General features: G+C 67.2%; 61 protein-coding genes, 1 tRNA gene, 2 pseudogenes and 1 riboswitch (2 of these 65 running past the window's edge). Of the genes and pseudogenes, 35 read left to right on the forward strand and 29 right to left on the reverse strand.

Annotated features, from left to right (window positions below; genetic code table 11):
* Positions 1–187 carry the end of an MFS transporter gene (locus QZM15_RS07225; RefSeq protein WP_302106114.1) on the forward strand. 983 nt of this gene lie to the left of the window's left edge, so 187 of the gene's 1,170 nt are visible here — the last part of the coding sequence; its start codon lies off the left edge, out of view; the stop codon is at positions 185–187.
* 93 nt (positions 188–280) lie between these two features.
* Positions 281–1,441, forward strand: coding sequence for an MFS transporter (locus QZM15_RS07230; RefSeq protein ID WP_059574242.1), 1,161 nt, complete (start codon positions 281–283; stop codon positions 1,439–1,441).
* Positions 1,442–1,643: 202 nt separating this feature from the next.
* Here QZM15_RS07230 and fahA read toward each other — a convergent pair whose 3' ends face one another.
* From fahA to QZM15_RS07255, 5 genes are read right to left on the reverse strand one after another with little or no spacing between them, the layout of a single operon-like run.
* The gene (gene fahA / locus QZM15_RS07235) at positions 1,644–2,975 is read right to left on the reverse strand and encodes a fumarylacetoacetase (RefSeq protein ID WP_302106115.1); all 1,332 of its coding nucleotides are present in this window, start codon (positions 2,973–2,975) and stop codon (positions 1,644–1,646) included.
* The gene (gene hmgA, locus QZM15_RS07240) at positions 2,972–4,306 is read right to left on the reverse strand and encodes a homogentisate 1,2-dioxygenase (protein ID WP_302106116.1); all 1,335 of its coding nucleotides are present in this window, start codon (positions 4,304–4,306) and stop codon (positions 2,972–2,974) included. Before hmgA ends, fahA begins: the two co-directional genes overlap by 4 nt.
* Positions 4,307–4,321: 15 nt before the next feature.
* Entirely contained in the window at positions 4,322–5,683 is a 1,362-nt protein-coding gene (locus tag QZM15_RS07245; protein WP_302106117.1) for an MFS transporter, read from the reverse strand.
* Positions 5,680–5,910, reverse strand: coding sequence for a DUF2783 domain-containing protein (locus QZM15_RS07250; protein WP_059642074.1), 231 nt, complete (start codon positions 5,908–5,910; stop codon positions 5,680–5,682). The genes QZM15_RS07245 and QZM15_RS07250 overlap by 4 nt, the downstream gene beginning before the upstream one ends.
* 28 nt (positions 5,911–5,938) lie before the next feature.
* A complete protein-coding gene (locus tag QZM15_RS07255; protein WP_302106118.1) occupies positions 5,939–7,600 on the reverse strand; it encodes an FAD-dependent oxidoreductase in 1,662 nt (553 codons plus the stop codon).
* A 356-nt stretch (positions 7,601–7,956) separates the two neighbouring features.
* Between QZM15_RS07255 and QZM15_RS07260 the strand changes: the two genes are divergently transcribed.
* Positions 7,957–8,760 (forward strand): EAL domain-containing protein, encoded by an 804-nt coding sequence (locus QZM15_RS07260; RefSeq protein WP_059574247.1) that lies wholly within the window; start codon positions 7,957–7,959, stop codon positions 8,758–8,760.
* Positions 8,761–8,979: 219 nt separating this feature from the next.
* Here the strand turns inward: QZM15_RS07260 and QZM15_RS07265 are convergent, their stop codons facing one another.
* Positions 8,980–9,390 (reverse strand): GFA family protein, encoded by a 411-nt coding sequence (locus tag QZM15_RS07265; RefSeq protein ID WP_302106119.1) that lies wholly within the window; start codon positions 9,388–9,390, stop codon positions 8,980–8,982.
* Positions 9,391–9,542: 152 nt separating this feature from the next.
* Positions 9,543–10,334, reverse strand: coding sequence for an IclR family transcriptional regulator (locus tag QZM15_RS07270; RefSeq protein ID WP_099316095.1), 792 nt, complete (start codon positions 10,332–10,334; stop codon positions 9,543–9,545).
* Positions 10,335–10,447: 113 nt separating this feature from the next.
* Here QZM15_RS07270 and QZM15_RS07275 point away from each other — a divergent pair, with 113 nt between their 5' ends.
* Complete coding sequence (locus tag QZM15_RS07275) at positions 10,448–11,635, forward strand: acyl-CoA dehydrogenase (protein WP_060011435.1); 1,188 nt, start codon at positions 10,448–10,450, stop codon at positions 11,633–11,635.
* A gap of 130 nt (positions 11,636–11,765) precedes the next feature.
* Here the strand turns inward: QZM15_RS07275 and QZM15_RS07280 are convergent, their stop codons facing one another.
* The gene (locus QZM15_RS07280; RefSeq protein WP_006476788.1) at positions 11,766–12,404 is read right to left on the reverse strand and encodes a peroxiredoxin; all 639 of its coding nucleotides are present in this window, start codon (positions 12,402–12,404) and stop codon (positions 11,766–11,768) included.
* A 317-nt stretch (positions 12,405–12,721) separates the two neighbouring features.
* Here QZM15_RS07280 and QZM15_RS07285 point away from each other — a divergent pair, with 317 nt between their 5' ends.
* The 3 genes from QZM15_RS07285 to QZM15_RS07295 all read left to right on the forward strand — a co-directional run bounded on the left by QZM15_RS07285 (position 12,722) and on the right by QZM15_RS07295 (position 14,023).
* Complete coding sequence (locus tag QZM15_RS07285) at positions 12,722–13,024, forward strand: YqjD family protein (protein ID WP_006494044.1); 303 nt, start codon at positions 12,722–12,724, stop codon at positions 13,022–13,024.
* Positions 13,025–13,146: 122 nt separating this feature from the next.
* Entirely contained in the window at positions 13,147–13,536 is a 390-nt protein-coding gene (locus QZM15_RS07290) for a phage holin family protein (protein WP_059574251.1), read from the forward strand.
* A 43-nt stretch (positions 13,537–13,579) separates the two neighbouring features.
* The gene (locus QZM15_RS07295; RefSeq protein ID WP_059574252.1) at positions 13,580–14,023 is read left to right on the forward strand and encodes a DUF3318 domain-containing protein; all 444 of its coding nucleotides are present in this window, start codon (positions 13,580–13,582) and stop codon (positions 14,021–14,023) included.
* Between the two features lie 67 nt (positions 14,024–14,090).
* Here QZM15_RS07295 and QZM15_RS07300 read toward each other — a convergent pair whose 3' ends face one another.
* From QZM15_RS07300 to glyA, 7 genes are all read right to left on the reverse strand, one after another.
* Complete coding sequence (locus QZM15_RS07300) at positions 14,091–14,537, reverse strand: type IV pilin protein (protein ID WP_181035419.1); 447 nt, start codon at positions 14,535–14,537, stop codon at positions 14,091–14,093.
* Positions 14,534–15,061: a hypothetical protein gene (locus tag QZM15_RS07305; protein WP_181035421.1), complete on the reverse strand. Its 528-nt coding sequence runs from the start codon at positions 15,059–15,061 to the stop codon at positions 14,534–14,536. The genes QZM15_RS07300 and QZM15_RS07305 overlap by 4 nt, the downstream gene beginning before the upstream one ends.
* Positions 15,062–15,204: 143 nt before the next feature.
* A complete protein-coding gene (locus QZM15_RS07310; RefSeq protein WP_302106120.1) occupies positions 15,205–16,038 on the reverse strand; it encodes a PilW family protein in 834 nt (277 codons plus the stop codon).
* On the reverse strand, positions 16,028–16,441 hold the full coding sequence (locus tag QZM15_RS07315) for a hypothetical protein (protein WP_124859726.1): 414 nt from the start codon (positions 16,439–16,441) through the stop codon (positions 16,028–16,030). The genes QZM15_RS07310 and QZM15_RS07315 overlap by 11 nt, the downstream gene beginning before the upstream one ends.
* The gene (locus tag QZM15_RS07320) at positions 16,438–17,001 is read right to left on the reverse strand and encodes a GspH/FimT family pseudopilin (protein WP_302106121.1); all 564 of its coding nucleotides are present in this window, start codon (positions 16,999–17,001) and stop codon (positions 16,438–16,440) included. The genes QZM15_RS07315 and QZM15_RS07320 overlap by 4 nt, the downstream gene beginning before the upstream one ends.
* A 153-nt stretch (positions 17,002–17,154) precedes the next feature.
* Positions 17,155–17,634 (reverse strand): transcriptional regulator NrdR, encoded by a 480-nt coding sequence (gene nrdR, locus QZM15_RS07325; RefSeq protein WP_050011738.1) that lies wholly within the window; start codon positions 17,632–17,634, stop codon positions 17,155–17,157.
* A gap of 6 nt (positions 17,635–17,640) precedes the next feature.
* Complete coding sequence (gene glyA, locus QZM15_RS07330; RefSeq protein ID WP_059574256.1) at positions 17,641–18,888, reverse strand: serine hydroxymethyltransferase; 1,248 nt, start codon at positions 18,886–18,888, stop codon at positions 17,641–17,643.
* 137 nt (positions 18,889–19,025) lie between these two features.
* Positions 19,026–19,126: riboswitch (ZMP/ZTP riboswitch) on the reverse strand.
* Between the two features lie 180 nt (positions 19,127–19,306).
* On the opposite strand from glyA, the gene QZM15_RS07335 reads away from it, so the two are divergent.
* From QZM15_RS07335 to QZM15_RS07375, 9 genes are all read left to right on the forward strand, one after another.
* Entirely contained in the window at positions 19,307–20,053 is a 747-nt protein-coding gene (locus QZM15_RS07335) for an SDR family NAD(P)-dependent oxidoreductase (protein WP_059574257.1), read from the forward strand.
* A gap of 121 nt (positions 20,054–20,174) precedes the next feature.
* Positions 20,175–20,660 carry a tol-pal system-associated acyl-CoA thioesterase gene (gene ybgC / locus QZM15_RS07340; protein WP_059574258.1) on the forward strand — a complete coding sequence of 162 codons (486 nt, stop codon included), beginning with the start codon at positions 20,175–20,177 and terminating at the stop codon, positions 20,658–20,660.
* 144 nt (positions 20,661–20,804) lie between these two features.
* Positions 20,805–21,482 carry a protein TolQ gene (gene tolQ, locus QZM15_RS07345; protein WP_059574259.1) on the forward strand — a complete coding sequence of 226 codons (678 nt, stop codon included), beginning with the start codon at positions 20,805–20,807 and terminating at the stop codon, positions 21,480–21,482.
* A 10-nt stretch (positions 21,483–21,492) separates the two neighbouring features.
* The gene (tolR, locus tag QZM15_RS07350) at positions 21,493–21,942 is read left to right on the forward strand and encodes a protein TolR (RefSeq protein WP_006484943.1); all 450 of its coding nucleotides are present in this window, start codon (positions 21,493–21,495) and stop codon (positions 21,940–21,942) included.
* Entirely contained in the window at positions 21,939–22,994 is a 1,056-nt protein-coding gene (gene tolA / locus QZM15_RS07355) for a cell envelope integrity protein TolA (protein ID WP_059574260.1), read from the forward strand. The genes tolR and tolA overlap by 4 nt, the downstream gene beginning before the upstream one ends.
* Positions 22,995–23,103: 109 nt before the next feature.
* Positions 23,104–24,399: a Tol-Pal system beta propeller repeat protein TolB gene (tolB, locus tag QZM15_RS07360; RefSeq protein ID WP_059574261.1), complete on the forward strand. Its 1,296-nt coding sequence runs from the start codon at positions 23,104–23,106 to the stop codon at positions 24,397–24,399.
* A gap of 17 nt (positions 24,400–24,416) precedes the next feature.
* Positions 24,417–24,929, forward strand: coding sequence for a peptidoglycan-associated lipoprotein Pal (gene pal, locus QZM15_RS07365; protein ID WP_006484980.1), 513 nt, complete (start codon positions 24,417–24,419; stop codon positions 24,927–24,929).
* A 19-nt stretch (positions 24,930–24,948) separates the two neighbouring features.
* Positions 24,949–25,698 carry a tol-pal system protein YbgF gene (gene ybgF, locus QZM15_RS07370; RefSeq protein WP_006484965.1) on the forward strand — a complete coding sequence of 250 codons (750 nt, stop codon included), beginning with the start codon at positions 24,949–24,951 and terminating at the stop codon, positions 25,696–25,698.
* Between the two features lie 108 nt (positions 25,699–25,806).
* Positions 25,807–25,883 (forward strand) — tRNA-Lys (locus tag QZM15_RS07375).
* Between the two features lie 240 nt (positions 25,884–26,123).
* On the opposite strand, the gene QZM15_RS07380 is transcribed toward QZM15_RS07375, so the two are convergent.
* The 3 genes and pseudogenes from QZM15_RS07380 to QZM15_RS07390 all read right to left on the reverse strand — a co-directional run.
* Positions 26,124–26,576: a glycosyltransferase family 2 protein gene (locus QZM15_RS07380; RefSeq protein WP_367883043.1), complete on the reverse strand. Its 453-nt coding sequence runs from the start codon at positions 26,574–26,576 to the stop codon at positions 26,124–26,126.
* The gene (gene yiaA / locus QZM15_RS07385) at positions 26,539–26,982 is read right to left on the reverse strand and encodes an inner membrane protein YiaA (RefSeq protein ID WP_059642197.1); all 444 of its coding nucleotides are present in this window, start codon (positions 26,980–26,982) and stop codon (positions 26,539–26,541) included. Before yiaA ends, QZM15_RS07380 begins: the two co-directional genes overlap by 38 nt.
* 193 nt (positions 26,983–27,175) lie before the next feature.
* Positions 27,176–27,395 (reverse strand): annotated as a pseudogene (locus QZM15_RS07390) (cupin domain-containing protein); the annotation flags it as partial.
* A 130-nt stretch (positions 27,396–27,525) separates the two neighbouring features.
* Here QZM15_RS07390 and QZM15_RS07395 point away from each other — a divergent pair.
* The 5 genes and pseudogenes from QZM15_RS07395 (at position 27,526) to QZM15_RS07415 (ending at position 31,276) form a co-directional block, all read left to right on the forward strand.
* On the forward strand, positions 27,526–27,855 hold the full coding sequence (locus tag QZM15_RS07395) for a carboxymuconolactone decarboxylase family protein (RefSeq protein WP_059574266.1): 330 nt from the start codon (positions 27,526–27,528) through the stop codon (positions 27,853–27,855).
* Between the two features lie 201 nt (positions 27,856–28,056).
* Positions 28,057–28,890: a class II glutamine amidotransferase gene (locus tag QZM15_RS07400; RefSeq protein WP_060965615.1), complete on the forward strand. Its 834-nt coding sequence runs from the start codon at positions 28,057–28,059 to the stop codon at positions 28,888–28,890.
* A gap of 601 nt (positions 28,891–29,491) precedes the next feature.
* Positions 29,492–30,022, forward strand: coding sequence for an adenylyl-sulfate kinase (gene cysC / locus QZM15_RS07405; RefSeq protein ID WP_060011431.1), 531 nt, complete (start codon positions 29,492–29,494; stop codon positions 30,020–30,022).
* A gap of 85 nt (positions 30,023–30,107) precedes the next feature.
* A pseudogene (locus QZM15_RS07410) lies at positions 30,108–30,263 on the forward strand (mannose-1-phosphate guanylyltransferase/mannose-6-phosphate isomerase); the annotation flags it as partial.
* Positions 30,264–30,463: 200 nt separating this feature from the next.
* Positions 30,464–31,276, forward strand: a complete 813-nt coding sequence (locus tag QZM15_RS07415; protein WP_059574269.1) for a mechanosensitive ion channel family protein — start codon at positions 30,464–30,466, stop codon at positions 31,274–31,276.
* A gap of 89 nt (positions 31,277–31,365) precedes the next feature.
* Here QZM15_RS07415 and QZM15_RS07420 read toward each other — a convergent pair whose 3' ends face one another.
* Positions 31,366–32,049 (reverse strand): DedA family protein, encoded by a 684-nt coding sequence (locus QZM15_RS07420; RefSeq protein ID WP_059574270.1) that lies wholly within the window; start codon positions 32,047–32,049, stop codon positions 31,366–31,368.
* A 183-nt stretch (positions 32,050–32,232) separates the two neighbouring features.
* Here QZM15_RS07420 and mutL point away from each other — a divergent pair, with 183 nt between their 5' ends.
* Complete coding sequence (gene mutL, locus QZM15_RS07425) at positions 32,233–34,218, forward strand: DNA mismatch repair endonuclease MutL (protein ID WP_302106122.1); 1,986 nt, start codon at positions 32,233–32,235, stop codon at positions 34,216–34,218.
* Positions 34,215–35,189, forward strand: coding sequence for a tRNA (adenosine(37)-N6)-dimethylallyltransferase MiaA (gene miaA, locus QZM15_RS07430; protein WP_060312726.1), 975 nt, complete (start codon positions 34,215–34,217; stop codon positions 35,187–35,189). The genes mutL and miaA overlap by 4 nt, the downstream gene beginning before the upstream one ends.
* 4 nt (positions 35,190–35,193) lie before the next feature.
* Here the strand turns inward: miaA and tetR are convergent, their stop codons facing one another.
* Positions 35,194–35,826, reverse strand: coding sequence for a tetracycline resistance transcriptional repressor TetR (gene tetR / locus QZM15_RS07435; protein ID WP_060011424.1), 633 nt, complete (start codon positions 35,824–35,826; stop codon positions 35,194–35,196).
* Positions 35,827–35,882: 56 nt separating this feature from the next.
* Here tetR and tet point away from each other — a divergent pair, with 56 nt between their 5' ends.
* Positions 35,883–37,082 (forward strand): Tet(A)/Tet(B)/Tet(C) family tetracycline efflux MFS transporter, encoded by a 1,200-nt coding sequence (tet, locus tag QZM15_RS07440; RefSeq protein WP_302106123.1) that lies wholly within the window; start codon positions 35,883–35,885, stop codon positions 37,080–37,082.
* Positions 37,083–37,190: 108 nt separating this feature from the next.
* Here the strand turns inward: tet and purM are convergent, their stop codons facing one another.
* Entirely contained in the window at positions 37,191–38,246 is a 1,056-nt protein-coding gene (gene purM, locus QZM15_RS07445) for a phosphoribosylformylglycinamidine cyclo-ligase (RefSeq protein ID WP_089464562.1), read from the reverse strand.
* A 253-nt stretch (positions 38,247–38,499) separates the two neighbouring features.
* Here purM and hda point away from each other — a divergent pair, with 253 nt between their 5' ends.
* The 10 genes from hda (at position 38,500) to QZM15_RS07495 (ending at position 45,215) form a co-directional block, all read left to right on the forward strand.
* On the forward strand, positions 38,500–39,234 hold the full coding sequence (gene hda, locus QZM15_RS07450; protein ID WP_221622686.1) for a DnaA regulatory inactivator Hda: 735 nt from the start codon (positions 38,500–38,502) through the stop codon (positions 39,232–39,234).
* An 11-nt stretch (positions 39,235–39,245) separates the two neighbouring features.
* On the forward strand, positions 39,246–39,923 hold the full coding sequence (locus tag QZM15_RS07455; protein WP_011656045.1) for an HAD family phosphatase: 678 nt from the start codon (positions 39,246–39,248) through the stop codon (positions 39,921–39,923).
* Positions 39,924–39,928: 5 nt separating this feature from the next.
* Complete coding sequence (gene pcnB, locus QZM15_RS07460; protein WP_059642124.1) at positions 39,929–41,470, forward strand: polynucleotide adenylyltransferase PcnB; 1,542 nt, start codon at positions 39,929–39,931, stop codon at positions 41,468–41,470.
* A 35-nt stretch (positions 41,471–41,505) separates the two neighbouring features.
* On the forward strand, positions 41,506–42,048 hold the full coding sequence (gene folK / locus QZM15_RS07465; RefSeq protein WP_302106124.1) for a 2-amino-4-hydroxy-6-hydroxymethyldihydropteridine diphosphokinase: 543 nt from the start codon (positions 41,506–41,508) through the stop codon (positions 42,046–42,048).
* Positions 42,045–42,731 carry a deoxynucleoside kinase gene (locus QZM15_RS07470; protein ID WP_059642128.1) on the forward strand — a complete coding sequence of 229 codons (687 nt, stop codon included), beginning with the start codon at positions 42,045–42,047 and terminating at the stop codon, positions 42,729–42,731. The genes folK and QZM15_RS07470 overlap by 4 nt, the downstream gene beginning before the upstream one ends.
* A 43-nt stretch (positions 42,732–42,774) precedes the next feature.
* On the forward strand, positions 42,775–43,590 hold the full coding sequence (gene panB / locus QZM15_RS07475) for a 3-methyl-2-oxobutanoate hydroxymethyltransferase (protein ID WP_059642131.1): 816 nt from the start codon (positions 42,775–42,777) through the stop codon (positions 43,588–43,590).
* 158 nt (positions 43,591–43,748) lie between these two features.
* Positions 43,749–44,129 (forward strand): BPSL0067 family protein, encoded by a 381-nt coding sequence (locus tag QZM15_RS07480; RefSeq protein WP_059642133.1) that lies wholly within the window; start codon positions 43,749–43,751, stop codon positions 44,127–44,129.
* A complete protein-coding gene (locus QZM15_RS07485) occupies positions 44,126–44,572 on the forward strand; it encodes an STY0301 family protein (protein ID WP_302106125.1) in 447 nt (148 codons plus the stop codon). Before QZM15_RS07480 ends, QZM15_RS07485 begins: the two co-directional genes overlap by 4 nt.
* 23 nt (positions 44,573–44,595) lie before the next feature.
* Complete coding sequence (locus QZM15_RS07490) at positions 44,596–44,769, forward strand: BPSL0067 family protein (RefSeq protein ID WP_226224193.1); 174 nt, start codon at positions 44,596–44,598, stop codon at positions 44,767–44,769.
* On the forward strand, positions 44,694–45,215 hold the full coding sequence (locus QZM15_RS07495; protein WP_319001239.1) for an STY0301 family protein: 522 nt from the start codon (positions 44,694–44,696) through the stop codon (positions 45,213–45,215). Before QZM15_RS07490 ends, QZM15_RS07495 begins: the two co-directional genes overlap by 76 nt.
* A gap of 5 nt (positions 45,216–45,220) precedes the next feature.
* Here QZM15_RS07495 and QZM15_RS07500 read toward each other — a convergent pair whose 3' ends face one another.
* The 5 genes from QZM15_RS07500 to grpE form a co-directional block, all read right to left on the reverse strand.
* Complete coding sequence (locus QZM15_RS07500) at positions 45,221–47,203, reverse strand: bifunctional anthranilate synthase component I family protein/class IV aminotransferase (protein WP_302106126.1); 1,983 nt, start codon at positions 47,201–47,203, stop codon at positions 45,221–45,223.
* Positions 47,204–47,208: 5 nt separating this feature from the next.
* A complete protein-coding gene (dnaJ, locus tag QZM15_RS07505; RefSeq protein ID WP_006476837.1) occupies positions 47,209–48,345 on the reverse strand; it encodes a molecular chaperone DnaJ in 1,137 nt (378 codons plus the stop codon).
* Between the two features lie 267 nt (positions 48,346–48,612).
* Positions 48,613–50,565 (reverse strand): molecular chaperone DnaK, encoded by a 1,953-nt coding sequence (gene dnaK, locus QZM15_RS07510; RefSeq protein WP_059574284.1) that lies wholly within the window; start codon positions 50,563–50,565, stop codon positions 48,613–48,615.
* Between the two features lie 148 nt (positions 50,566–50,713).
* The gene (locus tag QZM15_RS07515; protein WP_302106127.1) at positions 50,714–51,166 is read right to left on the reverse strand and encodes a thioredoxin family protein; all 453 of its coding nucleotides are present in this window, start codon (positions 51,164–51,166) and stop codon (positions 50,714–50,716) included.
* Between the two features lie 10 nt (positions 51,167–51,176).
* Positions 51,177–51,722 (reverse strand): nucleotide exchange factor GrpE, encoded by a 546-nt coding sequence (gene grpE, locus QZM15_RS07520; protein ID WP_060312711.1) that lies wholly within the window; start codon positions 51,720–51,722, stop codon positions 51,177–51,179.
* Between the two features lie 353 nt (positions 51,723–52,075).
* Between grpE and QZM15_RS07525 the strand changes: the two genes are divergently transcribed.
* A complete protein-coding gene (locus QZM15_RS07525; protein WP_006476841.1) occupies positions 52,076–52,237 on the forward strand; it encodes a hypothetical protein in 162 nt (53 codons plus the stop codon).
* Here QZM15_RS07525 and QZM15_RS07530 read toward each other — a convergent pair.
* The 3 genes from QZM15_RS07530 to hrcA all read right to left on the reverse strand — a co-directional run.
* The gene (locus QZM15_RS07530; protein ID WP_059574287.1) at positions 52,209–52,616 is read right to left on the reverse strand and encodes an RNA-binding S4 domain-containing protein; all 408 of its coding nucleotides are present in this window, start codon (positions 52,614–52,616) and stop codon (positions 52,209–52,211) included. The two genes, QZM15_RS07525 and QZM15_RS07530, sit on opposite strands and share 29 nt — an antisense overlap.
* An 84-nt stretch (positions 52,617–52,700) precedes the next feature.
* On the reverse strand, positions 52,701–53,765 hold the full coding sequence (hemH, locus tag QZM15_RS07535) for a ferrochelatase (protein WP_060312709.1): 1,065 nt from the start codon (positions 53,763–53,765) through the stop codon (positions 52,701–52,703).
* Positions 53,766–53,906: 141 nt separating this feature from the next.
* On the reverse strand, positions 53,907–54,197 hold the end of the coding sequence (gene hrcA, locus QZM15_RS07540; RefSeq protein ID WP_059451324.1) for a heat-inducible transcriptional repressor HrcA. 732 nt of this gene lie beyond the right edge of the window; 291 of the gene's 1,023 nt are visible here — the last part of the coding sequence; its start codon lies beyond the right edge, outside the window; its stop codon occupies positions 53,907–53,909.

Below are 54,197 nucleotides of genomic sequence, written 5' to 3' on the forward strand. Positions count from 1 at the left end.
CCAGGGCGCGTTCAACCTCGGCAACGCGACCGGCGCGTGGCTCGGCGGGATGGCGATCGGCTCGGGCGTATCGCTCGTGAACCTGCCGTGGGTCGGCGTCGCGATGGCCGGCGCGGCGCTCGCGCTCACGCTGTGGTCGGCGGCGCTCGAACGCCGGCCCGTGGTCGTACCGACCGAGTACGTATGACGCAACCCTGCGGTAATCGTTGCGTGCGCAACGCCATTCAAACGTGACGGCCTTCATGGACCTTTGAAGGGCCGCGGTGTAGCATCCCGGCCGATGAAAGCCATTCTCAATCGCGATTTCCTCGCGCTGATCCTGAGCGTCGCGGTCGTCGGCCTCGGCACCGGCGCCACGCTTCCCCTCACCGCGCTCGCGCTGACCGAAGCCGGACACGGCACCAACGTCGTCGGCATGCTGACGGCCGCGCAGGCCCTCGGCGGCCTCGCGATCGTGCCGTTCGTCACCGCGCTCGCGCGGCACATCGGTGCGCGCCGCGCGATCGTCGTGTCGGTCGTGCTGCTCGCGGCCGCCACCGCGCTGATGCAGTTCACGTCGAACCTGATCCTGTGGGGCGTGCTGCGCGTGCTGTGCGGCGCCGCGCTGATGCTGCTGTTCACGATCGGCGAAGCATGGGTCAACCAGCTCGCCGACGATTCGACACGCGGCCGCGTGGTCGCGATCTATGCAACCAATTTCACGCTGTTCCAGATGGCCGGCCCCGTGCTGGTCAGCCAGATCGCCGGCGCGACGCGCATTCGCTTCGCGCTGTGCGGCGCGCTGTTCCTGCTCGCGCTGCCGACGCTCGCGACGATCCGCCGCGCGCCGCTCGCCGGCGACGACGCGCATCACGAAGCGCACGGCCGCTGGCTCGACGTGCTGCCGCGCATGCCCGCGCTGATCATCGGCACCGGCTTCTTCGCGCTGTTCGACACGCTCGCGCTGTCGCTGCTGCCGCTCTACGCGATGGATCACGGCGTCGCGAGCGCGACCGCCGTGCTGCTCGCGTCGATCATGCTGTTCGGCGATACCGCGATGCAGTTCCCGATCGGCTGGCTCGCGGACAAGCTCGGCCGCGAACGCGTACACCTCGGCGCGGGCTGGATCGTGCTGGGCGGCCTGCCGCTGCTGCCGTTCGTCATCGCCAATCCGTGGCTGTGCTGGCCGCTGCTGTTCGTGCTCGGCGCGGCGGCCGGCAGCATCTATACGCTGTCGCTCGTCGCGTGCGGCGAACGTTTCCGCGGCGCCGCGCTCGTCACCGCGAGCTCGCTCGTGTCGGCGTCGTGGAGCGCCGCGAGCTTCGGCGGGCCGCTGATTGCCGGCGCGTTGATGGAGCAGTTGGGCAGCCATGCGTTGGTCGGCGTGCTGGTCGCCTGTGTCGCCGCGTTCGTCGGGGCCGCGTTGTGGGAACGACGCGCCGCGGTGCAACGCGCGATCTGATGCAGATTGGCGTTGGCGTTGGCGTTGGCGTTGGCGTTGGCGTTGGCGTTGGCGTTGGCGTTGGCGCGCGGCATCATGCACCGGTACGCATCGGCCCGCTCGCGCCCACTCTCCGGTAAACGGAAACGGCCCGCGCAATGCGGGCCGCCCTGTCCTTCCTGACTACGCGTGATCTACACGTGACGTTCCGCGCTGCAATCCGTCACGCGCTCCGCGCCGGCAAGATCTTGCCCGCACACGTGCCGAAGCCGACGCGATAGCCGTCGCCCTGGCACCAGCCGGCGAGCGTCAGCTCGTCGCCGTCCTCGATGAACGTACGGCTGCCGCCGCCCGTCAGCGCGAGCGGCTCCTTGCCGTTCCACGTCAGTTCGAGCAGGCTGCCGAACGAATCCTTCGTCGGCCCGCTGATCGTGCCCGAGCCCATCAGGTCGCCCACGCGCGTGTTGCAGCCGGCAACCGTGTGATGCGCGAGCTGCTGCGCCATCGTCCAGTACATGTGCCTGAAGTTCGTGCGGCAGATCGACGTGGCCTCGGTCGCCCCTTCCGCGCGCAGCGTCACTTCGAGCGCGATGTCGAACGCGTGCTTGCCCGCATGCCGCAGATACGCGAGCGGCGGCGGCGACTGCTCGGGCTGCGCGACGCGAAACGGTTCAAGCGCGTCGAGCGTGACGATCCACGGCGAGATCGTCGTCGCGAAGCCCTTCGAATTGAATGGCCCGAGCGGCACGTACTCCCACTGCTGGATATCGCGTGCGCTCCAGTCGTTCAGCAGCACCATCCCGAAGATATGCGCTTCCGCGTCCTCGCACGCGATCGGCTCGCCGAGCGCGTTGCCGCGGCCGACGATGAAGCCCGTCTCCAGTTCGATATCGAGCTTGCGGCACGCGCCGAACACCGGACGCTCCTGGTCGGGCAGCTTCAGCTGCCCGTTCGGGCGCCGCACCGGCGTGCCGCTCACGACCACCGACGACGCGCGGCCGTTGTAGCCGATCGGCATTTCCGACCAGTTCGGCAGCAGCGCATTCTTCGGATCGCGAAACATCGAGCCGACGTTGGTCGCGTGCTCCTTCGACGAATAGAAATCGGTGTAGCCGGGAATCTCGACCGGCAGATGCAGCGTCGCGTCGCGCTGCGGCACCAGCACCTTCGCGCGCAGCGCGGCATCGTCGCGCAGCCGTGCGTTGTCGCGCGAGAACAGGTCGGACAGTTGCACGCGCACGCTGCGCCATGCATCGCGGCCAAGCGCGATGAAATCGTTCAGCGTCGGCTGCTCGAACGCGCGATCGCGCATCTCGAAAAAATCCTCGGGGCTCGGCAGCGGCAACGTCAGCAGCCCGGCTCGCTTCAGTTCGGCCAGGTCGACGATCTGGTCGCCAAGCGCGACGCCCGCGCGGCGCGCCGCCTGCTTCGCATCGCTGAAGATTCCGAACGGCAGGTTCTGGATCGGGAAATCGCAGGCGGGATCGTTCGCGGTATCGACCCAGCTCTTGCGAGCCGGGTCGAGCGTCGCGCGCCAGTCTTGGGTATCGCTCACTTTTGCTCCGGATTGAAGTGTTTCTTGATGCCTTGCCAGCATTCGAAGTAATCGGCCTGCAGCTGTGCGGTATCGAGCGCGTAGCGCGTCGGCCGGATCAGCGTGCGGGTTTCGAACATGAACGCCATCGTCGCGTCGACCTTGTGCGGCTTCGCCGTGTCGCTCGCGGACGCCTTCTCGAACGTGTCCGCGTCGGGCCCGTGGCCCGACATGCAGTTGTGCAGGCTCGCGCCGCCCGGTACGAAGCCTTCGGCCTTCGCGTCGTACGCGCCGTGCACGAGCCCCATGAACTCGCTCGCGACGTTGCGGTGGAACCACGGCGGGCGGAACGTATCCTCGGCCGCGAGCCAGCGCGGCGGGAAGATCACGAAGTCGATCGTATCGACGCCCGGCGTGTCGCTCTGCGCCTGCAGCACGAGGAAGATTGACGGATCGGGATGGTCGAAGCTGATCGAGCCGATCGTGTTGAACAGGCGCAGATCGTATTTGTACGGCGCGTAGTTGCCGTGCCACGCGACGACGTCGAGCGGCGAATGGCCGATGTCCGCGCGCCACAGGCGCCCGTTCAGTTTCGCGACCAGCTCGAACGCGCCTTCGCGATCCTCGTACGCGGCCTGCGGCGTCAGGAAGTCGCGCGGGTTCGCGAGCCCGTTCGAGCCGATCGGGCCGAGATCCGGCAGCCGCAGCAGCGCGCCGAAGTTTTCGCAGATGTAGCCGCGCGCGTCGCCGTCCGGCAGCGCGACCGAAAAACGCACGCCGCGCGGGATCACCGCGATCTCGAACGGCTCGACGTCGAGCCGCCCCAATTCCGTCGCGATGAACAGGCGCCCCTGCTGCGGCACGATCAGCAGTTCACCGTCCGCGCTGTAGAAGAAGCGGTCCTGCATCGACCGGTTCGCCGCATACAGATGGATCGCGCAGCCGCTCATCGCGGCGGCCGAACCGTTGCCGGCCATCGTCACGAGGCCGTCGACGAAATCGGTCGGCTCGACCGGCATCGGCAGCGGATCCCAGCGCAACTGGTTCGGCGGCGTCGGCGGCACGTCGGCCGAATCGCCGAACTCCGACACGAGCCGCTGCGCGCCCGCATACGGCTCGAACGGCCGGTGCACGGCGGCGGGGCGAATCCGGTACAGCCACGAGCGGCGGTTGTGGCCGCGCGGTGCGGTAAACGCGGTGCCCGACAACTGCTCCGCGTACAGCCCGTACGGCGCGCGCTGCGGCGAGTTGCGGCCGTGCGGCAGCGCGCCGGGCAGCGCCTCGGTCGCGAACTCGTTCGCGAAACCGCTGAGGTAGCCGGCGGTCGCCGGTGTCGACAGGTCAAGCGTCATCGTTTCCTTTCTCCATCAATTCAGGGCGGCGTTCGGCGCCTGCGCGCCGTTGCGCCGCGACACACCGGCCAGCCCGAGGACGAATAGCGCCGAGCACAGCACGGGCACCGCGGCCGCGTGAAACAGCGCGCCGTTGGTCCAGTTCAGCGCAATCAGTTGCCCGCCGACGAGCGGCCCGAGCACCGAGCCGATCCGGCCGATGCCGAGGCTCCAGCCGATGCCCGTCGAGCGCAGCGACGTCGGGTAATACTGGCCCGCGAGCGCGTTCACGGCCGGCTGTCCGCCGACCACGCAGAACCCGCCCGCGAACACGACGATCAGCAGCCACGGCAACGCATGCGCGACCGAGCCGATCAGCCCCACCGACACGGCCGCGCACGCGAAGCACGCGAACAGCACGCGCACGAAGCCGTAACGTTCGATGAACCAGCCGAGCGACAGCGTGCCGATCACGCCGCCCGTCTGCAGCACCGTGCCGACGATCACCGCCGTGCCCGGCGAATAACCGGCATCGCGCATCACGGTCGGCAGCCAGTTCGACAGGAAGTACAGGTCGATCAGGTTCATGAAGCTGATCGCCCACAGCAGCAGCGTGACGGGCAGGCGGCCATGGCGGAACAGCTCGGCGACCGGCGCGCCGCTCGCCGCGCGTTCGCGCACGACGAGCCGCGTGTTCGCATCGATGCCGGCGGCCGGCGCGAAGCGCGCGAGCCAGTCGCGCGCCTGCGCGACGCGCCCTTTCAGCACCAGGAACTGCAGCGACTCCGGCAGCCGCGCGACCATCGCGATCGTCAGCACGAGCGGCACCGCGCCGCCGACGAAGAACACCGAGCGCCAGCCGAGCGCCGGAATCAGCGCCGCGCTGATGAAGCCGCCGAGCGCCGCGCCGAGCGTGAAGCCGCACGACACGATCATCATCCGCTTCACGCGATGCGCGGCCGGGCTGAATTCGCCGACCAGCGCCATCGCGTTCGGCATGATGCAGCCGAGGCCGAGGCCCGTGACGAAGCGCAGCGCCATCAGCACGGGGATCGAACTCGCGAACGGCGTCGCGAGCATCGTCACCGAGAAGAACAGCGTCGAGCCGATCAGCACCGGACGCCGGCCGATCCGGTCGGCCAGCACCGACAGCCCGAGCGCGCCGAGCAGCATCCCGAACAGGCTCGCGCTGAACACCGGCCCGAGCGCCTGCTTCGGCACGCCCCATTCGGCGATCACGCTCGGCGCGACGTAGCCCATCGCCTGCGCATCGAAACCGTCGATCACGAGGCACAGCCCGCACAGCGCGAGCAGCATCCAGTGAAAACCCGGGCGATGGGTCTCGTCGATCACGCGCTCGACTTCGATCACGCGCGTATCGGCCGGCGCCGCGCTCATCGCGCCACCTCGGCGGACGGATGCACGGGCGGCGTCACGCCCTGGCGCGCGAGCGCCATCGCTTCGCGCAGCACGTCGGCGTCGCCGACCTGGTTCGCGAGCAGCAGGATCAGCTTCGCGTTGACGAGCTGGCTGTCGGCGTCCGACAGGTCGCGATGCATGTCGATCAGCGCTTCGTAGAACGCGTCGGGGTCGGCCAGGCGCGGGCGGGTATCGAGTGAGGGCATGACGGTGTCTCCGGTGTCTTTATCGTAGTCAGCGTGCGCAGGTCGCGCGCGCCAGTGCGTCGGCGATCGCCTGACGCTCGAGCGTGCGCGTGCGTGCGCACACGTGCTGGTCGGGACGCAGCAGGTAGAACGTGCCGGGCTGCGCGTCGTAGCGCTGCGCGGCGAGCCCGTCGACGTCCTCCACGACGTCGACGCCGGCTGCCGGCCGCGCGTGCCCGGCCGGCACGACGAGCACCGGCCGCACCGTCGGCGCGAGACCGCTGACGGCCTGCGCGAGCGCGGCCGCGTCGCCCGGCAATCCGAACAGCACGCCGGTGAAGCCGCCGCACAGATGCCGCAGCAGCCAGCCGGACGCGCCGTGCGCACGCACCGGCGCATCGGCCGCCGCCGCGCCCGGCCGCATCGCGCATGCGAATGCGTCGCCGCCGCGGTCCGGCGTGTTCAGCGGCGAATCGGCCAGCACGGCCGGCACCGACAGGCGCCCGCTGTTCACCAGCCTGCGCGCGAATTCGCAGTCGCGCGCGAGCTTCAGCGTCGCATCGCGGAACACGCGCGACACCGCGCTCTTCGGCGTGATGAAATCGGTCGAGCGCGTCGAGTGGCGGATGTTCTCGTCCGCCGCGAACTCCCGCTCGCTCGCATAGGTGTCGAGCAGGCGGTCGTGCGCGTGGCCGTCGAGCACCAGCTTCAGCTTCCACGCGAGGTTGTCCGCATCCTGCACGCCGCTGTTCGCGCCACGCGCGCCGAACGGCGACACGCCGTGCGCCGAATCGCCGGCGAACAGCACGCGGCCGTGCCGGAACGTGTCCATCCGCTGGCAGCGGAACGTATAGACGCTCACCCACTCGAGCTCGAACTCGACGTCCGGCCCGAGCAGCGCGCGCACGCGCGGGATCACGCGCTCCGGCTGCTTTTCGGCGACGGGATCGGCATCCCAGCCGAGCTGGAAGTCGATGCGCCACACGTTGTCTGGCTGGCGGTGCAGCAGCACCGACTGGTTGCGATGAAACGGCGGATCGAACCAGAACCAGCGCTCGGTCGGAAACTCCGCCTTCATCTTCACGTCGGCGATCAGGAAGCGATCCTTGAACGTGCGGCCGCGGCTCTCCAGGCCCATCATCGTGCGCATCGAGCTGCGCGAGCCGTCGGCCGCGATCACGTACTGCGCGCGCAGCGTCGCGACGCCGTCCGGCGTCTCGATCGTCAGCACCGCGTGTTCGGCCGACTGCGCGACGCCCGTCACCTTGTGCTTCCAGCGGATGTCGATGTTCGGCAGCTCGAACGCGCGATCGGCCAGATAGCCTTCGACGTAGTACTGCTGCAGGTTGATGAACGCGGGGCGCGCATGCCCTTCCTCGGGCAGCAGGTCGAACGCGTACAGTTGCTCGTCCTGCAGGAACACCTTGCCGACGTGCCAGCTCACGCCCTTGTCGACGAAGCGCTCGCCGCAGCCGAGCCGGTCGAAGATCTCGAGCGTGCGCTTCGCGAAGCAGATCGCGCGCGAGCCGGTCGACAGCGTGTCGTCGTCGTCGAGCAGCACGATCGGCACGCCCTGCTGCGCGAGGTCGATCGCGGCCGCGAGGCCCACCGGGCCCGCGCCGACGACGATCACCGGGTGGACGGCCGCGTCGTGCGCGCGGGCGCGGTACTCGAACTTCAGCGTCTGGTAATCGATGCTCATGGTCGCCATCCGCTCCTCAACCGCGCCGTACGCGCACCGCCGCGCCTGTCGCTCCACCCGTCTCCTGCCGGCGCGCCTGCCCGCCTGTCCTGTCAACAACCGCCACGTCTCGCTCCTTGCTTCTGTTGATTCGCGAACGGCGCCGTGTCGCGGCGCCCGCCTGCCGCATTTCTTGATCGGCGACCTATCTTTGGATTTACGAATAGTAAAACCAATTACGAATAGTGAAAACAACGTAAACCCTAATCGTTCACTCGGGGACGGGATAACCATATGAGTGAAACGCCAAGCCGAGCGCGGCGCGCACTGCTAATATCAAGTCAACGAGGCGGCCCTTTCGGCCGCCATTTTTCCTTCTCACGCCGATGATTCCGCCTACCATCCCCGAGCTGGTCGCCCGTGCCGGGCAACTGCCGTATCTGCGGGAACACCTCGCGCTTGCCGAAGGCGGCACCGCGTGCGCGAATCTGCCCGAGCGCACGCTCGCCAGTGCGTACGAGCCGATCTACGACGTGACGATGCCCGGCGCGCCGCAATCGACGTCGTTCGCCGACGCGATCGAGCGCTACGGCGACGAGCTCGGCTTCCAGGCCGTCACGCTGGTCACGGGCGCGCAGCACGATCCGGTCGACGCGGCCGTCGACGACCAGACGCTCGTCGCGATCGACCGCCTGTCGCGCGCGCTGCACGCGATCAATTTCTTCGGTGCGCAGCGTCACGGGCTGCTGTTCCTGCGCGTGCACGAGCGGCTGCTCAAGAGCGTGAAGTACGACCACGGCAAGCATTTCTCGTCGGTGCTGCAGCGCTTCGGGCTGCCGCCCGAGCGGATCGTGATCGAGCTGCCGGCGGTCGCGGTCGCCCACAAGACGTTCCTCGGCTACCTGACGCGCAGCTACCAGCATCACGGCTTCAAGGTCGCGGACAAGCTGCCCGACCCGGGCCGCATCCTCGCGGTCGAATCGGACATGGCGCGCCCCGACTACATCAAGATGGATGCGGGCATCGCGCTGCGCGACGGGATGGTCAAGGCGCTCGTCGCCTATGCGCAGCGCGTGCGGATTCCGCTGATCTTCGACGGTGTGGTCGACGAGACGCAGTGCGAGCTGCTGCGCCAGCACGACGTGCGGTTCATGCAGGGGCCGGTGTTCGCGAAAGTCGTGACGGCCTGAGCGGCGCGGCGGAAGGTGCGCGCCGCGCGCGGGACGTGGCACGCTGGATGACGGCGTGTCGTGCCGCTTCGGGAGTCGGGTTGCAGGTTTCAGGTTTTCAGGTTTCCGCACCCGGCGTCGCTCGACGCCGGCCGGTTTCTTGTTCTTTACGCGGAAAGGTCCGACCTGCTTGCGCGCGAGATCCACACCGGCGCGTCGGCGTGAACCAGCCGCCTATTCTTATTCTCTTCCACCGTCGTCGTACTTCGGCAGATCGTCGTCGATCTCGATGCCCGGGAAACGATCTCCGTACCAGACATGCCACGCCGGACGCAGCCGCGACGGCTCGTCGAGCGTCGCGTAATTGATCTCGACCGTCCGCGGCGCCACGGAGCGCCGGTATTCGAGCTGCGCGCCGCAGCGGCCGCAGAAACGCCGCTCGCCCCACGCGCTCGACGCATAGACGGTCGGTTCGCCCTGCAGGTATTCGAATGAGTCGATCGGCACCGATGCCGATGCGACGACCGCCGCGCCCGTCGTACGCTGGCAGAGCCGGCAGTGGCAGAAGCCGGCATCGGCCGGCAGGCCGGCGATCCGGTAGCGAATCGCGCCGCATGCGCATCCGCCTTCCATCGTTTCGGGGTGCGGCATCGCGAACCTCGTGATCGTCAGGACACAGGCGAACGATGATGAGCGCGGTTCGCCCGTCGCACAATACGCAACCGCGCCGCCCCTTCCGCTTCCGCCCCCGCGACCAACGAACCCGTTGCCCGGCGACGGCGAACTGCGCGCGCGCTCGTTGCTCAGACCGTCTGCCCGAGCCGTTGCGCGAGCGCCTTCAGCTTCGGCCCGACTTGCGTGCGGAACACGCCCTCGTCCATCGACGATGCGGGGCCGCTGCAGCTCAGGATCAACCAGCGCCCCTCGCGCGGCTCGCGAAACGGCACGGCTGCCGCATTCACGTCCGTGTGCCACGCGCGGAACGAATAGCAGCAACCGCTCGCCGAGAACTCGGCCACCGCGTGCTGCGCGGCGGCGACGAGCGCATCGGCATCGGCCGCGCCGCCGGCCGCGCGGTGCAGCTCGGCATAGAGCGCGCCGCGCACGTCCTCCGGCTGCACGGCCAGGTACGCGCGCCCCATCGAGCTCGTCAGCATCGACAGCCGCGAACCGGGCGCGAGCCCGAGCGTCAGCGCGGTCTCGCTGCGGATCGTCTCCAGATAGATCATGTCGAGCCCGTCGCGGCAGCCGAGCGATACGGCCGCGCCAATCTCGCGCGCGAGCGCCTGCATGTGCGGCCGCGCGAGATCGATCGTCCCCGAGCCCGACAGCAACGCGTAGCCGAGCGACAGCACGCCGGCGTCCAGCGCATACTTGCCGAGCGTCTCGTCGTAGCGCAGATAGCCGAGCACGGTCAGCGTATAGGCGAGCCGGTTCACCGTCGCCTTCGGCAGGCCGGTGCGTTCCGCGAAATCGCGATTGCCTAGCATCGTCTCGCCGGGCCGAAAGGCGCGCAGCAGGTCGAGCCCGCGTGCGAGCGCGACGACGAACTTGCGCTCGTCGATCGTGGTGTCGTCGGTGGTTGAAAGCGTCATCCGGTGCTACACTGAGTTCAATTTGCAAAACATTGTTCCGCACAGCGGAACCATAGTCAAGCGAACTTTGGCATGGGGCCGGCTGGAAGACCGGACCAACAGGAGATGAGACGATGAGTGCTGCAACTTTTCATTGGGACGATCCGCTGCTGCTCGACCAGCAACTGACCGAGGACGAGCGGATGGTCCGCGACGCCGCGCAGGCCTACGCACAGGACAAGCTCGCGCCGCGCGTCACCGAAGCGTTCCGCCACGAACGCACCGACGCGGCCATCTTTCGCGAGATGGGCGAACTCGGCCTGCTCGGCCCGACGATTCCCGAGGAATATGGCGGCCCCGGCCTCAACTACGTGAGCTACGGGCTGATCGCGCGCGAAGTCGAGCGCGTCGATTCGGGCTACCGGTCGATGATGTCCGTGCAGTCGTCGCTCGTGATGGTGCCGATCTTCGAATTCGGCTCCGACGCGCAGAAGCGGAAATACCTGCCGAAGCTCGCGACCGGCGAATGGATCGGCTGCTTCGGGCTGACCGAGCCGAACCACGGCTCCGACCCGGGCAGCATGGTCACGCGCGCGAAGAAGGTGCCGGGCGGCTACGCGCTGTCCGGCGCGAAGATGTGGATCACCAATTCGCCGATCGCCGACGTGTTCGTCGTGTGGGCGAAACTGGAAGAAAACGGCAAGGACGCGATCCGCGGCTTCATCCTCGAGAAGGGCTGGAAGGGCCTGTCGGCGCCGGCGATCCACGGCAAGGTCGGGCTGCGCGCGTCGATCACCGGCGAGATCGTCCTCGACGAGGTGTTCGTGCCCGAAGAGAACCTGATGCCGAACGTGAGCGGCCTGCGCGGCCCGTTCACCTGCCTGAACTCGGCGCGCTACGGGATCGCGTGGGGCGCGCTCGGCGCCGCCGAGTCGTGCTGGCACACCGCACGCCAGTACGTGCTCGACCGCCAGCAGTTCGGCCGGCCGCTCGCCGCGAACCAGTTGATCCAGAAGAAGCTCGCCGACATGCAGACCGAAATCACGCTCGGCCTGCAAGGCGTGCTGCGCCTCGGCCGGATGAAGGACGAAGGCACGGCCGCCGTCGAGATCACGTCGATCATGAAGCGCAACTCGTGCGGCAAGGCGCTCGACATCGCGCGGCTCGCGCGCGACATGCTCGGCGGCAACGGCATCTCCGACGAATTCGGCGTCGCGCGCCATCTCGTGAATCTCGAAGTGGTGAACACGTACGAAGGCACGCACGACATCCACGCGCTGATCCTCGGCCGCGCGCAGACGGGCATCCAGGCGTTCTTCTGATGATTCGGCCATGACGCACGCGGCGGCGGCGATGCCGCGCCTGCGAGCGCCGCCACGTAAAAGGCCCGCCCGGCATCGCTGCCGGACGGGCCTTTGTCATCGCAGCCGCGGGCAGGGGCTGCGTCGATGCTTACTTGTTCGGCTGCGGCGTCAGGCGCAGATACGGACGCACCGCGTTGAAGCCCTTCGGGAAGCGCTTCTTCAGTTCTTCCGGATCCTGCAGCGACGGCACGATCACGACGTCGTCGCCGTCCTTCCAGTTGCCGGGCGTCGCGACCTTGTAATTGTCGGTCAACTGCAGCGAATCGATCACGCGCAGCACTTCGTCGAAATTGCGCCCCGTGCTGGCCGGATAGGTGATCGTGAGCCGCACCTTCTTGTTCGGGTCGATCACGAACAGCGAACGCACCGTCAGCGTTTCGTTCGCATTCGGGTGAATCATGTCGTACAGCTGCGACACCTTGCGGTCCGCGTCGGCGATGATCGGGAAGCCCACGACCGTCGACTGCGTCTCGTTGATGTCGTTGATCCAGCCCTTGTGCGATTCGACGCCGTCGACCGACAGCGCGATCACCTTCACGTTGCGTTTCTCGAATTCGCCCTTCAGCTTCGAGGTCAGCCCGAGTTCGGTCGTGCACACCGGCGTGTAGTCGGCCGGGTGCGAGAACAGGACACCCCAGCTGTTGCCGAGCCACTCGTGAAACTTGATGGTGCCCAGGCTCGATTCCTGCTCGAAATCCGGTGCGATGTCGCCAAGACGCAGACTCATGATGTTCCCTCCTCGAACGATGCTGGTTGAAACCGCGCGCCGGACAGCGCGGGGCAGTCCATCAGCTTACGGGAAGCAATGGGCCGTGCGAACGATTATTCCGTTTGATATTCATACTTTTTTGTCATTTTTACCCGGCGTCGTGGGAGAACGGACGGCAGCGGGGAAACTTTTCAATCCCTTTGCCGCTCTGTTCATCATTACAAGTCGTTTACCATGCAGTCTTGCGCTGCCGCCGTGCGTCTTCCCGGCTCGCCAGCAGGCACGGGTTTCGCTACGATGTGAACCTGCAGCATGACAGCACGAAGGGAGTTGCAATGTCGGAAATCAACAAGGAGAAACTGATGTCGGATATCAAAACCGTTCTCTCGGACGCCGAAGACCTGCTCAAGCAAGCTGCGAGCAGCACGGGCGACCGTGCGGCCGAGCTGCGCGAGAAAGCCATGTCGCGCCTGAAGCAGGCCAAGGAAAAGGCAGCCGACGTCCAGGTCGTGGTGGTCGAGAAAGGCAAGAAGGCCGCGCGCGCGACCGACGACTACGTGCATGAGCATCCGTGGACGTCGATCGGCGTGGCTGCCGGCGTTGGCGTGCTGATCGGCCTGCTGATCAACCGCAAGTAAAGCGCTTTGCGCCGTTTCGTCCCGCGGGCCGCATGATGACGCGGCGCGCGGGCGTCGAAGCCGGCCGGCCTGCGCCGGCGGCTTTGTCCTAGCTGCTCACTGTACGCGCAAGCACCGCATCCATGACGACAGACACCCCCTCGCAGCCGTCCGGTCAAGGACCGCTGCGCCGCCTCGTCGGCTCGGCCATCGGCCTCCTGCAAACGCGCCTCGAACTGGTGGGCATCGAGCTTGCCGAGGAGAAGGAGCGCCTGATGGGCGTGCTGTTCCTCGGCCTCGCCGCGATGATGCTCGCGACGATGGCACTCATCAGCCTGACCGTGCTGATCGCGATCGCGTTCTGGGATACCTACCGCTGGCAGTCGCTCGCCGCGATCACCGCGCTGTATGCCGTTGGCGGCATCGTATGCGGGCTGAAGGCGCGCTCGGGCCTGCGGGGCGCGCCAACCGTGTTCGAGGCGACGCTCGCCGAACTCGAGAAAGACCGCGACCTGTTCCGCGGCAAGCCGTGAACGCCCTCGCGCTCATCCCTTCCACCTACTTCGCCGACGCGCCATGAGCCAGAACATCACGGGCAATCCATCCCGCTCCCATTCGTCGCGATCGAACTGGAGCGCGTCGCAGCACCGCGCGCTGCGCAAGGAACTGCTGATCCTGCGATCCGAAGTCGAGCGGCTCGAACTCGCGGAAGCCGCCGCCGAAATGCGCCAGGCCGTCACGCGCTTCAGCTGGCTCAAGGTGTTCATCCCGGGGCTGTCGACCGGCAAGTTCGGCCAGTCGGCCAGGAACCTGAACGCAAGCCTCGGCCACCTCGTCAACCAGTATCCGATGCTGAGTTCCCTCGCATCGCTCGTGCTCGCGAAACCCGTTCGCTCGCTGCTACGCGCAAGCGCGGGCCCCGCGTTGAAGTGGGGCACGCTCGGCTTCGCCGCATGGGAGGTCTACCGGATCTGGAAGCAGTCCCGCGACGAGCGCGGGCTCGACGCACGCGACGACTGACCGCGGGCCTCGTGCGCGCACGGCCATGCGCCGCCGCGCGCGTTCCTTGCGCGCGTTCGTTGCGAACTCAGCGCACGCCCCAGCAGGCAGCGCCTGGTTCGTCGGCGCCCCCACTTCCCGCATTGCCTTTCGTCCCGTCCGAGCGCAGCGTGAACATGCCGCATGCATCGTCGCGCATCGGCCCCGTTTCGAGCGGCGTCGCTACCAGTTCATAGCTCACCGGCGACTCGTCGCCGTCCGGCCGCCCGAGCGTCAATCGATACACGGCCGGCCCGTCCGGCGGCGCCTGCGCGAGCACGTCCGGCAATGCCGCCGGCGGTGCACCGTCGAGCGTTTCGAGATACTGGGCCGCACGGTACAGCGCGGACACCGCCGACGCGCGGTGAACCCGCACGACATGCTCGCGATACGACGGGATACCCCACCCGGCCAGCACCGCGACGATCGCGAGCACGATCATCAGTTCGATCAGCGTGAACCCCGCCGCTCGAGCCCTGAACAGGCGGCCGTTCATCGAAGCACCGCCGCGACACGACGCCAGCGCAGCACGACGATATGGCCGTCCCGCATCGCAACCTGGTGCTGCAGCCATACGGCACTCGACGCGTGCGCGCCGACACCGCGCGCGGTCACAAGATAAGCGCGGTCGCGTGCCTGCCCTGCCGGACGCCGCCACGCCTCGATCAGGCATCGCGGCGGCTGCTCGGCCATCGGCCATTCGGCGAATGGCGCGAACGCTTCGGCAGCCGCCAGCGGCGGCATGCGTCGCCATGCGTCGGGCTCCGCATGCGATTCGCTTTCGTACACATACGGCGCCGAGCCGCGCAGCAATCGCGCGGTACACGCGGCAAGCGCGGCATCGGCCGCGTGGAATGCAATCAGCCGATCGGACAATGCGCGTGTGCGGCGCGACTCCGTCAGCGCGGCGTCGAACCATGTACCGGTCAGTGCCGCGACCGCTGCGCCGATGGCGATCACCGCAGGCAACGCAAGGCCCGCATCGCGCCGCCACGCACGGCGACCGGGCCGGAAACGCATGTTCGGCTCGCGCGGAGTCGCCGCTGGAACGCGAGCACGTACGGCGTGCTGCCGATCGCCGCCGCTCGCGACGCTGCGCTCGTGCGCGTGGCCAGCCTCGCCGCGTCGCAAGATGCCATCCCGCGCGTATCGCGCTGCTCCGCTCATCGCGCCACCTCGCTTGCTCGAATGGCATCATGCGACGCAGCGTCGGCGGCGAGCGCGACGTTGCGCAACGCGACGATGCGATCGAGCGTCAAACGGGCGCGGCCGTCCGACGGCACGGCAACGCGGCCGTCGCAGTCGACCTGACGCGCCGGTTCGCGCATCGGCTCGCCGCGCGCCCTGACGCAGAGATGCACGGCCACGACCTCGCGCCAGTCGTCGGCACGCATCGCGTCAGCGTCGACGAACCGCATGGCGCCGCGACGCAAATAACGGATGCGCAACTGATCGATCCCCGCCACGACGGGCTGCGGCGTGCCCGGACGGCCGCTTCCTTCGCAATACAGTTCGGGCTCGCCCGTCGACGGGCTGACATGCGCATCGAAGCGATTCTCCACCGGCGCCGGCTCGCCCGGCTCGCCGACACCCTGCCCGAGGCAATCCGACGCCTGGCCGCTCACCGTCGTCCACGTGGACACGGCATCGCCGACATACCGGACCAGCAACGCGTCCGACGCCGAACGCGCGGGCTCGCAGCGCACCTGTGCGCCGCTACCGCGCACGCGTGCCGTCGAACAGCCGAACACCGGCGGCAACGGCGATGCCGCTTCGGCATCGAGCGGCCGGAAACCCGCCATCTGGATCTGCTGACCGATCAGCATCAGCGCGGCAGCCGCCGCGTCGCGCATCCTGAACCCGTCTTCCGCGCGACGCTGCGCAATGCGCTGCGCGTGGTACAGCGTACCGGCCGCCGCGAGCACGAGCAGCCCGACGGTCATCGCAATCAGCACTTCGAGCAGCGTATGGCCACACGTACGGCGATCAGCGCTCATCGCGTGCCCTCTCCCGAAATGGTATCCGGACACACGATCGCGGCTGCGCTGACGACGCCCCTGCCGCATCGCAGCGCGGCGACGCGCCCCCGTTGCCGCCCCGCCAGCCGACGACCGCGTAGCGGACGCCGCCCGGCCCGCCGTCGAGCGTCATCGCGCCACCGGGCAACGACGTCGCCGCCGACGCCGCGAGGCCGTCGTCGACCGCCGCCGCGGCATGCAGACGCTCGATACGTGCATCGGCCAGCCACAGCGCGCGCTCGCGCCAGATCGTCGCGCGCTGCGTACGCGCCATCGCGAGCTGGCTGCCGGCGACCGCCAACATCACGGTGGCGAGCAGCGCGATGGCGAGCGTCGCCTCGAGCAACGACGTACCGCGCATGGCATGGCGCATGGCGATCATGCCGCGTCGCAGCGGCCGGCGACCAGCCGCGCGCGGCCGCCGGCCGCGATGCGCACGCAACGCGATGCGCGCGCGTCGTCGGCATCGGACACGCCGCGCCTCGGACGCAACTCGAAACGCCGAATCCCGCCGATCGACTGGCCGGCCGGCGGCGCAAACGCGAGCTCATGCGCGGCGCCCACGACGGCCACTTCCGCATCGCGCGGATAGCGTCGCAGCACACGCGAGTACCCGTCGACCTGCCCGCTGACGATCCAGTCGCACGACCATTCGGCCCGATCGCACCGCTCTCCGGCACGCAGGCAGGCGCCGTCGCGCCCGGCGCGGCACAGCGTGACGCGCGTACCGAGGCGCGTTGCCTCGGTACGCGCAAACGACAGCGCACCGAGCAGCGCGCGCGAGCGGGCATCCACGCGTTCACGCATGCGCCACTGGTCGAATGTGGGCACCGCATAGAGCGCCAGCCCCGCCGCCAGCGACAGGGCGACCATCAGCTCGACGAGCGTGAATCCGCCCGATCGTTGCACCACATTCTTCAAGGATTGAGCGCCCGGTTCCATCGCAATCGTCCTCCGCCACGGTGATGCGACGACTGTAGCGGCGCGTGCGGACGCACGCCATTGGCCGAACGGCCGACTGGCGACATGCGATCGCGACCGACACAATCGGCGCGAATCGAACCAACGGAGCAGACGATGAACGAACGCAGCGCGTCAGCGCTTACGCGGGGTCTTGGCGGGAGAGGCGCGACGGAACTCTTCGATCACGTCGGCAAATTCGGAGACATCCTCGAACTGGCGATACACCGATGCGAAGCGCACATAGGCAATCGTATCGAGGCCGCGCAACTCGTTCATCACGAGCTCGCCCAGCTTCTCGCTACGCACTTCACGCTCGCCAGTCGCGAGCAGTTGATATTCGATGCGCGCGACCGCCGCATCGATCGCGTCGGCGGCAACCGGCCGCTTGCGCAGCGCGAGTTGCATGCTGGCGACGATCTTGCGACGGTCGAATTCCGTGCGGCTGCCGTCCTTCTTCACGACGAACGGCAGCGACAACTCGACCCGCTCGTACGTCGTGAAGCGCTTGTCGCAAGCCGAGCAGCGGCGGCGCCGCCGAATCGCGGCGCCATCTTCGGACACGCGCGAGTCGACGACCTGCGTGTCGTCATGCCGGCAGAACGGGCAGCGCATCGGCGATCAGCGATAGACCGGGAAACGCTTGGTCAGCTCGGCGACCTGCGCGCGCACGCGCTCGATCGTCGCCGCATCTTCCGGGTTCTCCAGCACGTCGGCGATCAGGTTGCCGACCTGCTCGGCTTCCGCCGGCCCGAAGCCGCGCGTCGTCATCGCCGGCGAGCCGAGACGGATGCCGCTCGTCACGAACGGCTTTTCCGGGTCGTTCGGGATCGCGTTCTTGTTCACCGTGATGTGCGCCGCGCCGAGTGCCGCTTCCGCTGCCTTGCCGGTGATGTTCTTCGCACGCAGGTCCACCAGCATCACGTGGCTTTCCGTGCGGCCCGACACGATCCGCAGCCCGCGCTTGACCAGCGTTTCGGCCAGCACGCGCGCGTTCTCGACCACCTTCTGCTGATATGCCTTGAACTCCGGCGACAGCGCTTCCTTGAACGCCACGGCCTTCGCCGCGATCACGTGCATCAGCGGGCCGCCCTGGATCCCCGGGAAGATCGCCGAGTTGATCGGCTTCTCGTACTCGGCCTTCATCAGGATCACGCCGCCGCGCGGGCCGCGCAGGCTCTTGTGCGTCGTCGTCGTCACGAAATCCGCGTGCGGCACCGGGTTCGGGTACACGCCCGCCGCGATCAGGCCAGCGTAGTGGGCCATGTCGACCATCAGGTACGCACCGACCGACTTCGCGATCTTCGCCAGACGCTCGAAATCGATCTTCAGCGCGAACGCCGACGCACCCGCGACGATCAGCTTCGGCTTGTGTTCGTTCGCCAGCTTCTCGGCCGCGTCGTAGTCGATGTCTTCGTTTTCGTTCAGGCCGTAGCTCACCACGTTGAACCACTTGCCCGACATGTTCACCGGCGAGCCGTGCGTCAGGTGGCCGCCATGCGCGAGGCTCATGCCCATGATCGTGTCGCCCGGCTTGAGCATCGCGAAGAACACGCCCTGGTTCGCCTGCGAACCCGAGTTAGGCTGCACGTTCGCGGCTTCCGCGCCAAACAGCTGCTTCACACGGTCGATCGCCAGCTGCTCGACCACGTCGACGTACTCGCAACCGCCGTAGTAGCGCTTGCCCGGGTACCCTTCCGCGTACTTGTTCGTGAGCTGCGAGCCCTGCGCGGCCATCACGGCCGGGCTCGTGTAGTTTTCCGACGCGATCAGCTCGATGTGATCTTCCTGGCGGCGGTTTTCCTGCTCGATCGCTGCGAAGATTTCGGGATCGACGTTCGCGATGGTGCTTTGGGCTCTGTCAAACATACGGTTTCCGTTAAGTGTGTACAGGTTGACCGGAGTGGCCGAGTACGGTGCGCTGCTGGCGAGACCAGCTCGACGTGGCGGAAGAATCCGTATGACGCGAGGCAGGACAGCCACCGGCGATGCACGCGACGGCGCACAACGGCTGCCCAGGCGAACGGCAAAAACGGCGCCCCGCGCTTCACGGTGGGATGCTCCACCTTGAACCCGAAGGGTTCTATCGCCAGTCACGCAGGGGTGATGAGCGCATTAGTGTATTGGATGCGTCATGAATAGGCAACCGCGCGGCAGGGCGCCCGAATCAATTGGGGCCGGACTCTACGCGCCCGTGCCGACACGCTTTGCCGCCTTGCCGCGGTGCGGCATTCTCAGTAGGCTTGCGGGATTCCACCCGCTATTCCGTTACCGACCAGGAGCAGCAATGATCGTGTTCGTCACAGGCGCGTCCGCCGGCTTCGGCGCCGCCATCTCCCGTGCCTTCGTCAAGGGCGGCCATCGCGTCGTCGCGACCGCACGCCGCAAGGACCGTCTCGACGCGCTCGCCGCCGAACTCGGCGACGCCCTGCTGCCGCTCGAGCTCGACGTGCGCGACCGCGCCGCCGTCGAGGCCGTGCCAGCCGCCCTTCCCGCCGAATTCGCGGCGCTCGACGTACTCGTCAACAATGCCGGCCTCGCACTCGGCGTCGAGCCGGCCCAGAAGGCGAGCCTCGACGAGTGGCAGACCATGATCGACACGAATTGCTCGGGTCTCGTGACCGTCACGCACGCATTGCTGCCCGGCATGATCGCGCGCGGTCGCGGCCATATCTTCAACCTGGGCTCGGTGGCCGGCACCTATCCGTATCCGGGCGGGAACGTGTACGGCGCGACCAAGGCGTTCGTCAGACAATTCAGCCTGAACCTGCGCACCGACCTGATCGGCACACCGTTGCGCGTCACCGACATCGAGCCGGGCCTGTGCGGCGGCACGGAGTTCTCGAACGTCCGCTTCCGCGGCGACGATGCAAAGGCGGCGAACGTCTACCAGAACGTCCAGCCGCTCACCGCCGAGGACATCGCCGACACGATCTACTGGATTGCGACGCGCCCCGCGCACGTCAACATCAACACGATCGAAATGATGCCGGTCGCGCAAGCCCCGGCCGGCCTCACCGTCCATCGCGGCTGACACGTCGCCCGCAGCCGCGGGCCCGCCTCCGGCCGGCCCGCGGTGTGCCATGACGGTGTGCCACGACGCACTACATTCCGTTACGAATCGGTTACGAATCCGGTCTTTGCCTTCCGGTAGAATGCGCGCCATGACTCAGCCCACCCGCTCCCCGGAAGCGCCGTCCGGCTTTACCTGGCCGGTGCGCGTGTACTACGAGGATACCGACGCAGGCGGCATCGTCTTCTATGCCAACTACCTGAAGTTCTTCGAACGCGCCCGAACCGAGTGGCTCCGCGCCTGCGGCGTCGACCAGCGTCGGCTCGCCGACGATACCGGTGCGATCTTCATTGTGCGCAACACGTCGCTCGACTACCGCGCGCCAGCGCGACTCGACGACACGTTGACGATCACGAGCCGGCCTGGACGCATCGGCCGCGCGTCGGTGGAATTCACGCAGGAAGCCTGGTGTGGCGACACGCTGCTCGTGGTCGGGCACATCCGCCTCGGCTGCGTCGACCGTCACGGCATCCGGCCCGCGGCCATCCCGCCGGCCGTGCTCGACGCGCTGCAACGCGGGCCCGTCATCGACGCCGGGCAGACTGGTTTGTCAACGAAGCTCGCATGAGCGCCGTTTAGACACAGCCTATGAACTTGCCGTTCTGATTCGATACTAAGCAAGGTTCGGCGTCAGGCATGGCCGGCGCGCCGCGCCGCACGCACGCCGGACGCCCTTGCCGGGCACCCCCGAAGGGACGTTACTCAAACCTCTATGAATACTGTTCAAGACCTGTCGATCATTTCCCTCGTCCTCAACGCGAGCGTGCTGGCCCAGGCCGTGATGGGGCTGCTGCTGCTGCTGTCGCTGATGTCGTGGACCTTCATCTTCCGCAAATGGTTTGCCATCCGCCGCGCGCGCGCGCAGACCGAACGCTTCGAAAAGGACTTCTGGTCGGGCGGCGACCTGCAGGCGCTGTATCAGAGCGCAGCCAACAACCGCCATACGATCGGCGCACTCGAGCGGATCTTCGAATCGGGGATGCGCGAATTCCTGAAGGGAAAGGAAAAGCGCCTGAGCGACCCGGGCCTCGTGCTCGACGGTGCGCGCCGCGCGATGCGCGCGTCGTTCCAGCGTGAAATGGACGTGCTCGAGGCGAACCTCGCGTTCCTCGCGTCGGTCGGCTCGGTCAGCCCGTACATCGGTCTGTTCGGCACGGTCTGGGGGATCATGAACTCGTTCCGCGGCCTCGCGAACGTGCAGCAGGCCACGCTCGCGAACGTCGCGCCGGGCATCGCCGAGGCGCTCGTCGCCACCGCGATCGGCCTGTTCGCCGCGATTCCGGCGGTGGTCGCGTACAACCGCTATGCGCACGACATCGATCGCCTCGCGATCCGCTTCGAGACCTTCATCGAAGAGTTCTCGAACATCCTGCAGCGTCAGGCCCAGTAAGGAGCACGCCATGGCAGGAAGCCCCATCCGATCCAGCATGCGCGGCGGCCGCTCGCGCCGCGCAATGGCCGACATCAACGTCGTGCCGTACATCGACGTGATGCTGGTGCTGCTCGTGATCTTCATGGTCACCGCACCGCTCGTCGCCCCGTCGATCATCAACCTGCCCACCGTCGGCAATGCCGCGCCGCAAGAGCAGACGCCGCCCGTCGTCGTCAACATCAAGGCCGACCGCACGATGAGCGTCAAGTACAAGGGCGACTCGGGCGCGACCCAGGAAGACACGATGACGAAGGCCGAGCTCGACAGCTTCATCTCGGCCCGGCAGGCCGATCACCCTGACCAGCCGGTCGTGATCGCAGCCGACAAGACCGTGCAGTACGATGCCGTCATGACCGTGATGTCCGATCTGAAGGCGCGCGGCGTCAAGCGCGTCGGCCTCCTCGTCAAATCGCAATGAACCGGCAGCAATCCACGCGCAGATCCGCGTACCCGCTCCAGCCTCCCCGCGAGCGCGGGACGTGGCGCGCGTTCGCGCTCGCCGCGCTGATGCACGTGCTGCTCGCGCTGTTCCTCTATCACGGCGTGCAGTGGCAGAACAGCACGCCGGCCGGCGCCGAGGCCGAGCTGTGGACCGAAGTGCCCGACGTCCCCGCGCCGCGGCCGGTGGTCACGCCCGCGCCGCCCGCGAAGGTCGCGCCGCCCCCTGCCCCGGTGCGCGACGAGCAGGCCGACATCGCGCTGCAGCAGAAGAAGCGCCAGCAGGAAGCGGCCGCGCGCGAAGCGCAACTCGAGCAGCAGCGCCGCGCCCAGCAACTGAAGGCCCAGCAGGAAGAGGAAGCCCGGCGTGCGCAGCTCGCCGCGCAGCAGGCCGCCGCCCTCGCCGCCCAGAAGGCCGCGGAACGCGACAAACAGAAGCAGGCCGAGAAGCTCAGGCAACAGCAGCTCGCCGAGCAGCAGAAACTCGAACAACAGAAGCTCCAGCAGCAAAAGCAGGCGCAACTCGAAGCACAGCAGGCGGCGAAGGCGAAGGCCGACGCGGCCGCGAAGGCCAAGGCGGAAGCCCAGGCCAAGGCGAAGGCCGAAGCCGCGGCGCGCGCGAAGGCCAATGCGGCGGCGAACGCGAAGCTCGACCGCGAGCGCAGCGCGCGACTCGCGCAACTGCAAGGCCTGTCCGGCGCCGGCGAAGGCGGCGGCGACGGCCTGGCGAAAAGCGGCACCGGCACGGGCTCCGGCGGCAATGCCGCGACGCCCGGCTATGCCGACAAGGTGCGCCGCCGCGTCAAGCCGAACATCGTTTGGGGCGGTGAGCGGGCAGGCCTGACCACCGTCGTCAAGATTCGGTGCACGCCGTCCGGTGACGTATTGAGCGCATCGGTCTCCCGCTCGAGCGGGAATTCGGGGTGGGATCAAGCCGTGGTGAATGCGATCCACGCGTCGGTCCCGTTGCCGCCCGATTCTAACGGCCGTACCCCGTCCGACATTACGATTACCTTCAAGGCGGCGGAGTGAAACGAAATGCGCTTACACTCCGGGCGTCGCTGTCGGATGGGAACGAATCGGGTATTTTTACTGTCTCTGCGGTTGCGCAGCGATCCAAGCCATACGGGAAGCAAGAAGCATGAGTTTGATGACAAAGCTAGGTTTCAGGGCACTCGTGGCCTCGTGTCTGATTACGGCGGGCAGCGCCGCTAACGCCCAGGTCAACGTGCTGATCACCGGTGTCGGGTCGACCCAGTTCCCCATTGCCACCGCGAATTTCACGAACGAGGCGAACCTGCCGCAGCAGGTCACGTCGATCGTGCGCGCCGACCTCGCCCGCAGCGGCAAGTTCACCAACATCGACGCAGGCAGCACGCCCGTGCCCGAGACCGCCTCGGTCGATCTCGGCGCATGGAAGGCAAAGGGCGCGAACGCGTTCGTCGCCGGCAGCGTGAACCGCGACGCGAACGGCCAGTACAAGGTCAACTTCATCCTGTACGACACCGTGAAGCAGCAAAGCCTTGGCGGCCTGTCGCTGACGGCCACCGACACCACGCTGCGCACGGCCGGCCACAAGATCGCCGACTACATCTACCAGAAGCTGCTCGGCGTGCGCGGCGTGTTCGCCACGCGCCTGTCGTACGTGATCAAGACCGGTAATCGCTACCAGCTGCAGATTTCGGATTCGGACGGCCAGAACGCGCGCATCGCGCTGTCGAGCACCGAACCGATCATCTCGCCGGCGTGGTCGCCGAGCGGCACGAAGGTCGCGTACGTATCGTTCGAGCGCAAGAAGCCGATCGTCTACATCCACGACCTGCCGACCGGCCGCCGCTACATGGTGTCCGACCAGAAGGGCAACAACAGCGCGCCGGCGTGGTCGCCGGACAGCAACACGCTCGCCGTCGCGCTGTCGCTGACGGGCAATACGCAAATCTATACGGTCAACGCGAACGGGGGCGGCCTGCGCCGTCTCACGCAGAGCAGTTCGATCGATACCGAGCCGTTCTACTCGCCGGACGGCCGCTGGATCTACTTCACGAGCGATCGGGGCGGTGCGCCGCAGATCTACCGGATGCCCGCCCAGGGTGAAAGCGCCGGTGCCGCGCAGCGCGTGACCTTCACCGGCAGCTACAACACGAGCCCGCGCGTGAGCCCGGACGGCAAGCTGCTCGCTTACATCTCCCGCACGGGTGGGGGCTTCAAGCTGTACGTTCAGGATCTGCAGACTGGCGCGGCGAACGCCATCACGAATACCAATCGCGACGAATCGCCGAGCTTCGCGGCAAACGGCCAGTACCTTCTGTACGCTACCCAGTCGGGTGGCCGCAACGTTCTGGCCGCCGTGCCTTCCGACGGCAGCGCGCCGCCGCAGATCCTGTCCGTCCAGGGCGGCTCCGTTCGCGAGCCGTCGTGGGGGCCCTTCATGCAATGACCACAAGGAGAGTAACCATGATGTCGAATAAAGCTCGTCTGGCCCTGGCCGTGATGATGATCAGCGCGCTCGCCGCGTGCAAGTCGGGTGTGAAGCTCGACGACAAGGCGAACAACGCGGGCGCAGTCAGCACGCAGCCGAGCGCCGACAACGTCGCGCAAGTGAACGTCGATCCGCTGAACGACCCGAACAGCCCGCTCGCGAAGCGCAGCATCTACTTCGACTTCGACAGCTATTCGGTGAAGGACGAGTACCAGCCGCTGATGCAGCAGCACGCGCAGTACCTGAAGAGCCACCCGCAGCGTCACGTGCTGATCCAGGGCAACACCGACGAACGCGGCACGAGCGAGTACAACCTCGCGCTGGGCCAGAAGCGTGCGGAAGCCGTCCGCCGTGCGATGGCGCTGCTCGGCGTGAACGACTCGCAAATGGAAGCCGTGAGCCTCGGCAAGGAAAAGCCGCAGGCAACGGGCCACGACGAAGCATCGTGGGCGCAGAACCGTCGCGCCGACCTCGTCTACCAACAGTAAGTAACGGAAGAATCGCCGTATGACGCACCGTTCAACCTGGCTGCGCGTTGCCGCAGCATTCTGCGTCGCGGGCGCGGCGTGGTCGGCCGCGCCGGCGCACGCCGGCATGTTCGACGACAACGAGGCGCGCCGCGCCGTGCTCGATCTGCGCAGCAAGAGCGACAATCTGTCGAGCCAGTTGTCGGCCGCCCAGCGTACGATCCTCGATCAATCCGGCCGTATCGACCAGCTGAACCAGCAGGTCGCGACGCTGCGCGGCGAGAACGAGGATCTGACGAACCGGCTGACGACGCTCGAGCGGCAGCAGAAGGAGTACTACCAGGATCTCGACACGCGGCTCAAGAAGTTCGAGCCGCAGCAGGCGACGATCGATGGTGTCGAAGGCACCGTGCAGCCGGGTGAAACGGATGCGCTCAGCGCGGCGCAGCAGCAGTTCCGCAACGGCAACTTCAAGGCGGCGGCGGCTTCGTTCCGCGCGTTCATCGCGAAGTATCCGCAGAGCCCCTATCAGCCGACCGCGCAGTACTGGTACGGCAACGCGCAATACGCGCTGCGCGACTACCGTGGTTCGACCGCGACGTGGCAAGGGATCGTCAGCAAGTTCCCGCAACATCCGCGCGCGGCCGACGCTCTCGTGGCGATCGGCACGAACCAGCTCGAACAAGGCCAGAAGGCGGCCGCGAAGAAGACGTTCGAGCAGGTCGTGTCGCAGTACGCCGGGTCGAACGCGGCGCAGACGGCGCAGGGCAAGCTCGAAACGATCAAATAATTATCGTGGCGCGTTGTTGACAGTCCATCAACCCGTCGCTATAATCTTTTGCTCTTTAGGTCGCTGCCCAAGTTGTCGAGGCAACGAACCAGCAGGTTTCAAGAACGTGGGGTGGTAACTCAGTTGGTTAGAGTATCTGACTTTTAATCAGAGAGTCGAGGGTTCGAGTCCCTCCCACCCTACCAACTATCTTCGATAGTGCAAAAAAGCCTCCCTCGCGGAGGCTTTTTTGCGTCTGTCGCCTTTGCCGCGTTGGACGCCCTTCGCTGAGACCCGCCAGCGCCGATGAAGCCCCCCGCAAACGTCGATCGCGCTGCCCCTCACGGCTGCCGCAAGTTTGCCTCCACGGCCCCTCCGGACATCGCCGCCGCAACCGGCACCTGCGCCACGGCGCGCCCGACGCGCGCCATCGCACGATTCCGTCGTCACCGACTTCGACCAGCAGATCGCCGTTCGGCGCGACGACCATCCCCGCCGGACGATTCAGCGCATCCTGCAACGCGCCCGGCCGATTGCCGCGTGAATCGAGCCGTCCAGCGACCACCGCCGCATCGCCCCGGGCGTCGATCCACAACACGGTATGGTTGCCGCGGTCGATCGCGTACACGTTGGGTGCATGGCCGGTCCGCCCCGCCACCGCGACAGGTGATCGCGTCGCGCGCGAACGGCGCGAGCAGGTGCTCGAGCCAGTCGCGGGCCGGCCGGCAATCGGCATCGCAGAATCCGACGATGTCGCAACGCGACGCGTCGACGCGATCGAAGCCGTCGTTCCTCGCTTCGTCGTAGCCGGTGTTCGCGCCGATCTCGACGAAGTCGATCCGGCGCCCGCCGCGCGCGCCGTTATTCCTGGATCGACGGCGCGGAATCCGCGTCGGTATAGCGCGGCTTCGCGTTCTGCAAGTCGCGCGTGTTCTTCTGCACGGCCACCGAGCCGAACAGCGCGAGCACGAACGACATCGCGTAGAAGCCCTTCTCGCTCAGTTGCAGCGTCGCGTTGAAAAGGCCGACGATCAGCAGCGCGATCGACAGCAGCAGCGCGATCCAGCTGAGGCCGTAGTAGATGCCGGTGACGGGAATGCCTTCCGCGCGGTCGCGCACGCTCTTCTGCAGCGAGATCGCCGCATAGAGGCCGAACACCAGCACGGTGAAGTAGTAGCCCTTCTCGTTGAGCTGCATGCCGGCGTTCCAGAGCCCGATCAGGAATGCCGCGAAACCGGCGAGCAGCGCGGCCCACGACGCGGCCACGAACGCGAACGACGGTTGCTGGATGGTGGTCTGGTTCATTGCTTTGCCCTCTCTTTCTTGTTGTTCGAAATCGTTGTCGTTGAACTGCGTTTTGCGCATGGTAGCAGCTTCGGCGCGCGACATCGCGGCCGCGGCGCCGAGCGGCTCGACCGTCCACGGTTGCGCCGGCGCCTGCAGCACGGCCTGGCCCGGCGGGCCGAGCCGCGCATCGGCACGCGAGCATAAACACGTCGTCCGCGCCGGGAAACAGCACGAAATCGCCGTCAGAGCGTTGCAGCGTGCGTGCGTCGGCGACACGCAGCCGGCAGGTTCCAGCCGGCGCCAGGTGGAACGCCGCCTCGCCGGGCGGCAGCGGGCCGTGCGGCATCGCGAACCAGGCCGTCGAGCAGGCAGCGCACGTCGAGCTCGACATGGCTGCGACCCAGCGACAGCAGTTGACTCAATGCATCCATGAGACGATTGCGCTAAAAATTGACACTCCCGCCTATCGAAACCCTCATCGAGAGCGATCAGAATAGCCTTGCATCGCCCGAGATCGCGGCAGCCGCCGCGCTCGTCACTCTTCTCGAAAAAGGACGCATCATGCTGAACTGGAACGAATACCGGAAGGAGCTCTCGACGCGTATCGGCGACATCGCCAAGCTGTCGCCCGACACGCTGGCCGGCTACCAGGCGCTGTCCGGCGCCGGGGCCAAAACCGGCCATCTCGACGCGAAAACGCGCGAGCTGATCGCGCTCGCGGTGGCCGTCACGACGCGCTGCGACGGCTGCATCGCCGTGCACACGGCCGAAGCGGCCAAGCATGGCGCGACCCGGGAGGAAGTGGCGGAAGCGCTCGGCGTCGCGATTGCGTTGAATGCCGGCGCGGCGCTCGTCTATTCGGCGCGTGTGATGGACGCGCTCGGCGACTGAGCCGACGCGGTGCGGCACTGCCGTCGTGCCGCACCGCAGCGTCGAACGGCTGCGTTGCGTCACGCCGGCAGTGCGGCCGCACGGTGGTCCATCGCGCGTATGCGGCCGCCATGTATGACGATTGCCGGTGACGCGCCTCGATGCGGCAACGCCGCTCAGTCGGCTACCATGCGCGAACGATACATCGTGAAGGAGCGCTCCATGTGCCGCTGGCTCGCCTATACGGGTAATCCGATCCATCTGGAAACCGTGTTGTTCCGCGCGAAGCATTCGCTGATCGACCAGAGCCTGCATTCGGAGCTGGGCGCCACGACCACCAACGGCGACGGCTTCGGCATCGGCTGGTACGGGCATCCCGACGAACTCCCGTTCCGCTATCGCTCCGTGCATCCCGCATGGAACGATCGCAACCTGCGCGAAGCCGCGCGTGCGATCCGCTCGCGGATGTTCATCGCGCACATTCGCGCGGCGACCGACACGCCCGTGCAGGAAACCAACTGCCATCCGTTCCGTCACGGCCGCTGGCTGTTCGCGCACAACGGGCTGATCCGCGACTTCCACAAGTTGCGTCGCGACCTGACGATGAAGGTCGATCCCGCGCTGTTCCCGACGCTCGAAGGCTCGACCGACTCCGAGCTGATGTTCCGCCTCGCGCTCACGTACGGTCTCGAGCAGGCGCCGCTGCCGGCGCTCGAACGGATGGTCGGCGTGGTCGAGGAAACCGCCGCGCGGCATCGCGTCACCGACCCGCTGAACATGACGATCTGCGCGACCGACGGCGAACGGATCGTCGCGGTGCGCTATTCGAGCGAACGGCAATCGCGCTCGCTGTTCCACAGCACGTCGTTCAAGCATCTGCACGAGCTGTATCCACATAACCCGCGCATCGCCGAAGCCGGCGACGACGCATTCATGGTCGTGTCGGAACCGCTCGTCGACCTGCGCGGCGCGTGGGAGGAAGTGCCGGAGGGGATGGCGATCGTCGCGCACGGCGCCGACGTGCAGCAGCGGCCGTTCGGGCCGCGGCACAAGTGACATGCCGCAGTTCTGACGAATCGAGCGCGTCCAGGTGGCGAGTACTTCGGTGCGATACGGCCGTTTCGCCGATCCGGTTGCGCCGGGCCGACGCCCGGTACTGCCAGATCAATCGAAAGCGATACGAATCATCGCGCGACGAATACGATCGGGCAAACGCCTCGGATAATTCCCCAATTCGATAATGAGCGACGGAGTCGCATGGCGAAAGCGGATTCTGCGCACTAGCACAGTTTTCGCTGAATAAAAAAATCGATGCCCTTGCGATTCATCCCGACCGGGAACCACGGCAATAATCGACACACGGTCGAGCACCCTGTCAGCGACACGCATTCATTTCGAATTATTACGGCGGATCGGCAATCATTACCGTGCGGGCAATGCTCGCACGCCGTCACGCCGACTGAAGGCGAACGTTTATTCCTGATTAAAATATTCAAGTTACCAATTTTGAAAAGCACCGCTACAATTCGCCGACGGATGAATCCGCTTCACAATTAAAGTACGAGGCCGTTACCGGCACATCGAATCCGAGATGGCTCAAGATCTCCCCAGTTCTCCCCCTGTCACGCTCACGCGCGATCCATCCGTGCTTTCCAGCATGAAGCAGGACCATGCCTTCGTGGTATGGCTCACCGGTATCTCCGGCGCCGGCAAATCGACCCTCTCGAACCTGCTGAAGCAGCAACTCGATGCGCGCGGTCTGCGGACTTTTCTGCTGGACGGCGATCGGCTTCGCGAAGGATTGAATCAGGACCTCGGATTCAGCGACGCAGACCGCCACGAGAACATTCGTCGGACAGCCGAGGTCGCGCGCCTGATGGTGGATGCCGGGCTCGTCGTCATCGTTGCCCAGATCTCGCCGTTTCGCGAGGCACGCGCCAAAGCGCGCGCACGTTTTCCGCAGGGCATGTTCTTCGAAGTCTTCGTCGACGTCGCGCTGGACGTGGCGGAAGCGCGCGACCCCAAAGGGCTCTACGCGCGGGCAAGGCAAGGGACCCTTCGGCAGTTCACCGGCATCGAATCGATCTACGAGCAGCCGGTATCGCCCGACGTGCATGTGCGCACGGGCGAGGCAGGTCCGCTGGAATGCGTGCACGCGATCATGCGGAAATTGCCGTTGAACGGCTGATGCCCATCGTCGAACGTCGTCCGCCGCCCGTCGTGCATCGCCCTCACCGCGAGCACCGTGCCATCGTCGGCCACCGCGGCGCGATCTGACTGAAAACCAGCCGACCGACATCCCGCTCGGCACGACGCACCGTCCGGCGAACCCCGGCAAGATTCCGCTCGAACCGATCGAAGTGCAGTCGGGCACGCATCTCGGCGAGGACGACACCGCCCGCCTCGACGGCACCTACGGCCGCGCGGCGCGACAAGCGACTCGACGCCCGCCGCGCGCCGCGCGCCACGACAGGCCGTCCTCAAACGGGCCGCACGCATCCACGTCCCGCCCGTTTTTCACTACGTCAAGCAATGTCAGCCCGGTTGCCGGCCGCTCGCCGGTCAGGTTATAAAAGCGCACCCATTCCGGTGCATGCGCCGCCCTTTTACCCTTGACTTCGGAGAACGCATGATCGATCTCGCCACCGCCCAGCAATTCCTGATGACCCGTGGCCTCGACTTCGGCCTCAACCTCCTCGCCGCGATCGTCTTATGGTTCGTCGGCCGCTGGGCCATCCGCATCGGCACGCGCCTGCTCGGCAAGGTCGTGCGCCGCAGCGGCAAGGTCGACCCGACACTCACCGACTACCTGACCTCCGTCGTCGGCGTGTTGCTGACGATCCTGCTGATCCTCGCGATCCTGCAGATCTTCGGCGTACAGACGACCTCGTTCGCCGCGCTGCTCGCCGGCCTCGGCCTCGCGATCGGCACGGCCTGGGGCGGCCTGCTCGCGCATTTCGCCGCCGGCGTGTTCATGCAGGTGCTGCGCCCGTTCAAGATCGGCGACGTGATCAGCGCGGGCGGCGTCACGGGCACGGTGAAGGAGCTCGGCCTGTTCGGCACGACGATCATCACCGCCGACAACATCGTGACGATCGTCGGCAACAACAAGATCTTCTCGGACAACATCGCGAACTACAGCGCGACGCCGCACCGCCGCGTCGACCTGACCGCGAAGATCGCGAACAGCGTCGATGCGGCCGATGCGATCAACCGCCTGAAGACGCAGATCCAGCTGGTGCCGAACGTGCTGAAAGTGCCGGCGCCGGATGTCGGCGTGCTGCAGTTCACGCCGGAAGGCCCGCTGCTGTTCGTGCGCCCGTCGACTCAACCGGAGAACTACTGGCAGGTGTACTGCGACACCAACCGCGTGATCCTCGAGACGTTCCGCGAAGCCGGCTATCCGACGCCCGAAACGCCGGTCTCGCAACGCAACGCGTGACGGCAGCAGCCGAACCGCACGGCGAACCGCGCGGACGAAAAAAAGCGTGGCCGCCGCCACGCTTTTTTATTGCGTCGAAGCGCGTCGCGTCAGCGCCCGCCCGCCTTCGGCGCCCCGTTCGAGCGCCGCCCGCGCACGAGCTTCCACACCGCGCCGAGCGCGACCGGCACGATCGCCGCGCCGATCCCGACCAGCACGATCACGTTCAGGTACTGGCGGACGAACGGGATGTTGCCGAAGAAATAGCCGAGCAGCACGAGCAGCAGCACCCACACCAGCGCGCCGATCACGTTGAACAACTGAAAGCGCGCGACGCTCATCGACGACGCCCCCGCGACGAACGGCGCGAACGTGCGCACGACCGGAATGAAGCGCGCGAGCACGATCGTCTTGCCGCCGTGCTTGTCGTAGAACGAGTGGGTCTTCTGCAGCGCGGCGCGATCGAGGAAGCGCTCGAGCACCGGGATATGCGTATTGAACACCTTCGGGCCGACCCAGCGGCCGATCAGGTAGTTCACGGTGTTGCCGGTAATCGCCGCGACGAGCAGCAGCACGATCAGCAGGCCGACGTTCATTTCACCCGTCGCCGCGAACGCGCCGCCGATGAACAGCAGCGAATCGCCGGGCAGGAACGGGAAGACGACGAGCCCCGTCTCGCAGAACACGATCAGGAACAGGACGAGATAGACCCACGCGCCGTATTGCCGAATGAAATCGCCGAGGAAAGCGTCGATATGCAGGACAAGGTTGACGAAATGAAGCAGCGTATCCAAATGCGATTCCTCGAAGGCGATGGGGCCGGAACGGCCGGGACAGGCCAGAGATGGCCGACGCGCCTGCCGGCCAGGGCGGCGCGTGCAACGGGGTGATGATACCGAAACTCCCTTGAGGCTCCGTGAAAAAACGTAACGGCCGCTCGCGCCGGCACGCGTTCGCCGCCTCGCTATAATTCGGCCATGTCCGATATCACCGAAACGGCCGCGGGCGCCGCGCCCGCCCCCGCCGCGCGCCCGCTGCGCGCGATCCAGCCCCTGCCCGACCAGCTGATCAGCCAGATCGCCGCCGGCGAGGTCGTCGAACGCCCGGCGTCGGTCGTCAAGGAGCTGCTCGAGAACGCGATGGACGCCGGCGCGACGACGCTGCGCATCGTGCTGGAGGAAGGCGGCGTCAAGCGCATCTCGATCACCGACGACGGCTGCGGCATTCCGCCGGACGAACTGGCGCTCGCGTTGATGCGTCACGCGACCAGCAAGATCCGCTCGCTCGAGGAGCTCGAGGCGGTCGCGACGCTGGGTTTTCGCGGCGAAGCGCTCGCATCGATCGCATCGGTCGCCGAGATGTCGATCACGAGCCGCACGGCCGATGCCGCGCACGCGATGAAGATCGATGCGCAGACGGGCGTGCTGTCGCCCGCCGCCGGCTCGATCGGCACGACGATCGAGGTGCGCGAGCTGTACTTCAACACGCCCGCGCGGCGCAAGTTCCTGAAGAGCGAGCAGACCGAATTCGGCCACTGCCTCGAAATGATCCGCCGCGCGGCGCTCGCGCGGCCGGACGTCGCGATCTCGGTGCTGCACAACGGCAAGGCCGTCGAACACTGGAACGCGACCGAGCCCGCGCAGCGCGTCGCGAAGATCCTCGGCGACGGCTTCGCGACCGCGCACCTGCCGCTCGACGAGCGGGCGGGCCCGCTCGCCGTGTACGGTTGCGCCGGCCTGCCGACCGCGAGCCGCGGGCGCGCCGACCAGCAGTATTTCTTCGTGAACGGCCGTTTCGTGCGCGACAAGCTGCTGACGCACGCGGTGCGGGCGGCCTACGAGGACGTGCTGCACGGCGACCGCTACCCGTCGTACGTGCTGTTCCTCGACCTGCCGCCCGAAGCCGTCGACGTGAACGTGCATCCGTCGAAGATCGAGGTGCGGTTCCGCGATTCGCGCTCGATCCACCAGTACGTGTTCCATGCGGTGCAGCGTGCGCTTGCCCGCCATGCGGGCGCGTCGCCGGAAACCACCGCGGGCGGCCATGCCGCGCAACTCTCCCCGGCGCCGCGCGGGCCGGCGTCGTTCGTCGACACGCCGCTCGGCCAAAGCCAGGGCCACGCGGCAGGCGGCAGCGGCTTCTCGTCGCCGTCGTCTTCATCGTCGGCGGGCAATACCTGGATGCGCCAGGCGCGGATGACGCAGGGCACGCTGCCCGTCGCGCAGCCGCTCGCGCTCTACGACGCGCTGTTCGGCCGCAAGGACATTGGCGCGGGCACGCCGGACGGCACGACGCTCGTCGCCCGCGACGCGGCCGACGCGCCGGTCGCGCCGCTGCCGGGCTTCGCCGCGGCGCCGCTCGCCGCCGGCGCGCACGACGAGCAGCCGCTCGGCTTCGCGCTCGGCCAGATCCACGGCATCTACGTGCTCGCGCAGAATGCGTACGGCCTCGTGATCGTCGACATGCACGCGGCGCACGAGCGAATCCTGTACGAGCAGTTCAAGAACGCGCTAGCCGATCGCTCGGTCGCCGTGCAGTCGCTGTTGCTGCCGATCTCGATGACGGCCACGCCGGTCGAAATCGGCACGGTCGAGGAAGAGCGCGACACGCTCGAATCGCTCGGCTTCGACCTCGCGGTGCTGTCGCCGACGACGCTCGCGATCCGGGCGGTGCCGGCGCTGCTGAAGGATGCCGACCTGCAATCGCTCGCGCGCGCGGTGCTCGCCGACCTGCACGCGTTCGGCGGCTCGCGTGTGCTCACCGAGCGCCAGCACGAGCTGCTCGGCACGCTCGCGTGCCATCACGCGGTGCGCGCGAACCGGCGCCTGACGCTCGACGAGATGAACGCGCTGCTGCGCCAGATGGAGGCGACCGAGCGCGCGGACCAGTGCAATCACGGCCGGCCGACCTGGTACCAGCTCACGCTGAACGACCTCGACCGTCTCTTCATGCGCGGGCAATGAGCGCTTCCTCGCAGCCCACTCCGACGACGATCGCCTGCCTGCTCGGCCCCACCGCCTCGGGCAAGACCGCCGCGGCGCTGGCACTCGCCGCGCGCCGCCCGATCGAGATCGTCAGCGTCGATTCGGCGCTCGTCTACCGCGACATGGATATCGGCACCGCGAAACCGTCGCGCGACGAGCGCGCGAGCGTGCCGCATCACCTGATCGACATCATCGACCCGGCCGATGCGTATTCGGCCGCGGAATTCCGCACGGACACGCTGCGGCTGATCGGCGAGATCGTCGCGCGCGGCCGCACGCCGTTGCTCGCCGGCGGCACGATGCTGTACTACAAGGCGTTGACGCAAGGGCTCAACGACCTGCCCGGTGCCGACCCGGAGATCCGCGCGACACTCGACGCCGACGCCGCGCGCGACGGCTGGCCCGCGCTGCACGCGCGGCTCGCGCAGGTCGATCCCGACACGGCCGCGCGGCTCGCGCCGAACGATTCGCAGCGGATCCAGCGCGCGCTCGAAGTCTTCATGCTGAGCGGGCAGCCGATGTCGGCGCTGCTCGCCGCGCCGCGCCGCACGGATGATGCGGCCGCTGCGTACCGCTTCGTGCCGGTCGCGCTCGAGCCGTCGGATCGCGCGGTGCTGCACGCACGGATCGCGCAGCGCTTCGACGCGATGCTCGATGCGGGTTTCATCGACGAAGTCGAGCGGCTGCGGCGCCGCGACGATCTCCATCCCGATCTGCCGTCGATGCGTTGCGTCGGCTATCGGCAGGCGTGGGAATTCCTCGACGGCGATACCGACTACCGGACGATGCGCGACAAGGGCATCTTCGCGACCCGCCAGCTGTGCAAGCGCCAGATCACGTGGCTGCGCGCGATGCCGGAGCGGATCGTCGTCGACTGCATCGCGCCGGATTCGACGGCTCGCGCGCTCGACGCGCTCGAACGCGTGCTCGACGGCCGCACGCCGCGCTGACCGTTCAATCCGCCCGACGCGCCGCCAGGCGCGCGCGGGCGCCGTCGACGATCCATGCGATGCCGCGCTCGAACGCTTCGTCGCCGCCGCGCTCGCGCAGCACGGCCCAGCCTTTCGCGAACAACGGATAGTCGGCCGCGTCCGGCAGCGACGCATCGGCGTCCGCGTCCGGCGCCGCCTGCTCTTCCAGCACCCATCCGACCACGAAGCGGCCGATCGCGACCATCACGTCGACCGCTTCGTCCGGCGTGAACCCCGCGTCGCCGAGCAGCGCGATCTTGCGTTCGATCGAGCTGAAATGCAGCGCGCGCGGCCGCGTGCCGGCGTGCAGGCGCGCCCCGTCGCGATAAGCCAGCAGCGCACGGCGGAAACTGCGCGCATTCTCCGCGAGCCACGCATCCCACACGTCGCCGGGTTTCGGCAGCGACGCGCCGTGGCGCTCGAGCATGATCGCCTCGGCCATCGCGTCGAGCAGCTCGGCCTTGTTCCTGAAATGCCAGTACAGCGTCGGCGACTGCACGCCGAGCCGTTCGGCGAGCCGCCGCGTCGACAGCGCGTCGATGCCCACTTCGTTCAGCAGTTCGAGCGCCGCGCGCAATACCGTGTCGCGCGTCAGCCGCGCGCCTGTGTCCTTCATCTCTATCACCGATAGGGAAACTGTGGAATAATCCTCACTCTATCATCGATAGAGTAATGCCCTTGAATCCGTCCCTGATTGCCATTCTCGCCACGGTCCTGCTCGACGCGATCGGCGTCGGGATCGTGATGCCGATCCTGCCGGGCCTGCTGCGCGCGCTCGCCGGCGCGGGCAGCACCGACACCCACTACGGCATCCTGCTCGCGCTGTACGCGTTCGCGCAGTTCCTGTGCGCGCCGCTGCTCGGCGCGCTGAGCGACCGTCTCGGCCGCCGCCCGGTGCTGCTCGCGTCGCTCGCGGGCGCCGCGCTCGACTATCTGCTGATGGCGCTCGCGCCGACGCTCACGTGGCTTTACGTCGGGCGGCTGATCGCCGGCATCACCGGCGCGAACGTCGCGGTCGCGACCGCGTACGTGACCGACGTGACGGCCGAACCCGACCGCGCACGGCGCTTTGGCCAGCTCGGCGCGATGATGGGCATCGGCTTCATCGCCGGCCCGCTGATCGGCGGGCTGCTCGGCGCGCTGCACCTGCGTGCGCCGTTCGTCGCGGCCGCGTTGCTCAACGCGCTGAATCTCGTGCTCGTGTGGCGTGCGTTGCCGGAATCGCGGCCGTGCGCGGCCCGGGAAGGCCGGACGGCCGGCACGCTCAACCCGTTCGCGAGCCTGCGCCGGCTGAGCGGCGCGCCCGCGCTCGCGCCGCTGGTCGGCATCTACGTGATCGTGGCACTCGTGTCGCAGGCGCCCGCGACGCTGTGGATCCTGTACGGCCAGGAGCATTTCGGCTGGTCGACGCCGGTCGCCGGACTGTCGCTCGCCGGCTACGGCGCATGCCACGCGCTCGCGCAGGCGTTCGCGATCGGGCCGCTGATCGCGCGGCTCGGCGAGCGGCGCGCGCTCGCACTGGGGCTGGCAGGCGATGCGCTCGGGCTTGCGGTCATCGCGTTCGCCACGGCCTCATGGGTGCCGTTTGCACTGCTGCCGCTGTTCGCGGCCGGCGGCATGACGCTGCCGGCGTTGCAGGCGATGCTCGCGCGGCAGGTGGACGATACGCGCCAGGGCGAACTGCAAGGGACGCTGGCGAGCGTGGCGAGCCTGATCGGCGTCGCGGGGCCGCTGGTCGTTACCGCAACCTACGCGGCGACGCGCGCGACGTGGCCGGGGCTCGTGTGGGCCGCGGCCGCGCTGCTGTACCTGTTCGTGCCGCCGTTGCTGGCCGGCGCGCGCCCGGCGAACGCACCGCGAGCGTCCGCTTGAGCGTCGGGGGGGGGGCGCCGGCCATACTGAGCGCTCGAGCGGCCGAAAAAAAAGCCGCCCGGATCGATCCCGGGCGGCTTTCCTTGCTGCATCTGCTGCGGCAATGCGTCAGACCACGACCGTCTGCGCCTCGCCTTCGCGGGTCGCACGCACGGTGCCGATCTTCCACACCTGTTCGCCGGCGGCCGTCAGGTCGGCGAGCGCTGCGTCGGCATCGGCCGCCGAGACGATCACGGCCATGCCGATCCCGCAGTTGAACACGCGGTGCATTTCCGCATCGGCGACGCCGCCGTGCTCCTGCAGCCACTTGAACAGCGGCGGCAGCGGCCATGCCTTCTGGTCGAGCTCCGCGGTGAGACCTTCGCGCAGCACGCGCGGAATGTTCTCGACAAGGCCGCCGCCGGTGATGTGCGCCATGCCCTTCACCGTCAGCTTCTGCATCAGCGCGAGCAGCGGCTTCACGTAGATGCGCGTCGGCGCCATCAGCGCGTCGGCGAGCGAGCGGCCGTGGAAATCGGCGGACAGATCCGGGTTCGCGCGCTCGATGATCTTGCGCACGAGCGAGAAGCCGTTCGAGTGAATACCGCTCGATGCGAGGCCGAGCACGACGTCGCCTTCGGCGATCGTGCTGCCGTCGATGATCTTGCTCTTCTCGACCGCGCCGACCGCGAAGCCGGCCAGGTCGTATTCGCCGTCCGGGTACATGCCCGGCATTTCGGCCGTTTCACCGCCGATCAGCGCGCAGCCCGACAGTTCGCAGCCCTGCGCGATGCCCTTGACGACGGTGGCGGCCGTGTCGACGTCGAGCTTGCCGCACGCGAAGTAGTCGAGGAAGAACAGCGGCTCGGCGCCCTGCACGAGGATGTCGTTCACGCTCATCGCGACGAGATCCTGGCCGACGGTGTCGTGCTTGTTCAGATGAAAGGCCAGCTTGAGCTTGGTGCCCACGCCGTCGGTGCCCGACACGAGCACGGGCTCCTTGTACTTCTTCGGCACTTCGAACAGCGCGCCGAACCCGCCGATGCCGCCGAGCACGCCGTCGCGCAGGGTTTTCTTCGCAAAAGGCTTGATCTTGTCGATGAGCGCGTCGCCGGCGTCGATGTCGACACCTGCGTCGCGATAGGACAGACCCTGAGCGTCGGGAGCGGATTTCGGAGGATTCATGGGGGAATGCGAGAAGGTCGGTAAAATGCGATTTTACCCGAAGCCGGCCCGTTGGCCGGAATTCCGAGCACCGAATCGTCAGGGATTGCATCTTGGTCAACACGTCCCCGTTTTCATCGCCGGGCGAAGCGCGCCGAAGCCCGCGCCGCGCCGCCGTGCGTACGGTCGCGCGTGAAGCCGGCCGAGGCGCCTTCCCGCGCGCGCGCCCGGCGTACGGCACGCGTTTTTTCAACCGATCCGCACTGTGACTGCTGTGTCCCGTCAACTGACGCTCGATCTCGGCACGCCGCCGCCCGCCACGTTCGACAACTTCATCATGAGCGACGAGAACGACGAGCTCGTCACGCGCCTGCAGAAGCTCGATCTCGCGCTCGCGGCCGGCCCCGTGCCGGACCGGTCGTTCTATATCTGGGGCGAGCCCGGCAGCGGCCGCACCCACCTGCTGCAGGCGCTCGTGAGCGATGCGTCGTACGGCTATGCGCGCTACCTGAGCCCGCAGAGCCCGCTCGGCGCGTTCACGTTCGACCCGCGCATCGGCATCTACGCGATCGACGACTGCGACCGGATGAGCGACACGCAGCAGGTCGCGCTGTTCAACCTGTTCAACGAAGTGCGCGCGCACCCGTCGAGCGCGTTCGTCGCGGCGGGCCCGGCGGCGCCGCTCGCGCTCGACGTGCGCGAGGATCTGCGCACGCGCCTCGGCTGGGGGCTCGTGTTCCACCTGTCGCCGCCGTCCGACGCCGGCAAGATCGCCGTGCTCAAGCTCGCGGCGAAGGAGCGCGGGATCGCGCTCACCGACGACATCGCCGCGTACCTGCTGACCCATTTCCGGCGCGACATGCCGAGCCTGATGGCCTTGCTCGACGCGCTCGACCGCTTCTCGCTCGAGCAGAAACGCGCGGTCACGCTGCCGCTGCTGCGCCGGATGCTCGCGCGTCCCGGCGACGACATCACACCACCGGGCACGGGCCCGAACCGCTTCGAGTAAAATGCGCTTCCATGACTAATCTGGCACTCTTTGACCTCGATCACACGCTGATCCCCACCGATAGCGACCACGAATGGGGTCGCTTCATGGTGAAGCTCGGCATCGTCGACGCGGAAAGCTTCTCGCGTCAGAACGACCAGTTCTTCGCCGACTACAAGGCCGGCAAGCTCGACATCCACGCGTACCTGTGCGCGATGCTCACGCCGCTCGCGAAGTATTCGCGCGCGCAACTGGCCGAATGGCACGAGCAGTACATGCACGAGGTGATCCGCCCCGCGATGACGCCCGCCGCGCTCGAACTCGTGCGCAAGCACGTCGATGCCGGCGACCTGTGCTGCGTCGTGACGGCCACCAACGAATTCATCACGCGTCCGATCGCGACCGCGTTCGGCGTCGACACGCTGATCGCGTGCGAGGTCGAAACGACCGACGGGCATCCCGACTCGCCGTACACGGGCCGGCCGACCGGCACGCCGAGCTATCGCGAAGGCAAGATCGTGCGCACCGAAGCATGGCTCGCATCGCTCGGCAAGCACTGGGACGACTTCGAACATAGCTACTTCTACAGCGACTCGCACAACGACATCCCGCTGCTCGAGAAAGTCACCGACCCGATCGCGACCAACCCTGACGACACGCTGCGCGCGCATGCAAGCAACCGCGGCTGGCGTATCCTCGATCTCTTCTGAACGTCGTGATCAAAAAATTCATCCGCAAGCTGCTCGGCCAGGACGAAACCGAGCAAACGCCTCCCGCCGCGGCCCCGGCCGACGAAGCGGCCCCAGCCGCCCCGCGCGCCCCGAAGGGCGCCCGCGGCGGCGCGAAGAAACCGCGCAGCAACCATGAGCCGACCGTCGTGCCGGCCAGCGTGCACGGCATCAACCCGGCGCTGATCTCGAAGAACGCGGTGCGCGTGACCGACACGCTGCAGCAGGCGGGCTTTCGCGCATTCATCGTCGGCGGTGCGGTGCGCGACCTGCTGCTCGGCATCGCGCCGAAGGACTTCGACGTCGCGACCGACGCGACGCCGACCGAGGTGCAGCGCCTGTTCCGCCGCGCGCGCCTGATCGGCCGCCGCTTCCAGATCGTGCACGTGCAGTTCGGCCAGGAGCTGATCGAGGTGTCGACGTTCCGCGCGCTGGTCGACGCGCCGCCCGAGGCGGCCGCGGCTGCGGCCGAGCCGCCGAGGCGCCTGAAGCGCGACGAACTCGATCGCCGCACGCACGCGGTCGACGCGAGCGGCCGCGTACTGCGCGACAACGTGTGGGGCGAGCAGCACGAGGACGCCGCGCGCCGCGACTTCACGATCAACGCGATGTACTACGACCCGTCGACGCAGACGGTGCTCGACTACCACGACGGGATGGCCGACGTACGCGCCCGCCTGCTGCGGATGATCGGCGATCCGGCCACGCGCTTTCGCGAGGATCCGGTGCGGATGCTGCGCGTCGTGCGCTTCGCGGCGAAGCTCGATTTCGAGATCGAGCCGCATACGCGCGAGCCGATCCACGCGCTCGCCGACCTGATCAACAACGTGCCGGCCGCACGCCTGTTCGACGAAATGCTGAAGCTGCTGCTGTCGGGCCATGCGCTCGCGTGCCTGAAGAAGCTGCGCAAGGAAGGCCTGCATCACGGGCTGCTGCCGCTGCTCGACGTCGTGCTCGAACAGCCGCAGGGCGAGAAGTTCATCACGCTCGCGCTGAACAACACCGACGCGCGCGTGCGCGCCGGCAAGCCGGTGTCGCCGGGCTTCCTGTTCGCGACGCTGCTGTGGCACGACATGCGCCAGCGCTTCGAGCAATACACGGCCGAGGGCGAAATCCCGGTGCCGGCGCTGCATCGCGCGATGGACGACGTGCTCGACATGCAGACCGAGAAACTCGCGATCCACAAGCGCTACTCGGCCGACATGCGCGAGATCTGGGGCCTGCAACTGCGCCTCGAGAAACGCTCGGGCCGCAGCGCGATGCGGCTGCTGGAACACCAAAGGTTTAGAGCGGGGTATGATTTCCTCCTGTTACGCTGCGAATCCGGCGAGCTCGATGCGGAAGTCGGACAGTGGTGGACGGATTTCATCGAAGGCGACGCGGCCGCTCGCGAGGCATTGCTCACGCAGGGCGGCTCGAAGGAAAAATCGCCCCGCAAGCGGCGCCGCCGCGGCGGTGCGCGAAACCGCAAGCCGGGTGAAGGTGCCGCCGAGCAGGCGCCGGATACCGCGGGCGGGTCCGACGACTGACGCGCCCGCCGGCGAACGACGTAGGAAGTGATGCCATGACGGTTGCATATATCGGACTGGGGGCGAATCTCGGCGATGCGCGCCAGACCTTGAAGGACGCGGTGGTGTGCCTCGCGCAGCAGCGCACCATCTCGATCCTCGGCAAATCGAGCCTGTATCGCACGGCGCCGTTCGAAGCGGGCGGCGACGACTACTACAACTGCGTCGTCAAGCTCGACACGACGCTGTCGGCCCGTGAGCTGCTCGCGCTTTGCCAGAAGATCGAGCATCACTTCGGCCGCGAGCGTCCGTATCGCAATGCGCCGCGCACGCTCGACCTCGACATCCTGCTGTTCGGCGCCGATTCGATCGACGAACCCGACCTGATCATCCCCCACCCGCGCCTTACCGACCGCGCGTTCGCGCTCGTGCCGCTCGTCGAGATCGAGCCGGCGCTCGACATCCCCGCGCGCGGCCGTGCCGACGCCTTTCTCGCCGCCGTCGCCGATCAGCGCGTCGAAAAGGTGCAGACCTGCCAGTGCCCGATGCAGAAAGCGCTCGCGGCCAGCGCAGACGCCGACAAGACCCGCTGCCGATGAACTCGACTCCGCTGACCGTCACCGCGCCCGACCTGCGCGCCCCGCACCGCTATCTCGTGATCGAAGGCCCGATCGGCGTCGGCAAGACGACGCTCGCGCGCCTGCTCGGCGAGCGCTGGTCGATGCAGGCGCTGCTCGAGCGCCCGCAGGACAACCCGTTCCTCGAACGCTTCTACCGCGACACCGCGCGCTACGCGCTGCCCGTCCAGTTGTCGTTCGCGCTGCAGCGCGCGCAGCAGGCGCGCGAGCTGATCGGCGCGCTCGACACCGGCCGCCCGGTCATCGCCGATTTCATGCCGCAGAAGAACGACATCTTCGCGCGGCTGAACCTGCCGGAAGACGAATGGCAACTGTATCGCTCGGTCGCCACGCACGTCGACGTGCCGCAGGCGCCGTCGCCCGACCTCGTCGTCTATCTGCAGGCCAGCCCCGAAGTGCTGTTCTCGCGCATCCAGAAGCGCGGGCTGCCGATGGAGCTGCAGATCAGCGATGCGTACCTGCGCTCGCTCGTCGACGCGTACAACGAATTCTTCTACCACTACGACCGCACGCCGGTGCTGACGGTCGCAGCCGAGCACCTGAACCCGCTGGATTCCCCCGAAGACCTTGCCCTGCTGGTCGAGCGCATCGAGACGATGCGCGGCCGCAAGGAATTCTTCGTCAAGGGCGAGACGACGCGCTGACGCGTCATCGCCCGTCGTTCTTCCCCACCGACCCGGATTTCCCATGACCTATCTCCAGGAATCGAGCCGGCCTGCCGTGACGGTACCCAAGCTGCAGGCAATGCGCGACGCCGGCGAGAAGATCGCGATGCTGACCTGCTACGACGCGAGCTTTTCCGCGCTGCTCGATCGCGCCGGCACCGACGTGCTGCTGATCGGCGATTCGCTCGGCAACGTGCTGCAGGGCCACACGACCACGCTGCCCGTGTCGCCCGACGACATCGCGTACCACACCGCGTGTGTCGCGCGGGCTCAACCGCGCGCGCTGGTCGTCGCCGATCTGCCGTTCGGCACGTACGGAACGCCGGCCGACGCGTTCGCGAACGCGGTCAAGCTGATGCGCGCGGGCGCGCAGATGGTGAAGCTCGAAGGCGGCGAATGGCTCGCCGATACGATCCGCTTCCTCGTCGAGCGCTCGGTGCCCGTGTGCGCGCACCTCGGACTCACGCCGCAATCGGTGCATGCGTTCGGCGGCTTCAAGGTCCAGGGCAAGACGGAAGCCGGCGCCGCGCAACTGCTGCGCGACGCGCGCGCGATCGAGGATGCCGGCGCGCAGCTCGTCGTGCTCGAAGCCGTGCCGACGCTCGTCGCGGCCGAAGTCACGCACATGCTGAAGATTCCGACGATCGGCATCGGCGCGGGCGTCGACTGCTCGGGGCAGGTGCTCGTGCTGCACGACATGCTCGGCGTGTTCCCCGGCAAGCGGCCGCGTTTCGTTAAGGATTTCATGCAGGGGCAGCCGAACATTCAGGCGGCCGTCGAAGCGTACGTGCGCGCCGTGAAGGACGGCACGTTCCCGGGCCCGGAGCATTCGTTCTGATTTCGGACGAGATGGCGGCTCGATGCGAAGGCAAAGGCCGCCACCTGCTCGACGACACCCGTCGTTCGATTTGGCAGCACTGCATTTTCAAACACGTCCTATATCCGTAGGCCTTCGTTGCGGAGACCATTGCGCTTCCATCATTCCACGGAGGCGAAATGTCCCACGTATACGAACGCGCAGCCGAATTGGCCGGCGAACCACTACAAGGCGATGGTGAGTGCGTTGCGCTCGTGAAGGTCCATACCAAAGTGGGCGCGACCTCGGGCTGGCGACCGGAAAAGACGGTAAAGGGCGATTCGACCATTCGTCCGGGCACGGTCATCGCGACCTTCGAAAGCGAACAATATCGGAACAGGTCGTACGGCAACCATGCGGCGTTCTATCTGAGTCAGGATTCGAAAGGCATCTACGTCATCGAACAATGGCGCAGTCTGTCGAAAATCCGGAAACGGCACATCCGGTTCCAGGGCAAGGACAGAAACGGTCGCTATATCGATCCGAGCAACAACGCCGATGCGTTCTCGGTGGTGCGATGACGATGGCACTCGCCTGTGTTCCAGCCAATGCGGCGCTCGCCGCGTTGCTGACAGCTAGTTGCATCTCGTCGGCGTACGCCACTTCGGCGCCTGTTCAGTGTCCGGCCCGCCTGGCGGTTTCACAGACGGTCAACGGTCCCGCGCCCGACGGCTGGCGCCCTTACGATTCACAGAAGGCACATCCGCTGATCGGCGTGTCGTTTTGGTCCGGGCCGCCCGATCAACTCGCCATGCTCGCCCCATCGAGCGGCGTCAAACGGCGCGATATGCTCATCAACACGTGGCCACTCGCGGAAGCCGAAACCGATTACTGGGTGAGTTGCGAGTATTTCGACACGGCCGCGATCATTGCCCGTCCGCTGGGCACTGCCGCGCGAACCTGCACGGTCCGCTACGACGCGAAGCGGACGCCGCCGAAGATGATCGACTGGCACTGCGTGTGAGGGTGCAGCGGAAGGTGAAGACAATGTCGACGCCCGCTCGAGAACATCTATCACGCGTCGTACACATCGCAATTCCATACGCGTCCCATATTCGCACGGCAATCAAGAGACGATGTATTCCATTCAAGGGCAAGGACAAAAATGGCCGTTACATCGATCCGAGCAACAATGCCGATGCATTTTCGGTGGTGAAATGATGACGTTCATCCGCCAAACGCCGTACCGGCTGCTCACCATTACCGCGTTCGCATTCAGTTCGCTCACTGCCTTACCGGTGTCCGCTGCCACGTCAGATTGCCCCGCACGCATTGCCGTCACCCAGCAGCTCGACGGTCAACCACCCGATGGCTGGAAAAACTTCGACACGCAACGCACCTATCCGCTTGCCGGTGTCACCTTCTGGTCGGGGCCGCCGGACCGGATAATGTCATTGCTGCCCAATCGCTCGCGCACCGAGCCCAAAAGCGATGTGTACACCTGGTCGCTGGCCGAAGCCCGTGAAGACTACTGGGTCTCGTGTGACTACGGCAATACGAGCGTCGTGATCGCACGGCCACTCGGCAAACATGCGCAAACTTGCGTCGCGCGCTATAAACGAGGGCACGCCATCGTACAAACCTGGCAATGTACGCCACGAAAGTAATCCGTTCAGGCCGATGCGCAGTCGCGAATCAGCCGCGCCGTCATCGGCCCGCGCAACGCATTGCAGATCATCAATTCGTCTGCGTTCAGCACATCGTCGAGCGTCAGCGCGCGCTCCGTTGCGTTTAGCGCCGGATCGTCCAGCAGCACGCCGCGCATCACGCCCGGCAGCACGCCGGAAGCCAGCGGCGGCGTCACCCATTGCCCGTCGAGCTTCACGAACAGGTTCGAGCGCCCGCCTTCCGTCACCTCGCCGCGCTCGTTGACGAACAGCATGTCGAATCCGCCGAGTGCTTCGGCCGCCTGCCACGCGCGGTCGTATTCGGCACGGCGCGTGGTCTTGTGCAGCAGCAGCGCGTCGCTCGCGCAGGTCGGCGCAAAGCCGTGCTCGGACGCGAGCATCACGCTAACCGGCCCGGTGGGCAGCGCCTTCAGCGGTGCGGCCGTGATGTCGACCGCGCCGTCCTTCGCGAGCGCGAGCTTCATCCGGTATGGACTGTCACCGTCGAGCGCCGCGCAGCGTGCATCGATCTCGCGATGCAGCGTGTCGGCGTCGAAGCGGAAGCCGAACGCATCGGCACTGCGCTGCAGCCGCGCGAGATGGCGCTCCAGATGCCGGATGCCGTCCGCGCGCGTCGCGGCGGCGGTTTCAAATAGCTGGAAGCCGGGGTCGGCATCGGTCAGGAATCGCGCTTTCAATTCGCACTCCGCATATTCGTCGGCCGCGACGCTGTCGAGCACGATGCCCGCGCCGACGCCCATCGTGCCGCGCCGCCGGCCGGCCGCGGCGATGCCCGTGCCGTCCGCGTCATTATCGACGCCAGCCGCATCGAGCGTCAGCGTCCGGATCGCGACCGACAGGCAGAAATCGCCGCAGGACGCCGCACGGCCCGGCGACGCACCGGCGCCGTCAACCTGTCGCGCGGCGCCGTGGCTCGCCGACGGAACGTCTTTCGCGGCGTCCTCCACGGCGCCGTCCCGCGGCGCATCGAGCCACCCGATCGCGCCCGTATAGAGCCCGCGCGGCGTCGACTCGATCGCGTCGATCAATTCCATCGTCTTGTACTTCGGCGCACCGGTGATCGACCCGCACGGAAACAGCGCGCGCAGCATCTGCGCGAACGTCGTGCCGTCGCGCCAGCCGGCTTCGACCGTCGACGTCATCTGCCACACCGACGCATACGGCTCGACGGAGAACAGCGCCGGCACCTTGACGCTGCCCGTGCGTGCGATCCTCGACACGTCGTTGCGCAGCAGGTCGACGATCATCACGTTTTCCGCGCGGTTCTTCGGATCGCTCGCGAGGAACGCGGCGGCCGCCGCATCGTCGCGCGGATCGGCCGAACGCGGCGCGGTGCCCTTCATCGGCCGCGCGCGCAGCACGTCGCCCTGCTTCTCGACGAACAGCTCGGGCGAGCACGATACGACCCACGCGCCGCCGGGCAGCGCGATCAGCGCGCCGTACCGCACGGGCTGGCGCGCGCGCAGCCGCCGGTACAGCGCGAGCGGCGTGCCGAACACGTCGAAATTCAGCCGGTACGTGTAGTTGACCTGATACGAATCGCCTGCGCGCAGCGCGTCCTGCACCGCGCCGATCGCCGCGTCGAACGCGTCGCGCGACACGCTCTTCGCGACGTGCGCGACACCGGCGATCGACGGCGGGCCGCCGCCATCCTGCTGTGCGAGCCACGCGTCGACTTCGTCGCGCGACAGCCGCTCGCAGCGCGCATACAGCAAAAAGCGCAGCGGGGCATCGCCCGGCTGCGCCTTTTGCAGGTTGCGTCCGAATTCGTAATCGCCGACGACGACCGCATGCAGCCCGTCGCGCAGATCCCGCGCGAGCGCCGCATCGATGGCGTCGAGCTGCGCCGGGTCCGTGCACACGCGTTCGCGCACGAAGCCCGAATACAAACGACTCGACCGCGCGGACGCGGTCGAGTCGCAATCGTCCAAGAGCGCGAACGACGCGCTCTCGTTGCCTTCAGTCATGCCCGTTACTCGAAGAAGCTCTTCACCCGGTCGAACCAGCTCTTGCTCTGCGGGCTGTGACGCGCGCCGCCTTCGGCCAGCGACTTCTCGAACTGCTTGAGCAGGTCGCGCTGCTGGTCGGTCAGCTTCACGGGCGTCTCGACCTGCACGTGCACGTACAGATCGCCCGCGATGCTCGAACGCAGCCCCTTGATGCCCTTGCCGCGCAGGCGGAACGTCTTGCCCGACTGCGTGCCTTCCGGCACCGGGAACGATGCACGGCCGGCCAGCGTCGGCACCTCGATCTCGCCGCCGAGTGCGGCGGTCGTGAACGGAATCGGCATCTGGCAATGGAGATCGTCGCCGTCGCGCTCGAACACCGAGTGCGGCTTGATGTGGATCTCGACGTACAGGTCGCCCGGCGGCCCGCCGTTGATGCCCGGCTCGCCGTTGCCGGCCGAGCGGATCCGCATCCCGTCGTCGATCCCGGCCGGAATCTTCACTTCGAGCGTCTTGGTTTCCTTCACCTTGCCCGACCCGTGGCAATGCGCGCACGGCTCGGGGATGTAGGTGCCGGTGCCATGACACTTCGGGCAGGTCTGCTGGATGCTGAAGAAGCCCTGCGACATGCGCACCGTGCCCTGGCCGTGACAGGTCGGGCAGGTTTCCGGCTTCGTGCCGGGCTTCGCACCCGAGCCGTGGCAGACTTCGCACGACACCCAGCTCGGCACGCGGATCTGCGTGTCGTAGCCGTGCGCGGCCTGCTCGAGCGTGATTTCCATGCTGTAGCGCAAGTCGGCGCCGCGATACACCTGCGGGCCGCCGCGGCCGCCGCGCGCGGCACCGCCCGCGGCCTGGCCGAAGATGTCGCCGAAGATGTCGCCGAACGCATCCGCGAAGCCGCCGAAGCCCTGCGCGCCCGCACCGCCCATGTTCGGATCGACGCCCGCGTGGCCGTACTGGTCGTACGCGGCCCGCTTCTGGCCATCCGACAGCATTTCATAGGCCTCCTTCGCCTCCTTGAAATGCTCTTCCGCATCCTTGCTGTCCGGATTGCGGTCAGGGTGATACTTCATCGCAAGCTTGCGATATGCCTTCTTGATTTCGTCGTCGCTCGCATTCTTCGCGACGCCCAGAACCTCGTAGTAATCCCGTTTCGCCATATCGATTCACTGTGCCGCCACGCATCGCGCACGCGGCGGCTCCTTTCGCCCGCAGTAAAGTCTCTCGACTCGTCTGGCGCTGCACCGTCCGCGGACGGCTCGCGCAGCACCCGCCAAAAAACAAATGTGCCCGGAGGGCCGCAAGGCCCGCCAGGCGTGGAGTCGATCCGGCCATCCGGAAGGAAAGACAGACCGCTTTTCAGCCGCTGGTCAGTCGCGCCGCGCGCGTTTTCGCGCGCGCGGCATGCGGTGCCATTGCAACCTGGCTTAGTCCTTCTTCACTTCCTTGAACTCGGCGTCGACGACGTCGTCGGCAGCCTGTTGCGCACCGCCCGCGTGGGCCGCGCCTTCCGCCGCACCGGCCGCGCCGGCCGCACCTGCCTGCTGGGCCTGCATGTCGGCGTACATCTTCTCGCCGAGCTTCTGCGAGACCTTGCCGAGCTCCTCGACCTTCGCGTCGATCGCGGCCTTGTCGGCCGACGTGTCCTTCAGCACGTCCTCGAGCGACTTCAGCGCCGCTTCGATCGCTTCCTTCTCGCCCGCGTCCAGCTTGTCGCCGTACTCGGTCAGCGCCTTCTTCGTGCTGTGAACCAGCGCGTCGCCCTGGTTGCGCGAATCGGCCAGCTCGCGCAGCTTGTGGTCTTCCGCTGCGTTCGCTTCCGCGTCCTTGATCATCTGATCGATTTCAGCCTCGGACAGGCCCGAGTTCGCCTTGATCGTGATCTTGTTTTCCTTGCCGGTCGCCTTGTCCTTCGCGCCGACGTGCAGGATGCCGTTCGCGTCGATGTCGAAGGTCACTTCGATCTGCGGCACGCCGCGCGGGGCCGGCGGAATGCCTTCGAGGTTGAACTCGCCGAGCAGCTTGTTGCCCGCAGCCATTTCGCGTTCGCCCTGGAACACCTTGATCGTCACGGCCGACTGGTTGTCGTCCGCCGTCGAATACACCTGGGCGTGCTTCGTCGGGATCGTCGTGTTCTTGTTGATCATCTTCGTCATCACGCCGCCGAGCGTCTCGATACCGAGCGACAGCGGGGTCACGTCGAGCAGCAGCACGTCCTTGCGGTCGCCCGACAGCACCTGGCCCTGGATCGCCGCGCCAACCGCGACGGCTTCGTCCGGGTTCACGTCACGGCGCGGGTCCTTGCCGAAGAACTCCTTCACCTTCTCCTGCACCTTCGGCATGCGGGTCTGGCCGCCGACCAGGATCACGTCGTCGATGTCCGACACCTTGACGCCTGCGTCCTTGATCGCGATGCGGCACGGTTCGATCGTGCGCTCGACGAGGTCTTCCACCAGCGCTTCCAGCTTCGCGCGGGTGATCTTCAGGTTCAAGTGCTTCGGGCCCGACGCGTCCGCCGTGATGTACGGCAGGTTGATTTCGGTCTGCTGGCTCGACGACAGCTCGATCTTCGCCTTTTCGGCGGCTTCCTTCAGGCGCTGCAGCGCGAGCACGTCCTTCGACAGGTCGACGCCCTGCTCCTTCTTGAACTCGCCGATGATGTAATCGATGATGCGCTGGTCGAAGTCTTCGCCGCCGAGGAACGTGTCGCCGTTGGTCGACAGCACTTCGAACTGCATTTCGCCGTCGACGTCCGCGATCTCGATGATCGACACGTCGAACGTGCCGCCGCCGAGGTCATACACGGCGATCTTGCGGTCGCCCTTCTCGGCCTTGTCGAGGCCGAACGCGAGCGCGGCCGCGGTCGGCTCGTTGATGATCCGCTTGACTTCGAGGCCCGCGATGCGGCCGGCGTCCTTGGTCGCCTGGCGCTGGCTGTCGTTGAAGTACGCCGGCACCGTGATCACGGCTTCCGTGACCGGCTCGCCGAGGTAGTCTTCGGCCGTCTTCTTCATCTTGCGCAGCACTTCGGCCGACACCTGCGGCGGCGCGAGCTTTTCGCCGTGCGCTTCGACCCATGCGTCGCCGTTGTCGGCCTTGATGATCGCATACGGCATCAGGCCGATGTCCTTCTGGACTTCCTTCTCTTCGAAGCGGCGGCCGATCAGGCGCTTCACCGCGAACAGCGTGTTCTTCGGGTTGGTCACCGACTGGCGCTTGGCCGGCGCGCCGACGAGCACTTCGTTGTCGTCCATGTACGCGATGATCGACGGCGTGGTGCGAGCGCCTTCCGAGTTCTCGATGACCTTGACCTGGTTGCCTTCCATGATGGCGACGCACGAGTTCGTGGTGCCGAGGTCAATACCGATGATCTTTCCCATTTTTTCCTAATCTCCAGAAATGCTTGTTTGCTGCGCGAAACGCCACGTTTTTGGGCGGTTTCGCACGCCAGAATTCAACTCTGTTCCCGAAATGCGTCCGCCCGATCCGTTTTCAAGACCCGACGAGCGATGCGGATATTAAATTTTTTCAATCGCCGCCGGCCAGCGGATCGTGCGGGCCGCCCTCGCCGGACGGCGCACCGGCCGCCGCGGCACCGGCCGCCGCGGCAATCTTCCCGCGTGCCGCCGCGACGGCTGCCTGGAACTGCGCGAGGCCATGCCAGCCCGTCGCGCGGCCCAGCCGCTTGCCGCGATGGAAGAAGAACCACGTCGGCACGCCGTGCAGCCCGAAGCGGCGCCCCAGCTGATGGTGCTCGTACACGTTGCAATGGAACCACTTCAGGCCCAGCGCGCGGATCGCGTCGGGCTGGGCGAGCATCGCCTTCTTCGCGATTTCGCAGTTGAAGCAGTCGACACCCCAGAAGAACACCACGGCCAGCGCATCGCCCGCGCCGTCGACGGCCGCGTCGAACGTGCCGGCGTCGAGCGCCTGCATGTCGAACGCGTCGAACGCGGCCGGATCGACGCCGGCGGGCACCATGTCGGCCGCCTTACTTCGGCTGCGCGACGGTGACGAGCGCGGGGCGCAGCACGCGGTCGGCGATCATGTAGCCCTTTTGCAGCACCGCGACGACGGTGTTCGGCTCCTGCTCGGCCGGCACCATCGAAATGGCCTGGTGCTGGTGCGGATCGAACTTCTCGCCGACCGGATTGATCGCGACGACGCGGCCCTTCTCGAGCGCGCTCGTCAACTGGCGCAGCGTGAGCTCGACGCCCTCGCGCACCTTCGCGATGTCGCCGGAGGTATCGTTGACGGCCGCTTCCAGGCTGTCCAGCACGGGCAGCAGGTGCTCCGCGAAGCTCTCGATCGCGAACTTGTGCGCCTTCGACACGTCGTCCTGCGCGCGGCGGCGCACGTTCTCGGTTTCGGCCTTCGCCCGCAGGAAGCTTTCCTGGAGCTCGGCGACCTTGGCTTGAGCCTCCGCGAGCGCCGCGTCGGCGGCTTCGGCGGCGGGTGCGGCGCCTTGCTCCGCCTGCTTCTCGCTGCCGATGTCTTCGGCCGATTGGGTAGCCGGGTTCTCTTGCGTGTTTTCCATGTCGCTGAAAGTCGATTAGAGGTTGAAGCCAAATCGGCAACCGCCGGACGTATACCCGGCGGCACCGCACATTACTGGTGCAAATAAGGGCGAAAACTGCGGTTTCAAGAGGGTTATTCGCCGGCATTCTCCAATGCCGCGAAACAACCGCGCGTCTGCCGGGGCAGGCGCCGCATCGTCCGCCGCCTCGGGCGAAACGGCCTGTAACAACGCTTACCCGGCAAGTACTAGCTGCACACAGGCCGGCTGCACTACACTCCACTCAAGCGTCGGAAAAGCGTGTTTACCCTAGCTGACCGCCGCGTGACCTTCCACCTGGCGCCGTTTTCACCCTTGTTCTCGAGGGGAGTACCGTGAAACTGACCTTTGCGATATCGGTGGTCGCGCTGGTACTCATTGCCGGCACCACCACCATCTGCCTGTCGGGGGCAGTCACCGACCGCACGACCGAATACGGCAGCGCGCGGGCGACGTTCGACCAGATGTTCAGCTCCCACCAGAAAATCTGTCGATGATGCGCCTGTCGCGCTTCGTCGGCCGGCCGTGCAATTCGGCCGCCGGCTCGCGATACGTCCGGCGCCGCTCCAGTTCGGCGAGCCGCGCGGCTCGCCCCGCAGCCGTTTCCTCGTAGAGCGTCTGCGCGACGCTCGCGGGCCCGCGCACGTCGCACACGCCCAGCACGGCAATGTGCCAGACGATGCCGTCGATCGCAATCTCGACCTCGTCGCCCACCCGTACGTCCTTCGCCGGCTTGACCGCCGCGCCGCCGATCTTCACGTGCCCCTTGTCGACCGCATCGGTCGCGAGCGAGCGCGTCTTGAAGAATCGGGCTGCCCACAGCCATTTGTCGATGCGCAGCTTCGCGCCCGGCTCCGTGGAAATCCTGTAGTTCATGCAAGCCTCCGCCGGGCCGCCGTGTGAAGGCTGACCGCCGCCCCGGGGAACGGCGAACAACGCGCGCGTGGGAATCGTTTCATCTCAATTGACCGGTTCGGGCTGCGCGGCCTTGACGGGCCAGCCCTGCAGATTTTCCGCGACGATCTCGCCGAGCGCGCCGATCCATGCGGAGGCACCGTTCAGGCACGGAATGCGGTGAAAGGTCTTGCCGCCGCCGGCGAGAAACTCGTCGCGCACTTCCATGCCGATTTCCTCGATCGTCTCGAGGCAATCGGCCGTGAAGCCGGGACAGAACACGTCGGCCCGCCGCACGCCGGCCTCGCCGAATTCGCGCAGGGTCGGCGCGGTATACGGCTGGAGCCATTCGGCCTTGCCGAAGCGCGACTGGAACGTGACGCGGCATTCGGTGGCCGACAGCCCGAGCGCGGCCATCAGCAACGCACCCGTCTGCTGGCACTGGTCGTGATAGGGATCGCCGAGGTCGAGCGTGCGCTTCGGCACGCCGTGGAAACTCAGCACCAGCTTGTCGCCGGCCGCGAAATCGGGCCGGCCGTGCTGCGCCCAGTACTGGCGCACCTGCTCGGCCAGCGCGTGGATATAGGCCGGATGATCGGCGTAGTGCCGCACCGTGCGCACTTCCGGCTGATTGCGCATGCGCGCGAGCGCGCCGAACGCGGCATCGAACGCAGTGGCGGTGGTCGACGCCGAGTATTGCGGATACATCGGCATCAGCAGCACGCGCTCGACGCCCGCGCGCTTGAACTGCGCGAGCGCGTGCGAAATGTTCGGACTGCCGTAGCGCATCGCGTAGTCGACCATCACGTGATAGCCGTTCGACGCGAGCAGGTGCCGCACGCTGTCGGTCTGGCGCTCGGTGTAGACACGCAGCGGCGAGCCCTCGGGCATCCAGACGGCCGCGTATTTCTTCGCGGACGCGCGGCCGCGCAGCGGCAGGATCAGCGTGCGCAGCAGCACCTGCCAGACGGCCTGCGGAATTTCGACGACCCGCGGATCCGACAGGAATTCGGCCAGGTAGCGCCGCACCGCGCGCGGGGTGGGCGCGTCGGGCGTGCCGAGATTGATCAGCAGCACACCGATGCGATGGGCAGCCGCGACACTCGATGGCGGCTCAAGATCGAAACGCATGGGCAGGAACGTGCTCGGGGCACGCAGTCGGACGGCCCTCAATTATAGCGGGCCGCAGCGCTCGGGTCGGCTGGCCGTTCGGCCGACTGGCGGCGCGCGCGACGCCGCGGCACGATGGCGGGACGGCGTCGGGGGCGGTTGCTACTGCTGGCTCAGCGTGAGCGACAGCAGGCGCGCGGTGATGTCGACGATCGGTATCACGCGGTTGTACGCCATGCGGGTCGGGCCGATCACGCCGAGCGTGCCGACGATCTTGCCGTTCACCTCGTAAGGCGCGGTCACGACGCTCATTTCCTCGATCGGCACGAGCGTCGATTCGCCGCCGATGAAGATCTGCACGCCCTGGGCGTGGCTCGACACGTCGAGCAGTTGCAGGAGGCCCGTCTTTTGGTCGAATACGTCGAACAGCTTGCGCAGCCGCGCCATGTCGGA

It is taken from the genome of Burkholderia sp. AU44665 (genome assembly GCF_030504405.1).
In the GTDB taxonomy this organism is placed as follows: domain Bacteria; phylum Pseudomonadota; class Gammaproteobacteria; order Burkholderiales; family Burkholderiaceae; genus Burkholderia; species Burkholderia semiarida.

Excerpts from the sequence above, each read along its gene's own strand:
- QZM15_RS07310 (WP_302106120.1), bottom strand. The coding sequence starts at position 16,038 with ATGAGCGCTGATCGCCGTACGTGTGGCCATACGCTGCTCGAAGTGCTG.
- tolQ (WP_059574259.1), top strand. The coding sequence starts at position 20,805 with ATGAATACTGTTCAAGACCTGTCGATCATTTCCCTCGTCCTCAACGCG.
- pal (WP_006484980.1), top strand. The coding sequence starts at position 24,417 with ATGATGTCGAATAAAGCTCGTCTGGCCCTGGCCGTGATGATGATCAGC.
- QZM15_RS07335 (WP_059574257.1), top strand. The coding sequence starts at position 19,307 with ATGATCGTGTTCGTCACAGGCGCGTCCGCCGGCTTCGGCGCCGCCATC.
- QZM15_RS07485 (WP_302106125.1), top strand. The coding sequence starts at position 44,126 with ATGACGATGGCACTCGCCTGTGTTCCAGCCAATGCGGCGCTCGCCGCG.
- cysC (WP_060011431.1), top strand. The coding sequence starts at position 29,492 with ATGAAGCAGGACCATGCCTTCGTGGTATGGCTCACCGGTATCTCCGGC.
- QZM15_RS07480 (WP_059642133.1), top strand. The coding sequence starts at position 43,749 with ATGTCCCACGTATACGAACGCGCAGCCGAATTGGCCGGCGAACCACTA.
- QZM15_RS07400 (WP_060965615.1), top strand. The coding sequence starts at position 28,057 with ATGTGCCGCTGGCTCGCCTATACGGGTAATCCGATCCATCTGGAAACC.
- QZM15_RS07315 (WP_124859726.1), bottom strand. The coding sequence starts at position 16,441 with ATGATCGCCATGCGCCATGCCATGCGCGGTACGTCGTTGCTCGAGGCG.
- QZM15_RS07230 (WP_059574242.1), top strand. The coding sequence starts at position 281 with ATGAAAGCCATTCTCAATCGCGATTTCCTCGCGCTGATCCTGAGCGTC.
- QZM15_RS07290 (WP_059574251.1), top strand. The coding sequence starts at position 13,147 with ATGACGACAGACACCCCCTCGCAGCCGTCCGGTCAAGGACCGCTGCGC.
- tetR (WP_060011424.1), bottom strand. The coding sequence starts at position 35,826 with ATGAAGGACACAGGCGCGCGGCTGACGCGCGACACGGTATTGCGCGCG.
- QZM15_RS07415 (WP_059574269.1), top strand. The coding sequence starts at position 30,464 with ATGATCGATCTCGCCACCGCCCAGCAATTCCTGATGACCCGTGGCCTC.
- QZM15_RS07270 (WP_099316095.1), bottom strand. The coding sequence starts at position 10,334 with ATGACGCTTTCAACCACCGACGACACCACGATCGACGAGCGCAAGTTC.
- QZM15_RS07305 (WP_181035421.1), bottom strand. The coding sequence starts at position 15,061 with ATGCGTTTCCGGCCCGGTCGCCGTGCGTGGCGGCGCGATGCGGGCCTT.
- nrdR (WP_050011738.1), bottom strand. The coding sequence starts at position 17,634 with ATGCGCTGCCCGTTCTGCCGGCATGACGACACGCAGGTCGTCGACTCG.
- QZM15_RS07295 (WP_059574252.1), top strand. The coding sequence starts at position 13,580 with ATGAGCCAGAACATCACGGGCAATCCATCCCGCTCCCATTCGTCGCGA.
- QZM15_RS07250 (WP_059642074.1), bottom strand. The coding sequence starts at position 5,910 with ATGCCCTCACTCGATACCCGCCCGCGCCTGGCCGACCCCGACGCGTTC.
- tolA (WP_059574260.1), top strand. The coding sequence starts at position 21,939 with ATGAACCGGCAGCAATCCACGCGCAGATCCGCGTACCCGCTCCAGCCT.
- ybgC (WP_059574258.1), top strand. The coding sequence starts at position 20,175 with ATGCGCGCCATGACTCAGCCCACCCGCTCCCCGGAAGCGCCGTCCGGC.
- QZM15_RS07255 (WP_302106118.1), bottom strand. The coding sequence starts at position 7,600 with ATGGCGACCATGAGCATCGATTACCAGACGCTGAAGTTCGAGTACCGC.
- QZM15_RS07490 (WP_226224193.1), top strand. The coding sequence starts at position 44,596 with ATGTCGACGCCCGCTCGAGAACATCTATCACGCGTCGTACACATCGCA.
- ybgF (WP_006484965.1), top strand. The coding sequence starts at position 24,949 with ATGACGCACCGTTCAACCTGGCTGCGCGTTGCCGCAGCATTCTGCGTC.
- QZM15_RS07300 (WP_181035419.1), bottom strand. The coding sequence starts at position 14,537 with ATGAACGGCCGCCTGTTCAGGGCTCGAGCGGCGGGGTTCACGCTGATC.
- yiaA (WP_059642197.1), bottom strand. The coding sequence starts at position 26,982 with ATGAACCAGACCACCATCCAGCAACCGTCGTTCGCGTTCGTGGCCGCG.
- QZM15_RS07530 (WP_059574287.1), bottom strand. The coding sequence starts at position 52,616 with ATGAACTACAGGATTTCCACGGAGCCGGGCGCGAAGCTGCGCATCGAC.
- QZM15_RS07455 (WP_011656045.1), top strand. The coding sequence starts at position 39,246 with ATGACTAATCTGGCACTCTTTGACCTCGATCACACGCTGATCCCCACC.
- QZM15_RS07320 (WP_302106121.1), bottom strand. The coding sequence starts at position 17,001 with ATGGAACCGGGCGCTCAATCCTTGAAGAATGTGGTGCAACGATCGGGC.
- hmgA (WP_302106116.1), bottom strand. The coding sequence starts at position 4,306 with ATGACGCTTGACCTGTCGACACCGGCGACCGCCGGCTACCTCAGCGGT.
- folK (WP_302106124.1), top strand. The coding sequence starts at position 41,506 with ATGACGGTTGCATATATCGGACTGGGGGCGAATCTCGGCGATGCGCGC.
- panB (WP_059642131.1), top strand. The coding sequence starts at position 42,775 with ATGACCTATCTCCAGGAATCGAGCCGGCCTGCCGTGACGGTACCCAAG.
- grpE (WP_060312711.1), bottom strand. The coding sequence starts at position 51,722 with ATGGAAAACACGCAAGAGAACCCGGCTACCCAATCGGCCGAAGACATC.
- hemH (WP_060312709.1), bottom strand. The coding sequence starts at position 53,765 with ATGCGTTTCGATCTTGAGCCGCCATCGAGTGTCGCGGCTGCCCATCGC.
- QZM15_RS07470 (WP_059642128.1), top strand. The coding sequence starts at position 42,045 with ATGAACTCGACTCCGCTGACCGTCACCGCGCCCGACCTGCGCGCCCCG.
- QZM15_RS07265 (WP_302106119.1), bottom strand. The coding sequence starts at position 9,390 with ATGCCGCACCCCGAAACGATGGAAGGCGGATGCGCATGCGGCGCGATT.
- QZM15_RS07280 (WP_006476788.1), bottom strand. The coding sequence starts at position 12,404 with ATGAGTCTGCGTCTTGGCGACATCGCACCGGATTTCGAGCAGGAATCG.
- purM (WP_089464562.1), bottom strand. The coding sequence starts at position 38,246 with ATGAATCCTCCGAAATCCGCTCCCGACGCTCAGGGTCTGTCCTATCGC.
- mutL (WP_302106122.1), top strand. The coding sequence starts at position 32,233 with ATGTCCGATATCACCGAAACGGCCGCGGGCGCCGCGCCCGCCCCCGCC.
- dnaJ (WP_006476837.1), bottom strand. The coding sequence starts at position 48,345 with ATGGCGAAACGGGATTACTACGAGGTTCTGGGCGTCGCGAAGAATGCG.
- QZM15_RS07285 (WP_006494044.1), top strand. The coding sequence starts at position 12,722 with ATGTCGGAAATCAACAAGGAGAAACTGATGTCGGATATCAAAACCGTT.
- QZM15_RS07275 (WP_060011435.1), top strand. The coding sequence starts at position 10,448 with ATGAGTGCTGCAACTTTTCATTGGGACGATCCGCTGCTGCTCGACCAG.
- tet (WP_302106123.1), top strand. The coding sequence starts at position 35,883 with ATGCCCTTGAATCCGTCCCTGATTGCCATTCTCGCCACGGTCCTGCTC.
- tolR (WP_006484943.1), top strand. The coding sequence starts at position 21,493 with ATGGCAGGAAGCCCCATCCGATCCAGCATGCGCGGCGGCCGCTCGCGC.
- tolB (WP_059574261.1), top strand. The coding sequence starts at position 23,104 with ATGAGTTTGATGACAAAGCTAGGTTTCAGGGCACTCGTGGCCTCGTGT.
- QZM15_RS07260 (WP_059574247.1), top strand. The coding sequence starts at position 7,957 with ATGATTCCGCCTACCATCCCCGAGCTGGTCGCCCGTGCCGGGCAACTG.
- QZM15_RS07500 (WP_302106126.1), bottom strand. The coding sequence starts at position 47,203 with ATGACTGAAGGCAACGAGAGCGCGTCGTTCGCGCTCTTGGACGATTGC.
- QZM15_RS07515 (WP_302106127.1), bottom strand. The coding sequence starts at position 51,166 with ATGGTGCCCGCCGGCGTCGATCCGGCCGCGTTCGACGCGTTCGACATG.
- glyA (WP_059574256.1), bottom strand. The coding sequence starts at position 18,888 with ATGTTTGACAGAGCCCAAAGCACCATCGCGAACGTCGATCCCGAAATC.
- dnaK (WP_059574284.1), bottom strand. The coding sequence starts at position 50,565 with ATGGGAAAGATCATCGGTATTGACCTCGGCACCACGAACTCGTGCGTC.
- QZM15_RS07395 (WP_059574266.1), top strand. The coding sequence starts at position 27,526 with ATGCTGAACTGGAACGAATACCGGAAGGAGCTCTCGACGCGTATCGGC.
- miaA (WP_060312726.1), top strand. The coding sequence starts at position 34,215 with ATGAGCGCTTCCTCGCAGCCCACTCCGACGACGATCGCCTGCCTGCTC.
- QZM15_RS07245 (WP_302106117.1), bottom strand. The coding sequence starts at position 5,683 with ATGAGCGCGGCGCCGGCCGATACGCGCGTGATCGAAGTCGAGCGCGTG.